The 57,671-nt window shown below is 48.1% G+C and carries 41 protein-coding genes and 1 pseudogene (1 of these 42 running past the window's edge); 24 read left to right on the top strand and 18 right to left on the bottom strand.

The features are described 5' to 3' along the window. The 7 genes and pseudogenes from CIL02_RS06590 to CIL02_RS16940 form a co-directional block, all read right to left on the bottom strand. Positions 1-2,187, bottom strand: partial view of an outer membrane beta-barrel protein gene (locus CIL02_RS06590; RefSeq protein ID WP_094400138.1) — the 5' portion only. It extends 765 nt beyond the left edge of the window; the window shows 2,187 of its 2,952 coding nt (coding positions 1-2,187); it begins with the start codon at positions 2,185-2,187; its stop codon lies off the left edge, out of view. Positions 2,188-2,666: 479 nt separating this feature from the next. Beyond that, complete coding sequence (locus CIL02_RS06580; RefSeq protein ID WP_094400134.1) at positions 2,667-3,974, bottom strand: radical SAM/SPASM domain-containing protein; 1,308 nt, start codon at positions 3,972-3,974, stop codon at positions 2,667-2,669. Continuing rightward, the gene (locus CIL02_RS06575) at positions 3,967-6,360 is read right to left on the bottom strand and encodes a glycosyltransferase family 2 protein (RefSeq protein WP_094400132.1); all 2,394 of its coding nucleotides are present in this window, start codon (positions 6,358-6,360) and stop codon (positions 3,967-3,969) included. Before CIL02_RS06575 ends, CIL02_RS06580 begins: the two co-directional genes overlap by 8 nt. An 11-nt stretch (positions 6,361-6,371) precedes the next feature. Then, positions 6,372-6,737: a hypothetical protein gene (locus CIL02_RS06570; protein WP_094400130.1), complete on the bottom strand. Its 366-nt coding sequence runs from the start codon at positions 6,735-6,737 to the stop codon at positions 6,372-6,374. Between the two features lie 157 nt (positions 6,738-6,894). Continuing rightward, entirely contained in the window at positions 6,895-8,724 is a 1,830-nt protein-coding gene (locus tag CIL02_RS06565) for a hypothetical protein (RefSeq protein ID WP_094400128.1), read from the bottom strand. 865 nt (positions 8,725-9,589) lie between these two features. Then, a complete protein-coding gene (locus CIL02_RS16945; protein ID WP_371589108.1) occupies positions 9,590-11,530 on the bottom strand; it encodes a DUF5013 domain-containing protein in 1,941 nt (646 codons plus the stop codon). 84 nt (positions 11,531-11,614) lie between these two features. Further along, positions 11,615-13,195 (bottom strand): annotated as a pseudogene (locus CIL02_RS16940) (alpha-L-fucosidase); the annotation flags it as partial. 393 nt (positions 13,196-13,588) lie between these two features. On the opposite strand from CIL02_RS16940, the gene CIL02_RS06555 reads away from it, so the two are divergent. Then, positions 13,589-14,458, top strand: a complete 870-nt coding sequence (locus tag CIL02_RS06555) for an AraC family transcriptional regulator (protein WP_094400126.1) — start codon at positions 13,589-13,591, stop codon at positions 14,456-14,458. Between the two features lie 597 nt (positions 14,459-15,055). Here the strand turns inward: CIL02_RS06555 and CIL02_RS06545 are convergent. The 8 genes from CIL02_RS06545 to dut form a co-directional block, all read right to left on the bottom strand. Continuing rightward, positions 15,056-15,436, bottom strand: a complete 381-nt coding sequence (locus CIL02_RS06545; protein WP_240513558.1) for a hypothetical protein — start codon at positions 15,434-15,436, stop codon at positions 15,056-15,058. Between the two features lie 237 nt (positions 15,437-15,673). Then, positions 15,674-17,329 (bottom strand): RluA family pseudouridine synthase, encoded by a 1,656-nt coding sequence (locus tag CIL02_RS06540; protein ID WP_094400122.1) that lies wholly within the window; start codon positions 17,327-17,329, stop codon positions 15,674-15,676. Next, on the bottom strand, positions 17,326-18,165 hold the full coding sequence (locus CIL02_RS06535) for an FAD-dependent thymidylate synthase (protein WP_094400119.1): 840 nt from the start codon (positions 18,163-18,165) through the stop codon (positions 17,326-17,328). Before CIL02_RS06535 ends, CIL02_RS06540 begins: the two co-directional genes overlap by 4 nt. 129 nt (positions 18,166-18,294) lie before the next feature. Beyond that, complete coding sequence (locus CIL02_RS06530) at positions 18,295-19,644, bottom strand: DUF389 domain-containing protein (protein ID WP_094400117.1); 1,350 nt, start codon at positions 19,642-19,644, stop codon at positions 18,295-18,297. Between the two features lie 34 nt (positions 19,645-19,678). After that, positions 19,679-21,376 carry a murein hydrolase activator EnvC gene (locus CIL02_RS06525; RefSeq protein ID WP_094400115.1) on the bottom strand — a complete coding sequence of 566 codons (1,698 nt, stop codon included), beginning with the start codon at positions 21,374-21,376 and terminating at the stop codon, positions 19,679-19,681. Positions 21,377-21,419: 43 nt separating this feature from the next. Continuing rightward, positions 21,420-22,295: a DUF4292 domain-containing protein gene (locus tag CIL02_RS06520; protein ID WP_094400113.1), complete on the bottom strand. Its 876-nt coding sequence runs from the start codon at positions 22,293-22,295 to the stop codon at positions 21,420-21,422. Next, on the bottom strand, positions 22,296-24,035 hold the full coding sequence (locus CIL02_RS06515) for a tetratricopeptide repeat protein (protein WP_141210144.1): 1,740 nt from the start codon (positions 24,033-24,035) through the stop codon (positions 22,296-22,298). Further along, positions 24,032-24,469, bottom strand: coding sequence for a dUTP diphosphatase (gene dut / locus CIL02_RS06510; protein WP_094400111.1), 438 nt, complete (start codon positions 24,467-24,469; stop codon positions 24,032-24,034). Before dut ends, CIL02_RS06515 begins: the two co-directional genes overlap by 4 nt. A gap of 86 nt (positions 24,470-24,555) precedes the next feature. Between dut and dgt the strand changes: the two genes are divergently transcribed. Beyond that, entirely contained in the window at positions 24,556-25,893 is a 1,338-nt protein-coding gene (gene dgt / locus CIL02_RS06505) for a dGTP triphosphohydrolase (protein ID WP_094400157.1), read from the top strand. A gap of 341 nt (positions 25,894-26,234) precedes the next feature. Here dgt and CIL02_RS06500 read toward each other — a convergent pair whose 3' ends face one another. Together CIL02_RS06500 and CIL02_RS06495 are read right to left on the bottom strand one after the other, a co-directional pair. Continuing rightward, positions 26,235-27,224, bottom strand: a complete 990-nt coding sequence (locus tag CIL02_RS06500; protein WP_094400109.1) for a GNAT family N-acetyltransferase — start codon at positions 27,222-27,224, stop codon at positions 26,235-26,237. A gap of 53 nt (positions 27,225-27,277) precedes the next feature. After that, positions 27,278-28,093, bottom strand: coding sequence for a glycerol acyltransferase (locus CIL02_RS06495; protein WP_371589095.1), 816 nt, complete (start codon positions 28,091-28,093; stop codon positions 27,278-27,280). Positions 28,094-28,412: 319 nt separating this feature from the next. Here CIL02_RS06495 and CIL02_RS06490 point away from each other — a divergent pair, with 319 nt between their 5' ends. The 13 genes from CIL02_RS06490 to ftsZ all read left to right on the top strand — a co-directional run bounded on the left by CIL02_RS06490 (position 28,413) and on the right by ftsZ (position 44,345). Beyond that, entirely contained in the window at positions 28,413-28,862 is a 450-nt protein-coding gene (locus CIL02_RS06490; RefSeq protein ID WP_094400155.1) for a division/cell wall cluster transcriptional repressor MraZ, read from the top strand. A gap of 26 nt (positions 28,863-28,888) precedes the next feature. Beyond that, a complete protein-coding gene (rsmH, locus tag CIL02_RS06485; RefSeq protein ID WP_094400105.1) occupies positions 28,889-29,830 on the top strand; it encodes a 16S rRNA (cytosine(1402)-N(4))-methyltransferase RsmH in 942 nt (313 codons plus the stop codon). Between the two features lie 116 nt (positions 29,831-29,946). Further along, positions 29,947-30,336 (top strand): FtsL-like putative cell division protein, encoded by a 390-nt coding sequence (locus CIL02_RS06480; protein ID WP_094400153.1) that lies wholly within the window; start codon positions 29,947-29,949, stop codon positions 30,334-30,336. Between the two features lie 148 nt (positions 30,337-30,484). Further along, positions 30,485-32,653: a penicillin-binding protein gene (locus CIL02_RS06475; protein WP_094400103.1), complete on the top strand. Its 2,169-nt coding sequence runs from the start codon at positions 30,485-30,487 to the stop codon at positions 32,651-32,653. 27 nt (positions 32,654-32,680) lie between these two features. Continuing rightward, the gene (locus CIL02_RS06470) at positions 32,681-34,135 is read left to right on the top strand and encodes a UDP-N-acetylmuramoyl-L-alanyl-D-glutamate--2,6-diaminopimelate ligase (RefSeq protein ID WP_094400101.1); all 1,455 of its coding nucleotides are present in this window, start codon (positions 32,681-32,683) and stop codon (positions 34,133-34,135) included. 72 nt (positions 34,136-34,207) lie between these two features. Further along, positions 34,208-35,476 carry a phospho-N-acetylmuramoyl-pentapeptide-transferase gene (gene mraY / locus CIL02_RS06465; protein WP_094400099.1) on the top strand — a complete coding sequence of 423 codons (1,269 nt, stop codon included), beginning with the start codon at positions 34,208-34,210 and terminating at the stop codon, positions 35,474-35,476. Positions 35,477-35,528: 52 nt separating this feature from the next. After that, the gene (murD, locus tag CIL02_RS06460; RefSeq protein ID WP_094400097.1) at positions 35,529-36,860 is read left to right on the top strand and encodes a UDP-N-acetylmuramoyl-L-alanine--D-glutamate ligase; all 1,332 of its coding nucleotides are present in this window, start codon (positions 35,529-35,531) and stop codon (positions 36,858-36,860) included. A 9-nt stretch (positions 36,861-36,869) separates the two neighbouring features. Next, positions 36,870-38,144 (top strand): FtsW/RodA/SpoVE family cell cycle protein, encoded by a 1,275-nt coding sequence (locus CIL02_RS06455; RefSeq protein WP_094400095.1) that lies wholly within the window; start codon positions 36,870-36,872, stop codon positions 38,142-38,144. 67 nt (positions 38,145-38,211) lie between these two features. Continuing rightward, positions 38,212-39,324 carry an undecaprenyldiphospho-muramoylpentapeptide beta-N-acetylglucosaminyltransferase gene (murG, locus tag CIL02_RS06450; protein ID WP_094400093.1) on the top strand — a complete coding sequence of 371 codons (1,113 nt, stop codon included), beginning with the start codon at positions 38,212-38,214 and terminating at the stop codon, positions 39,322-39,324. A gap of 9 nt (positions 39,325-39,333) precedes the next feature. Beyond that, positions 39,334-40,713: a UDP-N-acetylmuramate--L-alanine ligase gene (gene murC / locus CIL02_RS06445; RefSeq protein WP_094400091.1), complete on the top strand. Its 1,380-nt coding sequence runs from the start codon at positions 39,334-39,336 to the stop codon at positions 40,711-40,713. Continuing rightward, entirely contained in the window at positions 40,710-41,522 is an 813-nt protein-coding gene (locus CIL02_RS06440; RefSeq protein WP_094400089.1) for a cell division protein FtsQ, read from the top strand. Before murC ends, CIL02_RS06440 begins: the two co-directional genes overlap by 4 nt. A 3-nt stretch (positions 41,523-41,525) precedes the next feature. Then, the gene (gene ftsA, locus CIL02_RS06435) at positions 41,526-42,965 is read left to right on the top strand and encodes a cell division protein FtsA (protein WP_094400087.1); all 1,440 of its coding nucleotides are present in this window, start codon (positions 41,526-41,528) and stop codon (positions 42,963-42,965) included. Positions 42,966-43,025: 60 nt separating this feature from the next. After that, positions 43,026-44,345, top strand: a complete 1,320-nt coding sequence (gene ftsZ / locus CIL02_RS06430; protein WP_094400085.1) for a cell division protein FtsZ — start codon at positions 43,026-43,028, stop codon at positions 44,343-44,345. 45 nt (positions 44,346-44,390) lie between these two features. Here ftsZ and recO read toward each other — a convergent pair whose 3' ends face one another. After that, positions 44,391-45,116, bottom strand: coding sequence for a DNA repair protein RecO (recO, locus tag CIL02_RS06425; RefSeq protein ID WP_094400083.1), 726 nt, complete (start codon positions 45,114-45,116; stop codon positions 44,391-44,393). A 204-nt stretch (positions 45,117-45,320) separates the two neighbouring features. Here recO and rpsT point away from each other — a divergent pair, with 204 nt between their 5' ends. The 9 genes from rpsT to CIL02_RS06380 form a co-directional block, all read left to right on the top strand. Next, positions 45,321-45,575: a 30S ribosomal protein S20 gene (gene rpsT, locus CIL02_RS06420; RefSeq protein ID WP_094400081.1), complete on the top strand. Its 255-nt coding sequence runs from the start codon at positions 45,321-45,323 to the stop codon at positions 45,573-45,575. Positions 45,576-45,728: 153 nt separating this feature from the next. Continuing rightward, complete coding sequence (gyrB, locus tag CIL02_RS06415; protein WP_094400079.1) at positions 45,729-47,699, top strand: DNA topoisomerase (ATP-hydrolyzing) subunit B; 1,971 nt, start codon at positions 45,729-45,731, stop codon at positions 47,697-47,699. A 120-nt stretch (positions 47,700-47,819) separates the two neighbouring features. Then, a complete protein-coding gene (locus tag CIL02_RS06410) occupies positions 47,820-48,791 on the top strand; it encodes an alpha-L-rhamnosidase N-terminal domain-containing protein (protein WP_170935032.1) in 972 nt (323 codons plus the stop codon). A gap of 379 nt (positions 48,792-49,170) precedes the next feature. After that, entirely contained in the window at positions 49,171-50,679 is a 1,509-nt protein-coding gene (locus CIL02_RS06405; RefSeq protein ID WP_094400075.1) for a GH3 auxin-responsive promoter family protein, read from the top strand. Positions 50,680-50,685: 6 nt separating this feature from the next. Further along, positions 50,686-52,641: an Ig-like domain-containing protein gene (locus CIL02_RS06400; RefSeq protein ID WP_240513556.1), complete on the top strand. Its 1,956-nt coding sequence runs from the start codon at positions 50,686-50,688 to the stop codon at positions 52,639-52,641. A gap of 1 nt (position 52,642) precedes the next feature. Beyond that, positions 52,643-53,434, top strand: coding sequence for a DUF3108 domain-containing protein (locus CIL02_RS06395; RefSeq protein WP_094400149.1), 792 nt, complete (start codon positions 52,643-52,645; stop codon positions 53,432-53,434). Between the two features lie 112 nt (positions 53,435-53,546). Continuing rightward, a complete protein-coding gene (gene gmd / locus CIL02_RS06390) occupies positions 53,547-54,641 on the top strand; it encodes a GDP-mannose 4,6-dehydratase (RefSeq protein ID WP_094400073.1) in 1,095 nt (364 codons plus the stop codon). 476 nt (positions 54,642-55,117) lie between these two features. Next, complete coding sequence (locus CIL02_RS06385) at positions 55,118-56,737, top strand: ATP-binding protein (RefSeq protein WP_094400071.1); 1,620 nt, start codon at positions 55,118-55,120, stop codon at positions 56,735-56,737. Positions 56,738-56,758: 21 nt separating this feature from the next. Next, positions 56,759-57,671, top strand: a 913-nt coding sequence (locus CIL02_RS06380; protein ID WP_371589085.1) for a tetratricopeptide repeat protein, incomplete at its 3' end; no start/stop codon positions are given.

The raw sequence follows: 57,671 nt of genomic DNA, 5'->3' as shown, positions 1-57,671 counted from the left end.
GTAATTGAACGACAGATTTATGTCGGTGCGCTGTTTCAAGTCTGGATTGCCCAGCGTTACGTTAAGAGGGTCGGAAGCGAAAGTCTTGCTGACTAAACTGGTCATTGACGGTGAGCCGCTGCTGAGGTTGGCGGTGAGCATAAGCTCATGGCGATATTCCTGTGTGTTACGTTTTACCTCAAGGCTGGCTTGCGGCAATAAGTATTTCTTGTTGATTTGCTGCCCGTTTTTACCTCTGGCAAAGTCTGTAAAACAGAAATCGTTATTCTCAAGAGTTATAGATGGGCATAGTTGTACATACCAGCCTGCCGTACGGCGGCCTTCTGGTGTTTGGCTGTAATGTTGCCATTGCCAGTCGAACATCAGGTTGTGGCGATAGCGGTGCAGCAGTCCCTCGTAGCTGTTGTCTGAGTCGAGTGCCTGCATCAGTGTCATGGCTTCAGAAGGCAGCCATCCGAGCACCTTGTCCGAACTTTCATCAAGCACATCGAGACGGTAGTGCATACGGTCGCCCGAGTCATATTTATAATTGAACGTGTAGCTTGGATTTATCATGATTTCCTGATTCCAATGCCAAAAATACTTCATCCGTACTTCTACATCAAAGTTCTCCTGCGGTGAATTGTCATAGCGGTTGCGCCAATCCGTCTGCAATGCTTCGCCCTCATAGTAGTTGTATAGGAAATGGTTGAACCCCTCCTGCCGCCTGTTGTTATAAGAAAGGTTGCCGTCCACCGATATACCGTCCAGTGTGTAGGGAATCTTGAAATAGCTCCAGAATTCCAAACCGCCCTCTACCGTGCGGCTGTTGCCCACAGACTGTTCTCCGTTGCGGCGGATAATGTTGCGCATGGCTGTGGTCCAGTCCGGTGAGAACAAACTGTCAAGCACTGCGGCATAGTCGTTGACAGGACTCGCATTGAATGTCCCGTTCAGGAAGTTGTGGTTGTAGTCGCTTTTCTGGTATCTGAAACTTGGAGAGAGACTGAATGCGTTGCGTGTCTGCAGGAAGGTGTACTTGAAAAAGTGTTGCGTTCCTATGGAGATGTTGCTACTGCGTGTACGCCTTGAAGTCACGTTGTAAACATCACCGCCAGGCAGAAAGTTGGTTGAGCTGCCCTCCCTTATGTTGTCCTTGTCTGTATATGATATGTCTGCGGTACCGGAAATCTTGAATCGGTCGCGCTTATCGAACACATTATAGTCAAGTCCACCGCGTTTTGTGGATGTCAGTCCGCCAGACACATTAAACCCACCCCATTCTCCATTCCCGTCAGGCTTGCGGCGGTCGTTGACGTTGTTGAGGTTTCCGAAGAGCGTCACGCGAGAGTGCGGCGTATAGCGCATGGCAAAGATGCGACCAAGGTAGCGGTCTTCAGTTCCCAAACCCCATTCCGTATTTGCCAGCCAACCGACGGCATATTGTCTTTTCAGTTTCACATCCATCACGTACTGCCCTTCATCCACCTTCCTGCCCAACAGCTTGCTTGTCTCGCTCTCCTTAGTATATACCTTCACCTGCTGCACCATGTAGGCTGGCAGATTGTCGAGCAGCACGGTGTTGTCGCCTTTGAAGAAGTCCTGTCCGTTGAGCAAGAGACTTTCTACGAATTTTCCGTTCACCATGATGCGTCCGTCGGGTTTCAACTCAGCACCCGGTAGTTGCGCCACGAGTGCATCAAGCATCGAACCCTCTTGCAACTGGAAAGCGTCGGCGTTGTAAACCAGCGTATCGCCCCTCATGTAAAACTTTATCTTAGTCGCTGTAACAGTGACCTCGTCTAACTCTTTGCCAGACTCCATCCAGGAGGTACGTCGCATCGGTATGGCCCAAAGTGAGATCACAGGCTGGATATGTTTGGATTTCCATGCCAATTTTGTACTTTTATACACGGTTCCATATCCCTTGGTTTCAAGTTTCACAATAAAATGTCTATCCGCCTGCTCCGGCACATCGAATTTGAAACAGGTGCGAATTACACCGTTCCCCTGGTCTTTATGCTTGTAGCTTTTTGTAGTCATCAACACAGTGCTGTCAGAACGGAGTAGCGAGCATGCCACCTCGCCTTCTATGGCATTACCAGTGAAAGCATCCACGACAGTACCTCCCAACCTCACGGGTGCCTTCTGCGCAATAGAAGAGAAAGATATGAATATAATGAACAATAAGATATTTGTTTTTTTCATTTCTATAGTGGGAACGGAAAAGTTTCAGAATGCATGGGGATTACAGGGGGATTCTATATCTATATCCCCATGCAAACAAAGATTTAGAAGTTGTTTACAATAAAAACGACGAACCGAAAATGACTGTCACATCGGATGGAGAAGGTGATTTCGACTTAGGCGTTGCAGTTGGAGTAGAACAGTTGCAGTCACAATTCTTATTCGTAGTACAACTGCAATTACAATTACAATCTTCATTCTCAATACAACTACAATCGCAATTACAGTTGCTATTATTTGAGACATTTCCTGTTGGAGCAGAACCAAATGCACCGAATCCGCCTCTCAACTGACCTTCTTGGTTTTCTTCAAGAGCTGGTATTTCCAAACTCAGCGAAGCTAACAGATTTTTTGTTTTAATCATTTTGTTGTTTTTTTAATTAGTAATTAATAATTATCCATAAAGGATTTGTGAAACTTCCACTTTTTGCTATAAGATACTATTCTGAATTAGACTGTTGCAAAATTCTTTCTTTTAGACATTTTATAATTAAATCATCTTTTTCCTGTTCATTCATTTTACAATAACATTTATCATGCTGAATGCTTTCCAACTTAATTTGGGAACATCCCCCGTTACATATAGGAAGCACTTTGCAGTTCAGACATGCGGTATTGGAATATTTAACTGCCATTCGTCTCTCAAAAGTTTCATTAAAAATTATTTCTCCTTCTTCTGAAAGATAACCTTCTTTATTATGAGGAAGAAAATCGCGTGCTGTACATTTGAAAATGTTTCCGTCCGAATTTATAACAACATTATTTTCTTTGTCTGCATAGCAACAATGCCTATGATAAATCTTGTCCGATTCAACAACGAAATGCTCATTCCGAAACAGTTCCTTAAGATAATCTATTCTCTCATGAATATCATTTGATTGATCTTGCCATATTTGTTGAAAATTGAAATGAATGAATTTTTTCGTTTCTAATGGAAGTTTACAAAAGTCATCAAGAACATCAACAAATGTCTCAGCATTTTCTGCTGTATAATTTAGTCGCACAAACACCATATGGTGACGTTTTGCAGCCTCGATTATATTGCTAACTATTATATCATATGTAGGTTCATGATTAACTCCAATGCGAGAACGGTCATGGTAGGTTTTGTTTCCATCTAATGATATTTGAAATGTAGCTGGACTCGTTAAACCCACTTGCTCCAAGGATGTTACTATTGTGTCTGTAAGAAGAACTCCGTTTGTGGTAAAATTTGTGTTAAGTTCTAATCTCTTTCTTTTACACTTTTCTGACGCAAACGACAGAATTGGCAAAACTACATTTTCAAAGCCCAACAAAGGTTCTCCACCAAAGAAAGAGATATTAAGACTCTTCATCTTTGGAAGATTCACTTTTTTTTCTATCAATCGATATATCGAGTTTATAACTGTTGCTTTCATTATGTTTTTGTTGTCGTGCTTCTCATAGCAATACCAACACCGAAGATTGCAACCTAATGTGGGGTTTATAATCATGCTGAAATTTGATGAATCATTATCCAGTTCCTTCCATTTTGTAATCATACTGGCAACCTCATTCTTTTCTGCAGGAATAACGAATTCTTTTTCCTGCATTTGCTGGAAGAGTTCAATGTGCTGATTTTCAAGTGCTCCTATATTATCTTTATACGCACTTACAAATTCTGACAATTCTTTATTTAACACTATGAATGCTTCCGTCTGTAAATTGAAAAGGATAGTATTATCCCCATCAATTATAAAATGTGTAAATTTGTTTAGCTTATACATCTTTTATATTTTTATTGTTACACGCTACATCAATCAATCCTATTACAGCCCCTATACAGCCATTAAAAATTGTTGGTCTCCAGTATTTTATATTTTTTGGAAGATGTTGGTTTGTCAGAAGCCATTCGCTAAATCTGGGATAATAGGTATTTTTCTCCATCCCATTTTTTTGAGTATCCAAATAAAACATAGCATAAAATACTGAAGGTAAATCACTTGACGAATCTTCAAGTATCCTTTTTGAGACAATACTTAAATCATCTAAAAATGAAGGGTCCCAAATTGGCTGACCTGTTGAATTCCTAAGTATTACATAAGCCAATATGCCACCTGCCCCGGATGCAAAATACGACACGGAGATTTTTCTTATATTTATTTCCTGTATTTGCTGGTCTATTTCACAAAGTAGCTGTTTGGGATAATTGTCCAGCAGCTTCCTTGTATATAGATACATACATGCCCACCCTATGCCTGCTATTCCTTCTGAGAAATTCCAAGACAACGAACGTTTCTTTATCGCATCACAAATGTCAGTCCAATAGTATTGTATCGTGTCTTCTAAGTCTTGTGTGCCGCTCCAATTCTTATATAGGCAAAACCAAACAAGCTGGCCTGTTACCCCCTCAAACAGACCGACTTTCTTTGAGGGATTGTTTTGTATGAAGCCATTGACCTGATGAAGCAATGATGATTGCTTATTGATTTCATCATTACCCAATAGTCTACTAATGTGAATCTGCAAAACAGATTCGAATGGTCTCGTATATATAGATTTCAAGTAGGTCTTTAGCGTCTCAATTTCTTGTTTGTTTGCTTGCAACAGTTTCATTGACTCTGCATATAGGTTTCTATCTTTATGCCAAGCAATAGCTGCTGCAAAACAATAGAACGACTGTGAAAATGTCAAATACGAAACCAATAGGTTGTTACTGATTTCCTCTGCCATATAATGTTTGAACGGGGACACCTTGCGATATATATGACCAATTACTACATCTTTAACCAACAGGCATCTTCCACCCTCGCGCCAAACCTTAAAACTCATCAAGGCCTCATCACATCCGTATTTTCTTAATCCCTGCAGACCTCTGATGTAAATCCAATAACGTTTGCTTGCCGCATATCCCGCCCCCAAGACATTTCCAATAGGCTCCACATCGTAACCTGCTTGCAGCTCTTTTTGATTCCATTCAATATCTGGCCAATATTTATTTGAACAGAAAGTAGAATATGCTCCGAAAACATCAGGGCATTCCTTACTATGCCTTACAACACCATAATCATCTTTTGACAAGAAGCGTGACTGGCAGCAAAGCAGTATCCTGTCATCTGTTTCTAACAGAGAAACCAAGCGCTTAGGCCAGTTCCCATCATAAAAACGCATGTGTGCATCCAACAGCAGGAAATAAGGTGTCGTGCACAAAGACACACCCAAATCACGTGATTTTGCAACACCAAGCCTTTCTTTATTATAAACATAACTAACAGAATAATCACGTAAGTCTGTGCGATAATCATATTGGTCATAAGACTGGTCGTTAATCACAATAATATCAACGCTATCACCTACAGTGTCACGAATACTTTTCACGGTTAACGCCACTTCGTCCTTTTCATTCAGAAATGGTATTATAACTGTCAATCTGTTATTTGTTTTTGGAATTGTGACTGGATGAATATCTGCCCATGATACTTCTTTTTGGGTAAGCCATCTGAGAATTTCTTTTTTTATTTTCTTAGACTGTTCATTCTGAACCATAGAGTGTATTGAACTTACCTGTGAGGATGACACCCTATACTGCAAAACTATATCATTGATATTGAACACTTGCAATCCTTTCATAATCGCACGTGCCCAAAACATATAGTCCTCTGCATAGATATAATCTTGCTCGTATTTTAATGAAGCCGATTTAACCCGTCCGTTCCTCATAAATGTTGTGGGATTGACGATGCAATTATTCTGGATTAGATCTTCAATCGTCACTTCTCCATGCCGTACAATATTTCCATTCTGCTCACCGATTAGTTGTGCACTCGCCCCCAGAATATCAATGTTGGGGTGTTCCTCCATAAACTTAAATTGGATAGCCAACCTGTTTGGCAACATTAAGTCATCTGCATCTGTACGGGCTATATATTTCCCGTGCGCATTTTCTAACAGGAAATTACAGGAATCGATATAGTTATGTTCTCTTTTGAAGAGTTTGATTCGCTTGTCATTATATGACGAAATTATGTCGCAAGTATTATCTGTTGAACCGTCGTCAGCAATGAGCAACTCGAAATTGTCAAACGTCTGGCAAAGAATACTATCCAGACATTCGGCAACAAATTCTGCTGCATTATATACTGGCATAACAACGGATATAGCCACTTGCGACATAATGGTATTTATTAAAGTTCAACTTCCCCTGTATATACCTTATCCCCTAAGTACAACACAAGTGTGAATTCACCTGTAAGGTTATCGGGAACCTGCACCGTGCCGTCCTCACATATTAAAGATGTGTACACAACCGTGTCACCTGACACAATCTCTATGGTCTCGCCTGCGAGATACTCTGCGAAGGTGAAGATATGATCAGATTGGGTTGCGGATATTGGAGCCGGGGGAATCCGAGTTATAGGATGACTTTCATCATGAGAGTCATTGTACCTAAGTTGAACACTAATTGTCTCATCAACAATACTCTCTCCTTTGACATTGCTGGAAATAGCCAAAAGAAGCATTAACAATAATGTCTGCGTAATCTTTCTCATAATTTGTTTTTGCTGCAAATTTATCTATTTTAAATTTGTCCGCATCAAAAAATGTGCAGAAATTTTACACCAACTTTACACCAAAAACAATATAACTTTTTGGATGTCAGTACTATAAACAAATAATACACCAGTTTTACACCAAAGGCCATCAGCACTAAATGATGGTACCGGTAACTTCTTGCTTTTGTTGTGCGCCTGTAATTGCAACTGCTGTATTTTGCATGTTTCCCAATAGAGTCTTGGCACTTTTATCAGAAAAGAGCTTCTCGTTAGCACTCGCCTTGGCATTGCTTACAACTTGTGCTTTACAATTTATCAGATTGGCGATTTCCTTATTCTCAAATCCCAACCACAGCAAAGCACATACTTTAAATTCTTGATGGCTCAGTTTTTTATTTTCAGTAAGCGTTGTATACAACAAAGGAAAATGACAAGAAAATTCCTTTCTAAAAGACACCCAGTTAATATCTTGGCTATTATTGTTTTTAGGTACAATTCTTGTCCGCTCTTTTAAAACAAGGTATATATGGCTTTTCTTGAAATCTTCCATTGAAGCGTTTATGTCCAACTTATACAACGAGGCCGATAGCTGTTCTTTTTTGAAAGTTAAGTCGTAAATCTCCTTCTTGTGTTCTTCGTTACTGTAATCCAATTGTGAGCGTAATTTATCAACCTCACATATTGCTTTCTTATGAGAGTTGGAAATTTGACGGTATGCTTCTTCCGTTTCAGACAAGGAATTACCCAGATTTGCAATTCTACTCTTATATTTTCGGAACAGTCGTCTGCCATAAAATACCAATACAACTGCAACAACTGCGCATAGTAGTGCTATGACAGTTAGGATCTTTCGAGACTTGTTCGCTTTTGGTTTTATCCTGTCAAAGGTGTGTGAGGAAGAGGCCTGAATCAACTCACTAGCTTTCTTCTGAGTCAATATGCTGTCCATCTCTGCCTCGCACAATCGTGTGTATTTGGAAACAGAATCGTTATCATTTTTTACAGAATATACTTTCAGTAAGCCCTGAGCCGATTCATAACCGAAGTTATAGTTTCCAAGTTTCCTAAAATAATATTCAGCAGAGTCATTCCTGCTGATACCAAGAAAATACTGTCCCAGAGCCTTATAATAATGCTCTCGTCCCGGTTTTAGATTACCTTCTGCATCGAAATTCCCAGAGTGAAGTCTGTACTTTTTCATCAGGCGATAAGCCTGTTCGTACTGTCCTCGACATAGATAAGAGTATATAAATATCGGATAAACAGAAAAGGATTCCTTAATAAAGCCGTGTTTCCTATATAGTTTTTCAGTCTCCAAAGCGTGTTTTACAGCATCAAGAGTATCTCCAACTATGTAGTCGAGATACGCTAAAGCCTCCATGTCGAAAATGGCTTCTCTAATATGTTCCGACTTGATAGAATACCAGATGCTCTTATTATAGGATTTGCGCGCATAAGAGGGGAGGTTGCAAGAAGCATATATGCGCCCCATCTGACTGTATATGCACGAAAGCAAATAATAGTCACATCCTGTTTCTGTAGTATCAGCGAAACAAATAGCATCCTGATAGGCCAGGATTGTTTGGGGGTATTTCTTCATGTCCCTGTATATACATCCCAGCAGGTAGCGGGACAGCATGCGGTCGTTGGCAGAGCCGTGGCGGTCGTAATAGGAGACGACTTCATTGAAGATGGTGTCGGATGGCATGGGGAGATAAAGCTTGTTCTGCGCCTTTGCCTTGAGCATAAGCAGACGCATCCGTGAAGCCTTGTCATCGTCGTAAAGGTGAAGGGAGTCGAATAGCGACAGGCTGTCGTAGGCTGCCTGCGGGTTGCGGTCCATCAGGCTGTCTATACGTTGGAGCCGAGCGTTATACGGGCTGCTGCATGTGCCGGGAATCAACATCACTGCAGCAAGTGACAGCAGCGCAACTATGATGGCTGTGAGCGTACATTTCATGTATTGAGACTGATTGCTGGTCATTTCGCTGCAAAAATACAAATAATTAGTGAGCTGACAAAGTGAGACGTGTTAAAAAGTCGGCAAGCAGGAGGGGGTGTTTCTGTAAATGAGATGTTGTCCCATGGATTGCACGGATGATGTTTTAGAGAAAAAACAGGTTCATCTGACATTTCGAGTGATTACCACTTATTGCTGCATGGTCTGTGTATATTACCTTCATTGCCGCTAAGGTTATAAATCTTGTCTGTGGCGTATTCATATTTGCGGTTCATGCTATATCTCGAGTGACAATATATTGTTGCGTGGTCTATGCATATATATATCATTGCCGATAAGGTTAATAACCTTAAGGCCGTAAGGTTAATAACCTTTCAGCCGTAAGGTTATTAACCTTATCAGGGATGCAAACGTATTCATATCCTTTGGCAAACTATTTCACCCACTTCAGTTAATAATTAAGGTGTACAGTTTGATGTGCAAAAATTGAATATCCTAATTCTGAAGTTTATGTTTGTAATTGTCGCGCTGTAAGCGCAAAAGTGCATAGCCCAGGGTAGAGCGTAGCGACACCCTGGGTTATTTCATGTAGGTGATGGTCGCGCTGTAAGCGCAAAAGCGTAGATAACAGAAGGATATTTAACGCTTTTGCGCTTACAGCGCGCATGGACAATGCCCAATTACACCCAGGGTGCCGCTGCGCTCTACCCTGGGCTATATTCTTCTGCGCTTACAGCGCGTGCTGGTCAATGTATTTTCTGCGAACAAGTAGTCAGAGTAAATCAGGAACAGTCCCATTTTGCGGTACAACAAACTGGACACCCTAGTTAATAATATACTTCAAGAATAATATATTATAATGCGTCACTCCATATTTCTGATGAACCTTTTATTTCAGGTATTTCTGTGTTTTTGTTCCCTTACGGACAATATTGATGCCTTTCTGTATGCTGTTGTGCCTACGTCCCTGCAAGTCGAAAATCATAATAGATGATGTTTCTTTGTCTTCAATAGTTTCCATACCTGTGCTATTGTCTTGTCCACAGTACCGCAATACCATCCTGTCAAATTTGAAGTCGTTGCCCTGATAGCCGTCAAGCCTCACTCCAATAGTTATGTCAGAATCATTGTGTAGCGAGAAATCAAGGGTCATGGTGTCGTTGCCATTGTGTTTCAAGCCAATACTTTCCGTGTTCGCATACAGATATGCTCCTTCACTACCGCAAAGGCTGAAAACAGACAAGCGATATTTTCCTGCCGGCATCTGCGACAATGTCTGCTCTATGCGTCTGTCCGAGAGCTTGCCACTACTCTGCCAGTTGTTTACATATAGCTGTCCGTCGCATCCTGCAAGGTAGCCACGTTCCACAACACCGCCACCGTCAACAGTCCATCCTAAGGGGTGGAGGTTTTCATCATATCGTTCAAAACTATTGTTAGTAATAAGGTATGTGATGTCAATAGCCGATTGGTCGGAAGCATCATCAAGATGCTCAAATTGCCTCATCCATTGAGAGCGCGGTATGGCATAAATATCTACATGTGCGGCATTATCTTTTGTTTCGGCCACAGAGAACTCTGCCCCGTCAACAAAGTTTCCATCATCCCATGGTCCAACATAATTGTTGCTTGTAAGGTTTTTGAATATCCAGCCCTCTGTAGCAGAGTATTCCGGCAACAGATAGGCTATGCTTCGGTTTCCGTCATTCGCCATGCCATTTTTGCCAAAGTCACTATATGTCTGCCAAACGACCTTGCTCCATCCTTCGGTACGGAAGTGTCGGTTCTGATCCTTCATGCTGCTGAGAATAAAGTAGTCGACCTCGGTTCCTGTGGCAACATTGCCATCAGTGTCGAAGGCTTCTATTACCCACACGGCTCCAGCATCGGTATTTGGGTTTGCATTGGCTACATATTGCATGGCGTTGGTACCGCTCCAGTTCTTGTCGCCTGCTGCCGAACGGGCTGCAACAGGTAGTGCATGGGAGTGATCAACCAGTGCAAAGAAATACTTTGAATAGTCAAACCCTTCTGTCATTCCTTCCAGCTTTGTCCATCCCGCTTCAGACAGTTTATCCGCTATCGGACGGTTGTCATTATTCTCTTCCAATTGAAGGAAAGCTACTTTGACGGCTCGGAACTCCTGTGTGGCAGACCCATTGTCCATATTGGCCTGCCAACCTATATAATACTCCCCTTCTTCCGTTATTTCCACTTTGAGCCCGTAAAGGTCGTCACCTTCCTTCGACTTGTTTACCTGATAGTATGCCAGAGAGGAAGAGGGTATTTCGTCAGTGTTGCACAGCTGGTCGCTGACAAACATATATGCCTTGTCGTTGCAGCCATAGATGGAGTTATAGGCTGCACCAAAAAAGTATTTCCCAGGTTTCAGCACCACCTTTCTATATATACGCGCATTTGTCAGGTCACCATTATTGTCGCCTTTGTCATTCCACACGCCAAGTGATATTCCGCGCACGTTGTTGTAGTTGTCAAGTCCCTGCCTGTCACCGGAAGAATTGGGAATATTGTAGTTCTCTACTATCCAGTTGTCAAGCTTGCCATAGCGTCCGCCAAGAGTCCCGGAGAAGTTCTCACCCTCAACGAGTGTCGCCCCAGTTAGATTGGCTGCTATTGGCTCTGTCAGCAGTCCACCCTTGTTCAATCCTGTCTTGAGGAAATCCTGGTACGACTCACGCAATTCTTTTAACGCAGCATCTATAGCCTCTTCTGACGAGGTGTCTGCATTTTTCAGCTCTGCCACTGTTTCTTCAAGAACAGACAGTTTTGCGGAATTATATTTTCCGGAGTTTACAGGACTGGCTGACAAAGACAGCTCGTTGCACAAGGCTTCTATGGTGCTTATTGCCTCGTTCAACAATACGAGATTGTCTTTGCCTTCCTTTTTGAAGGATATACGGAATACAGGTGCAATATCGTTTGGACGTGTGGAAGGGATGTCGAGTGTCAATCCTTTTCCATCGTGTGTAAATCCTACTTCCCCATATCCCAACAGTTCAACCTTTTCTACTTCGCCATGGTAGCTTGTGGCAAGCGGGGAGAAGGCCTTCATGACATATTGTCCTGCCGACGGCCACGCCATGATGGTGGCATAAATAAGGTCCTGCTTTGTTACATACCTTACATCTGCGCTGGTATAATTCTGTCCTTCGTTGAAGCCTTGTGCTGTCATTCCATTGACAGCCTCAGCCAACGGACCTTCACCGAAACACTCTTTCCATACGCGAGTACCATATATACTCTCACCATTTATCTTCATCCATGCCTCGATACCATTGAGTACGACCTCTTCCTTATCGTCGTATGTGCCATCGGCACGAAGGGGTATAGACAACAGCAGATTTCCGTTCTTTGAAACGATGTCCACCAACATCCTCACCACTGTAGCCGCACTCTTGTAGCCATTTTTGCGATAGGTGTTGAGGTTGTAGTGCCAATCTCCAATACAGGTACATGTCTGCCAGTACTCTTCTCTCGGACGGTCGGGGATGCCACGTTCCACATCCCACATCATGGCTTCCTTCTGTTCGTCGGGCAATATCTTTCCTGTCACCACTACCTGTGCATCGCCACCTCCGTTGAGGTTAGAAGCATGGTTGTAATAATGTGCGAGGAAGTCTGGTCCCCATTGTGGGTCACACCCCCAGAACGGCAACACCGTATCATCGAAATAGATTATATCGGGATTGAGAGCGTTAACCATCTGCCTGCAACGGTTCTGCAACTTTGTTTTATATGCCTCGCTTGGCAGACTGGCTCCATTGCCCCACTCCCACTGACTATGTATTGTACCACTGTTTTCCCATCCTTCAGAATGAGGATGGTTCTGTGCATACAACTCCTGTGGGTCGTACCCTTCCCACCATGTTCCTGTTCCGTCGGCCTTTGTAAGGTTGCCGTCATACTTCTGCGACGGTTCGAGCCATGTCCAGGCATGACTGGCGTGTATACTCACACCGAACTTCAATCCTTGCTCCCGAGCAGCTTCTGCCCATTCGGCTCCAAGGTCTCTCTTTGGTCCAATGTTTACAGAGTTCCACTCCTGATACGGACTGTCCCACAGGTCGAAATTGTCATGGTGGTTACCGAGCGCCATGAAATACCGGCATCCTACGGCCTTGTACTTTGCCATAATGGCTTTAGGGTCCCAACGCTCTGCCTTCCAGTCGCGGCAGAACTCTTTCAGACCATACTCGCCAGGGTTGAAATTTGTTCCGCGATGCTGATCATACGGGTTGCTGTTATAATACATAAAACGAGCATACCAGTCTCCGCTCTCTGCCTGACACTGTGGTCCCCAATGTGCCCATAGTCCAAACTTGGCATCTTTGAACCATTCAGGACATTCCCATTGTTTCAATGATTCCCAGTTGTTGGCATATCGCCCCTCTTCCATTGGCACGTCACTAATCTGAGCATGCATCTGTCCTGCCATGAGCAGACTTGACGCAACGATACTAATAATTTTTTTCATTTCAATTTATATTTGGTTGTTTTACCTAAGTGTTCTTCCACCTTATTATCTTCTAGTCGCCAATTATCTGCCGTACGTTTTTTTCAGCTGTTCATCAAATGCTATTTTGTCGACACAGCACCCGTGTCATGCGATATTGGCTTGCACGACGACACGCCTCCTTCGGTGTTGACTTGTCCTGCTTGTGAATGCAAAAGTAATTAATACTCGACAAAATCTCTTCAACAAAAAAAGACATTAAGATGGAAAATATCGACTTTTAATAATACAATTGGATAAAGCCGTTTATAAATTGTACAATATCGACATTGATTTGTCGTTATTGTATCAAAATGCATGTCTTTCGGTAAAAAAACGTAATTTTGTGGTACAAACGAAAATACGAATCAACATATGAATTATCCCATCGAAAAATTTGATGTTTACACTTTGAATGTCGGCTATTCCTGCCATAACGCTGACTGGAACTGGAAAAACATACAAAGTCCTTTCGCCCGTCTGTATCTTGTCTTAAACGGCAAGGCTATGATAGTATTGCCCGGCGGTACATACGAACTGACTCCTGGGCACTTGTACCTTATCCCAGCCTATACACGTCATAGCTATATCTGCACCTCTCATTTCTCACACTATTACCTGCATATCTACGAGAAACAGACTTGTGAAATAAGCATACTGGAAGAGTTTAACATGCCTGTTGAGGTGGAAGCAGAAGAATACGACATGAAGCTTTTCGAGAAACTGGTTCATTTAAATCCTTTCATGAAACTTCCTTCATCAAACCCCAATAGTTACGACAACCACCAGACGCTGGTCAACAACATGCAGATGAACGTAAAAAGACCTTTCTTCGAAAAGGTGGAGTCGAGGGGTATTCTCTTCATACTGCTGTCACGGTTTCTGAAAAATGCCTCTCCAAAGGTCGAAGTGTCCGATGACCGCATCAGACAGGCTCTCGCACTAATAAGGCATAACCTCAACAAGCATCTCGACATAGCAACAATAGCCAACGAGGTATGCATGTCGAAGGATCATTTCATAAGAACTTTCAAGAAGGAGGTGGGAACAACGCCTAATACATATATAATAAGGAGAAAGATGGAGATGGCACAATTGCTGTTGCTCACCTCCGACAATCCGGTAAAATCCATTGCTGCCCAGCTTGGTTTTACAGATGACTCGTATTTCAACAGGGCTTTTAGCAAATTCTCCGGAAAATCACCGCTGCAATACAGGATTTGTAGGGGACAAACCGACATGTGAGTATGTATTTTGCGCAATATTCATAAAATATAGTATACTTGAATGATATAAAAAAAGAGGCCGTGTCAGTTACTTGAATTATTTTGGACAAGAAATATATCTTTAAGACAAAAACGAATTAGGGACCTGTCCCCTGACCCTCTCGTCAGAGACCGCATGGCACAAAGACTAAAAGTTGTTCTCAACTATTATTTCAACGGGCATTCCCAGAACATATTTCATGAAAAAGTATCTCAAAAAAAATCCCACAATCATAAAACATGGTATAAGTATTGGCATTATCCAAAATGGTATAATTTGATAAGATTTAAGACCATTAAATCTTGTGACAATTATGTCCCTCTTTCTTTTATATCTTATGTAACAGATTACAAACAATATTATTGATAATGTCTTAAAATATGATTCGGGTAGGAGTAAACACAGAATTTCATCTGTAAGAAGCCCCAATAGAGTTAGAATTGAAAAAAAAACATAAATCACAGATAGAAAAAAAGCATTTAATTTGTCTTTGCGAATACAATATCTGTAATAACAATAGAATAAATAATCAAAAAATGCCATCATAACTATTACCGTATTTTTATATTATAAACACTACTTAGTCAATTCTACAGAATTCCAAAGCTTTTCGAATTCGATTTTTGAGATATATGTCAAGTTAAAACTTGCATACACACTTAAATCGAAGTCGGAATCAGCCCAAAAACCACGATTTCTTTCATCAGGCATTTTTACAATGATGTTATTCTTAGCATCCTGCCCAATTTCTCTCAATACGTGATTATATACAGTATCATCGTATTCCACGTACCATGTTGTCACATTCTGTATAGCTTCTTCAAAATCAGGATTAGCAATTGGTAATGCCTTCTTTACAACATTCAACAAGAGCCTCATAAATGCCGCATATAAGCTATTTGTATCTTTACGTTTTTCCTTGCGATTCGAAGGATGAGAAAATGAAAAATATATCATAGTTACATCATTTTTTGTAAGGCACGGCTTCAACGTCTGTTAGCCTGCTGTAATGGAACTCCACGGAACTTTTTCTTGGGGAATTCTTTTTTTTGTTGTCACCATATTCAATTCTTGACGGGTATACATGCAGCCTAATCTAACGAATACTTGTCCCACAGATGGCACAGATGACACTGATAGAGTCCGCAAGCGGACTGGTGGAGTGAACGTAAATTGTCACGAATTAACCGTAAATTATTCCCTCATAGTGAACGGAGGGACAACAGAGAAGTGCATGTTTTTTCCTGTTCTCGGGTGCCTGAATGTTATCTCCGATGCATGGAGATATAGTCGGTCTGCCTTTGTGCCATAGAGGGCATCGCCCTTTATGGGCGTGCCTAATCCCTCTTTATGTGCGCAGTGTACCCTAAGCTGGTGAGTGCGTCCCGTTTCAGGGAACAGCTCTATATGGCAGTTGTCAAGCATGGTCCACCGTGTTATGGCGGGTTTGCCATGATCATGGTCGACCATCTGGCATGGACGGTGCATGTAGTCGGGAGCGAGCGGCAGGCTGATAATGCCCTGCTGTCCTGGCGCCACTCCATCGGGCATATTGCTGAGCACTGCCACATAGCGTTTTCTCACTTCGTGGGCAGCAAACTGGCATTGCAGGTTATGATAGGAGTCGGTGTTCAGTGCGACTGCCATGATGCCGCTTGTGGACATATCGAGGCGATGAACCATCATTGGGCCCGTGGCCTGCGGAAACCTCCCTCTCATAATGCTGTACACCGAGGGGCGGTTGTCCTTTCCTGGTACGCTGAGCATACCAGCAGGCTTGTACACAACAGCTATGTCGTCATCGTGATAGATAATGTTCAGCTGGTTGTCGTTGTCATCAGCCGTTTCCGTACAGTCAGGGTCTACATCCAACCCCTTGAGCATCCATTGCAGTATGGGCTTGCACCTGCCCTGGCAGGCTGGGCAGAAGGCACCATCGTGTCGTATGACATTCTGTGGTGAGGCTCCCACCCACATCATTGCCATGCACAGCGGCTGCATACTGTTGGCATATGCATACTGCAGCAGACGTGGCTCACAACATTCACCGCTACCCGAGGGAGGCACTCTCATGACGGTATCACGGAAAATCTCTGTCAGGCTCTTCGCCTCTCCATAGGCGTTTAACATTGCATGGTTGTCAAAGAGCCATGTCTGCAAGGCATCAGACCGCCTCTGCCTCTCTGTTTTCATGGCGTTTATCTTTGCGTTGACGGCATCCAGCTTTTGGCGTGCCACGTCGATGGCTGTGCGCCCAGCAGCCTTTATGCGTCTGAGCTGAGCTTTCATGAACTGGCTCTCACGTGTCATCGCCTCCTTGTCAGACTCGGTCAGCATGCCTTTGGCACGCATGTCGTCACGTCTTGCCTTAGCCGCGGCCATGGCCTTGCGGTGTTCATCAACTTTCTGTCTTGTCTCTTCCTCGGCTTTGGCGAGGTTGTTACGAAGTTGCGCCATTAGCGTGCTTCCACTTAGGGATGCTATCTCACGGTTGATGGCTGAGATGGCAGCCTCCTCCTTTTTAAAATGTCCGTCAGGAGAGAGGTAGTGGAATACAGGAGGCACAAAGCCCAGCAAGCTGTCGTGTCCGCATATCTGTCCGCTGAAGGCTGCCAGAAAGCCAGTAGCGCCATCGATGTTCCTCACAACAAGCACGCCAATCATCTTGCCGCTGTCGACTTCCTTCCTCAGTTCCGCATTATCTGATGCCGCAGCGAAGAGGAGAGCTCTTGCCTGCTCCATGGCAAGCAGGCACAGTGGGTGAGGGTCGTAGCAGAAGGGGTTGGACATGCGCGGCGGTGGCGCTATGTCGCTGTTCAGTGGATGGAAAATATCGTCAGGGGTATTCATATAAGCTGTCGCTTGCGGAACTCCTCAAGCAGAGGCTCAGCCAGCAGCTTGGCGTCGGGGTGCGGTGCGCCTGTGGTACCCAATGCCCTCAGGTCGAAGAAGTGAAGCCAGTCGGAGACGAAAGCTGTGTGCACGAGCTCGGTATTGGTGTCAAGAGGCAGTACCGCACGTGCCTCCTGCGGTTTCCTTCCTGCTGCCACAAGGTTCATGTACGCCTTCTCTGCAGCCATATTGGCGAAAAGCCAGTTCTCGTAGTCGTCTGCTGAGCCGTCGGCAACTTTCTGGCAGAGTGTCAGCAGATCATCAGTCGTATTGCCTTGGCACGACACCCATGAGGGAAGGTTGACGGAAATCTCGCCAGAGAATTTCTCCTTTGAGTAGTTGCAGTAGCGGGTGGACTGTTCGGCCATGGAGTTCGCACGATGGCGGTTGAACTCACGTGTGATTGCCACCTGTGTCGTGAAATGCACGGTCACCCGTCGCTGGTGATGAGGTGTAGGTTCACAGAAGAGGCTCATATCGCTTTCCCACCCGTTCTCGACAAGAACCCTGAGATTAGTCGTGACGAAATCCTCGTCACCGACATTTGTGTATCTTGAGAACTTATTGTAGTGGTACTTGTCGAGTCCGCATCCGCGCAGGTACACCGTTCCGTGCTCGAGCATGGCTGTATGCTGGCTCTTAACCATTCGCTCCACAAACGGTTTCGCCGATGTCAGGGTAGCATTGTTCTCACTCTTGTAGCATACTCTTCCGGCACGCTCTATCTGCCTGTATACTCCATCGGGGCCAGGCTGCTGGTCCCATATCTCAAATGAAGGTTGTATTATATTCATCGTATCTATTGATTATTTCCAAAATATGATATATGAGGGGGTTGAGAGGTTCGAGAGGTTCGAGGGAAATACCTTTACCCTTTGACCTTAGACCTTAGTCCTTAGACCTCAGCCCTTTGACCTTAGTCCTCACCTCCCTACATATACGACCAGGCTATCGGCCTTGGCCCTTGACTTCAGCCATGAGCGCAGTCTTGCGGCATCGGCATCCGACAGTTTCGTGCGTGGCTTTAGAGTCACTACTGCCGCCACGTATCGCTTGGCAAGCGCCGTGTCGCATCGGTTCTCAACCATATTTGACAGTCCGATGGTGGTGATGGCGGGGAACAGCGAGGGCACCTCTGTGGATATTTCCTTGGCAAGGCTCTCGTAGTTGACATACCCTGCGAGCTGTGTAGACAACACCGACACCTGTGACGACAGCTCCAGAATTTGCTTCCGGTCGTCCTCGCGGCTACTCGTGGCCTGCGACAGCTGGCTGTTCAATCTCAGCAGGCTGTCCGACTGCTCGCCCTGAATAACTTCGAGCGAGTATTTTCCCAGTCCGTACTGTGACATTCGCCTTACAGCTTCTTTCTGCTTTGCTGCATTTATTTCTTTTCCCACGGCCACAACGTTGAGTGTCTTGGCATCGTTATCAAAAGAATGTGAGATTAGCTGCGTGCCTGCCTGCGAAAGCTCGTTCTTCATAAAGCGGCTGACGTTGTTGTCGAAGATGCTCCTGCGTACAATACCGATGGTCATCAGCACGGAGGGGATGATAGTTAGCAGGACTATTCCCATGATGATACGCTTGGTGCGCAAAGCCTTGTCAGGCGACAGAAACTCCCTGCGCTGGAAATGCATCAGGCGAACACCGAGGAATGTGGCGAAACTGATGAAAACGGTGTTGATGAAGAAGAGGTAGAACGCTCCGAGGAAATAGAGCAGATGACCAGTGGCCAGTCCATAGCCGGCTGTACAGAGTGGTGGCATAAGGGCTGTTGCTATGGCTACGCCTGGAATGACATTGCCCTTACCTTTCGTGCATATGGCAATGATGCCTGCCGCACCACCACACAGGGCTATGAGTACGTCGTAGAGCGTCGGCGATGTGCGTGCGAGAAGCTCCGACTGAGCCTCGCCCAATGGTGTGATGAGGAAATAGAACGTTGCCGTGAGCACACTTATGAGAGTGGCCACGCCGAAGTTCTTTGCCGAGCGCCGAAGCAGGTCAAGGTCATTGATGCCTATGGCGAGTCCCATGCCGATGATTGGCCCCATGAGCGGTGAGATGAGCATCGCTCCGATGATGACGGCCGTGGAATTGACATTTAGTCCGAGCGACGCAATGAATATTGCAAAAATCAGCACCCACAGGTTGGCTCCCTTGAAGCTCACTCCGCTGCTTATCTGTTCTACTATTTCGTGCTCGTCTTCCTTGTCGGGCATTATGTTGAAGTATACTTTTGCCCTTCTGATAGCATCTGTCAGTGTCATGGTTGTCAGGATTATGATGTTAGTGTGGCAAGGGCTATCTTGCAAGCCACTGCTCAGGATTGAGTTTCGTTTTCTCCTTATATAGGCGGAACTGCAGTACATTGTCTGTTCCTACGGTTCCGAGTGTTTGGCGTGCCCGTACCTTCTGTCCCATGGAGACGGAGACAGAACGCAGGTTACAGTAAACAGAGATATAGGCTCCGTGGCGCACCATGACTACCTTAGACCCGGAATATCCGAATACGGCACTCACCTCGCCATCGTAAACGCTACGCGCCTGGCATCCGCTGCTTCCCATGAGGTTTATGCCCTTGTTGTCGAGCGTTACCCCCTTCAGTCCCTCTACATTATATTGTCCGTAATGGGTCACTATGCGGTAGTTGCCAGTCAGTGGCATAGGCAGCCTTCCCTTGTTCGCCTCTATACCGTTGTTCATCAATCGGTCGGCGGAGCTGAACTTCGTCTCAGCCTCAGCCGTTGCCTTTGCCTCGGCCATTTCCTTCCGGCTCCTCTCAGCCTCCGTTTTAGCCTTCAGCTCAGCGGCCTGTCGCTGTGCCTCGGCCTCCCGTGCGGCCTGCTCAGCCTTTTCCTTCCTTTCAGCGGCAAGCCGCTCAGCCTTCTGCGCGGCCTTCTGCGCGGCATCCGACTTAGCCGTAGCCCTTTCCCTTGCCGCATCCTCACGCGCCTTTCTTGCAGCCTCTTCCGCAAGAGCCGCCTGCCGTGCCTCCTCCTTGAGCTTTGCCTCCCTCGCCTTAGCCTCGGCAATTCGCCGTTCGTTCTCCCTTGCGGCAGCCTCAGCGGCAGCCCTCTTGCGCTCCAGCTCTGCTGCTCTCTTGCGTGCGGCCTCTGCTGCAGCGGCCTTTCTCTTTGCCTCAGCCTCTGCCCTTAGACGTGCCTTCTCCACCTCTTCGGCCACCAGCCTGTCTATCTGTGCGTTAAGGGCCGCATCCTTCTTGCGTTGGTCGGCAATGATGCCCTTGATGGTCTTCTGCTGTTTCTGCAGTCCCTTGACCACCTCCTGCTGCTCGCTCTGCTTAGTCTGCAACTCGGCTTTTTCCCTCATGCCTTTCTGCAGCAGGCTGTTCTTCTGTCCCTTCACAGCCATAAGCTGCTGGCTCTTGTTCTCCACCTCCAGTTGCTTGGCCTTTACCTGCTCGCCCTGCGCGCGCTGGTAGGAGGCATACTCGCGTACAAACCTCAGACGGCGGTACATCTGTGCGAAATCCTTGGCAGAGAATATGAACATGAGCTTATCCTGCGCCGAGCGGTGACGTGACATGTAGCGCATGGACTTGATGAAATTACGCTGCCGCTCCTTGAGTTGCTGCCTCAGGGTCTCAAGCTGCGAGGTGAGCATGTCGATGTTGCCGTCGATATGTGCAATGTCCTGCTCTATACCCGTTATGGACTTCTGTCTGTCCTCTATCTCGCTGTTTATGACGAGCAGGTTCTTGAGCCTGTCCTTGACATCAGCCTGATTGGCCCTGAGCGCCTTCTCCTGCTCCTTTATCTTCTTCTGTATGTCGGCCCTCTGGTTCTGCAGTCCCTTGATAGACGCATTGGTGTATACCGTTGCGGGAGCAGTCTTCTTGGCAGTCTTGGTCTGCTTCTTCCGTGTAGTTTTAGCAGACGACTTCCTGGTTGTTGTTTTCTTCGCTGTAGTGGTCTTGCGCTGTGCCGTGGCTGGTACGGCAAGGAGTATGGCGAACAATATGATTAACAGTTTCCTCATTATGTTGCGATGGTAATAACGTATTGCCTTGCATGGCTGCAGGTCAGAAATTCAACAATTTGCCAAAGACATCGGATGCCTCCACCTTCTTGTATCTCGACGACACCTCTGTCCGTGCCTCCCATTTCTCGTCGGTCTTCACTTCATCCATGTCTATTACTACTCCCGTTGCGCCTTTGCCCTTGATTGCGGCTGACGAGAACGAGAACGACTGGCGGGCAGGGAAGAACTTGCTGCCTACGCTGACAAAGCGCGAGTAGTCCCAATCGAGTGTGGAGTTGCCGTGCGAGGTGCTGGAATGGTTCACCTTGGCCTTTGCTATGCGCCCCGTCACATCCGCGCTCCATGTATAGTCCATGTTACCCATGTGCAGCGACACCGTCTGGAACTCAGACGTGGCCGAGACTCTGAACTTGTCCATATCGCCCTCGCCAACCTTGTTGCTGCCCGGCAGGAACAGCTGGTTCCAGAAGAGAGCCTGAAGGGAGTAGAAATTCAGACCGTTGTCACGGAGAAAGTCGAGCTGGTTGTAGTCGGCCTTGATGTATTCCTTGTGCATCCTGTCGAGCACAAGCACATAGTCGGGCGTAAACTCAATCCTTCCCACCTCGCTCCCCAGTATAGGTATGAAAGCCTGTATTCTGATAACCTCGTCGCGCCTCATCCTTAATGCTCCCGGCACGGAGACGTCCTTGCTCCCCATCTTGACGTTGAGCGTCATCTTGCCTACGATGTTCTTGGCGTACACCTTTTGGTCAGAGACTTTTCTTACAAAGTCCAGCGGCTCGGACTTACCTTGTGCGTTGCCCGTAGCCGTTTCGTTAGCCGAAACACCTCCAATGGTCTTGTGTGAAGCGCAGCCTGCGAGCATCACTGTCAGGCAGCAGGCTGCTGCAGCTATTATTTGTCTTGTCTTCATTTATTTCTGTATGTACTTTCTTCGTTTAATCTTCCTTCTCAACAGTTTGCTGTCGCCTCCCCTGTCTGCGGCCTTCTGCCACAGCTCCACGGCTTTGTCGGTATTGCCCAGCATGGCATATATGTCACCTGCATGCTCGTAGATGTCTGAGTGCATGTCCTCGGTGGAGTCGTTGGCCATGGCCTGGTCTATGTAGATTCTTGCCTCGGAGTATCGCTCCTGCATGAACAGTATCCACGCGTAGGTGTCGAGATATGTTGTCGACTTCGGCTCGGCCTGTATGGTCTTGAGGCTCATCTCCTCGGCCTTCTTCAAGCTGGAACCATCGAGGCTCAGATAATAGGCATAGTTGTTCAGGCACGAGATATTGTCGCTCTTCCAGTGCAGGCAGCTGTCATATGCCGCATACGCCTCCTGCTTCCGTCCCATATTGAAGAGGATGTCTCCCATGGCGGAATAGAAATCGCTCACTATTCCAGGCTCGCTTTCGTCATTGATGTTGTCCACTCCCTTTCGGAATACCTCATACGCCTTGTCATCGTCGCCTTTCATATAGTATCCCATTCCGGCAAAATAGTAGAACACCATCTCCTCGGGGTTATACTGTGTGCCTGGCTCGCTGAGGGCAATGATGTCGTCCATGTTGTGCTCAGGGTACCGAAGCTGTATGAGCTGGAACCTTGCGGCCGCATTGTCCGGAGCTATGTCAAGTAAGGCCACAAGGGCACTGTCGATATATTCCTTGGGCGATTTCTTCATCGACATATATGCTATCTTCATTTCCCTAAGGGCTGTCTCATCGGGTGCCGCTGCTATCACTCTGTCGAACAGTGACAGCATTGTCAAGCTGTCTCCTCCCTGCCTCTCGTTCTGCTGAATGGCTTGCCTGATAAGCTGCAGCTTGTTGTCGGTAGGTGCCGTCGGACTTATGAGTATCTGCTCCATGATGCTGTCGGCCTTGGCCTCCTGGCCTGTCTGCATGTAGTAGTCATACATTGACAACTGAGCGTAGACGTTGTTGGGTTCCTCCTTCAGCGCATTCGAGAATATCTCCAAAGCATCTTCCTCCCGGCTGTTCTGCATATACCAGTTGCCGACCATGATGCCGTAGTTGAGGTCATAGGGATGCGATGCCGCAAGCTGCTGTACCACCTCGCATGCAGACTTGCTGTCTCCCATAAGCTCATATATTTTCATCTTCGACAGCGCCAGATCATCACTCATTCCGTCAACCTGTTCTATGCGGTTTACCACGTCAAGCATACGTGGATAGTCCTTTCGCTGCTGAAACAGCTGAAGCAATATCTTCATTGCGTCTGTGCGGTACTTGTGAGTGTCACACAGACGGGTATAGGCATCTATGGCCTTATCGTAGTTGCCCGTGCCGATATAGAACTGGGCAAGCTTCTCCTGATAGACCTCATTGTTTGGCGACAGGTCTACGGCACGCTCCAACGATACCAGGGCCAGAGAGTCCTGCCGCATCTCTGACAGGTACATGGCCATGAAAAAGCATGCCTCGGGAGCATCCGGAGATATCTCCAAGGCATGACGCAACAGCTCGAATGCCGATGCCATGTCTCCGGCGCTCTGCCGGCGTATGGACTCAAGAAAAAAATACTGGTAGCGTCCGGCCTGCGCCGTGTTGCTACCCGATATTTCCCCAGCCGCACATACTGCCGGCAATGGCAGCAGGAAGCCTATTGCTAAAAGAACTGTCTTGAAAACACTTTGCTTCATTTCACTCCTGTATGACCATAACCGCCAGTACCGCGCTGAGTCTCGTCCAGGACCTCTACCTCGCAGAAACTGGCTACCTCGTGCCTGGCCACCACCATCTGGGCTATACGCTCACCGTCGCTGACCACAAAGTCGTCTTGTGAGAGATTTATCAGCAACACCATCACCTCGCCACGATAGTCGGCATCGATGGTTCCCGGACTGTTGAGCACAGTAATGCCTTTCTTGTATGCCAAACCACTCCTTGGGCGCACCTGTGCCTCGTAGCCTGCTGGCAGAGCCATATACAGTCCTGTCGGAATAAGACGGCGCTCAAGAGGGTGCAGAACTATCGGCTCGTCGATATTGGCACGCAAATCCATTCCTGCACTCAGCTCCGTGGCGTATGCTGGAAGCTGATGGCGACTTTTGTTTATGATGTTTATTTTAACCATATATGATTTTTACATTGCCGCAAAATTAGCAAAAAAAACTGAGAACACAATGATTTCTTGATATTTATTAGTACTTTTGCGCCATGATGGAGTGGAAACGACTAATTTCGAACAAAAGGCTCGGCCAGGAACAGAGACATGCTCTCAGGGACGACGACCGCACGGAGTTCAAGAGAGACTACGACAGGCTGATATTCTCCGCACCTTTCCGAAGGTTGCAGAACAAGACACAGGTGTTCCCCTTGCCAGGAAGCATCTTCGTACACAACAGGCTCACACACTCGCTGGAGGTGGCATCGGTGGGGATGTCGCTTGGCAACGACGTATGTCAGATACTGACGCAGAGGCATCCAGAGCTAAAGGATACGCTGTTTCAGGAGATTGGCACCATTGTGGCAGCGGCATGTCTGGCGCACGACCTTGGCAACCCTCCATTTGGACATAGCGGCGAGAAGGCTATACAGACATTCTTTTCCGAGGGTGCCGGCAACGGTATCAAGGAACTCGTCAGCGAGAGATTCTGGGCTGACATCACACACTTCGAGGGCAACGCCAACGCTTTCAGACTGCTCACACACCGCTTTATCGGACGTAGGGAGGGTGGCTTCGCCATGACCTACTCTACATTGGCAAGCATTGTGAAATACCCCTTTGCCAGCACGGAGGCAGGAGAGCATGGGAAATTCGGATTTTTCGCTACTGAGGAGGACACCTTCTTGAAGATTGCCGACCAGCTTGGCTTGCGGCGACTCTCTGCTCCCGACGCTCCTGCTGCATACGCACGACATCCGCTGGTGTACCTCGTGGAGGCTGCCGACGACATCTGCTACGAGATTATGGACATGGAGGATGCGCACAAACTGAAAGTCCTGTCTTTTGCAGAGACACGCGACCTACTCCTCGGCTTCTTCGATGAAAGGACCAAGGATGAAATCACAGCCAGGATTGAACATGAGGGCATCAGCGACGAGAACGAGCAAATTGTCTATATGAGAGCCCGTGCGATAAATATTCTGGAGACGGAATGTGTAAAGGTTTTTGTTGATAATGAGGAGGCCATACTGCAAGGCACGTTCAGCGGCAGCCTGGTGTCGCATATCGGGGAACGCACCAAGAAGGCGTACGAGAAATGTGTCAATGTCAGCATGAGAAAAATATACTGCAGTAAACCAGTCCTCGATATTGAGCTAAGCGGTTACAAGATAATGGAGACACTGATGGAAACCCTCACGCACGCAGCCATAAACCCCGAGCAATTCCACTCCAAACAGCTCATCAGGCGATTCAGCAGCCAATACGACATCTGCAGCCCCGACGTAGAGACAAGGATTATGGCCGTCATAGACTTCGTCAGCGGAATGACCGACATATATGCGCTCGACATATATCAGAAAATCAATGGTATATCGCTGCCTATAGTGTAATATAGGCTCTATCAAACACCTACATGCCTGCTATACGAACTTATGGTATAGCAGGCATGTTATGTAGTTATTTTTGCTCAGTGGAAAATCATGGGGAAAGGATTCCTACATAAAGGCACCTTTCACGCATACGTTTGCGGGGACAGATGCAAAGCTTTGCGTTGGCGGATGCAAAGCTTTGCATTGGCAGTTGCAATGCTTTGCGTTGGCAGTTGCAAAGCTTTGCGTCTGAGACGGGCAAAACCGGCATAGAAATCGTCAGTCCTATTCTTGATAACAGAAAAGGGAAGAAAGACTTACCATACGGGCCACTGTAGCCCCAGGAAATTTCTGCCGAACCGTTATTTTTCCTGATAAATAACGTTGTTGGCTCCACTCGTTATCTTCATGGCCTCGGGATGCTCCTTGATATAGCTGTCAATATGCCTGATGCGTTTCTCCTCCAATATCTCGTCGACAGCTATTAGGATGCCCGTTTCCTCAACATCGCCGAAACCGTAGTTTATGGCAGTACCGAAGAGACGCATTGTAGGGCTGAGGTTCATGTATGCGTTGACCAAAGGAGGAATATTGTAACCCAGACGGCGTATCTCGCGGTTGAGGATGCGGTAGTCAGCACGGAAGTCATCCTCGCAGAAAAGAGTGGCCAGCTCCATAGGGTCAGACTCTATGCGCAGCGGCTTCAGTGGCACGATAAGGTTGTCCTTGTCATCGAAATGTTTTTTCAGGAAGTAGAGTATCATGTCGCGGCCTCGCCTGATATACGAGGGATACATCGTAACCTTGCCGAAGAAATACTTCACCTTGGGGTTGATAACCGTCAGAGCTCCCAGACCGTCCCAAAGATTGTCGAGAGCAAAGATGCTCTTGGTGTTTGTGCGCACGTTCTGATACTCAAGCGACACGAATGAGCGTCCGAGCTCCACGGTATACGGAGCATACTCGCGCATGAATTTCTCGGAAAAATGAAACATGTGGCTCGTTGCCAGCTTCGGCTGCCCATTGGCGCCTATTTCCCATTCACTGCCGAAAAGATACCTGTAACCACCAATAATCTCCTCGGCCTCCGGATTCCAGACAATCAGCTGTTTGCAGCAGCCTGGCATGGTGTCGAACTCGTCAATGTCGGCAGACTTGCCAGTTCCTCCTCCTGCCGTGCGGAATGCTATCTCGCGGAGACGGCCTATCTCCAGCATCACATTTGGAGCATCGTGAGCCGTAACGACATATATCTCATTGTGGCTCTTGTTGGTCATTCTGAGCTGCTTGTCAGGCGTAAGCTCGCTTTTCAGGAGCTCCTTGCTTATCGGCTGGATAATTTCTTCTTCCATTACTTTTTTGGATTAAGTTTCTTGTTTGCCTACAAATTAGCTTTCTACTTCTTTTATAGCGTATAGACGATGTCCTCTACATACTGTGCCCACTCTGCCGGTGTCCTCGACTTGTCGAAGGTCTGCCAGGGGATGGGCTTGCCTATCGATACGCGGAAAGTCTTGTCGACATTCTTGTACATCTCGTCAACAAGGAACAGCATTGCCACATTGAACTTAAGGTTCAGAGCCTTGCAGATATTTGCTATACGATAGAACTTGTCGGAGTTCCGTCCACCGAAGTGTATTGGCACTACATCCCTCTGGTACTCTACACTTTTGGCAATGAACGTTTTCTTCCATGGCAGGTCGTGTATCTCGCCATTGATTTTCCGGGAGCACAGTCCTGCAGGGAACATGAGCATGTGATTGTCGCTGGTGAACCCCGCCTCCACCATTCTCGGGAAATCCCTCCCCTGCTTGCCGGTCTTGTTGATGGGGATACATACAGGAGCCAGACCTGGAAGGCTCATCAGTAGGTCGTTGACAAGATATCGGAACTTACCATCGTAATGACGGCCAATGACAGCCCCGAGCGCTACTCCGTCGGCACCACCAAGAGGATGGTTCGAGACAAACGTATACAGTCTGCCATCGTCTTTTGGCGGAAGATTCTCGGCACCTTCAATCTCCAGAGTCATACGCAGGTAACGCACACACTCCTCCAGCCAGTCGGTTCCTTGCTTGTCACGGCTCTCCCAGAGGTAGCGGTTCACCTCATCCTCATGGACGATGCCCTTGAGCCACTTTACGAGGAAGCGTGGTACGAGTCCGGCCTTGTCGCCCATCTTGTCGTGAAGTATTTTGTCTATATCTATTGTTTTTTCCATGTTCTCCAACAACACAGTTCTTTTATAAGCTCGTGCAAAAATAACATAACTTTTTCTAATATGGCAGTATTTTGACTAAAAAAGTTTGTTTTGACACTATTTTATTACCTCCAGGCAACATTTTTGTAAGAAGTTAGGCCGAACAGAGACTGAAAGCACGATATAGAACAGCACTATGAAGCGACTGTTCCAAGCAAAGGCTGCAAAGCGCGCAAAATCAAGAAAAACATCATAGCGTGAAAAAAATGTGGGGGAAAGTGGTGGAATGTGGGGAATTTTATGTATCTTTGACCCCGAGTTTATTATAAAAGAGGAACGCATGAGATTTTTAGGGAACATTGAAGCCAAGATAGACGCTAAGGGAAGGATTTTCCTTCCTTCTGCATTCCGCAAGGTACTACAGGTATCTGGCGAGGATACCCTTGTGCTTCGAAAGGATGTTTTCCAGCCCTGTCTCGTGCTTTATCCCAAGAGTGTATGGGATTTTCATCTCGACACACTCAGGCAAAAGCTTAACAGATGGAACCCGGAGCACCAGCAGATATTGCGTCAGTTTGTCTTCGATGCAGAGCAGATAACCCTCGATGGCAACGGAAGGTTCCTCATACCGAAACGATTTTTTGACAAGACTACTCTTGGGGCGGATGTCAGGTTTGTTGGCATGGATGACACTATCGAGATATGGAATAGTGCAAGCGGCAGCACACCGCTAATGGACCCAAAGGAGTTTGGAGAGAAATTGTCCACCATAATGGCAAACGAAGACTGACAACTCACACAGCACACGGCAAAAATATGGCAAATACTATAGAGACATATCACGTACCCGTACTGCTTAAGGAAAGCGTTGACGGGCTAAACGTTCATCCTGAAGGCATCTACGTTGACGTCACCTTCGGAGGTGGCGGGCACAGCAGAGAAATTCTGTCAAGGACTGATGCCACATGTCACCTGTTCAGCTTCGACCAGGATGAGGATGCCGAGCGCAATATATTGGACAAATACGGACCAGGGAAATTCACATTCGTGAGGTCGAACTTCAGATATCTGGCCAACTGGATGAGATATTACGGCATCGACGGCATCGACGGACTGATAGCCGATTTGGGAGTGTCCAGCCATCATCTGGACGACGAGGACAGAGGATTCTCATTCAGGTTCAACTCTCCGCTGGACATGAGGATGAACAAACGGGCTGGAAAGACGGCTGCCGACATACTGAACGAGTATGACGAGGAAAAGCTGGCCGACATCCTCTACATGTACGGAGAACTGAGAAACTCGCGCCGGATTGCAGCAGCAATAGCTAAGGCAAGGGGAAAGTCAAGAATAGCGACCACACAGGACCTGCTCGATGCCGTGTCATCAGTAATGAACAGGGAACGGGAGAAGAAAGAACTGGCAAAGCTGTTCCAGGCACTCAGAATAGAGGTCAACCACGAAATGGACGCGCTCAGGGAGATGCTGGCAAGCGCTACGGAACTGTTGAAGCCCGGAGGAAGACTTAGCGTAATAACATATCACTCGCTTGAGGACAGAATCGTCAAGAACGTGATGAAGACCGGTAATCCGGAAGGAAAAGCCAAAAAGGACTTCTACGGCAGGACAGAATGCCCGTTTACTCTTGTAAACAACAAGGTCATAACACCATCCGAGGACGAACAGGCGCAGAACCCGAGAAGCCGGAGCGCAAAGTTGAGGATTGCCGAGAAGATAGGGAGTAAGTTGACAAGTTGACAAGGAAACAAGTTGCTGGCAAAACGATAACACATAAAGAGATACCACTTATGACAGACAAAGATACAGAGACCACAACCGCGGAGAACATCCAGGCAGACGACAACTCCAAGTCCATGCAGGGACAGACACTCAAGGAGGTCATCAGACAAAACGCCACGGAGGACGACGCTCCACTGTCGAAAAAGATTACGCTGAAGAAAATCCTTGGTGGCGACATCCTCACCACAACGACCATCAGAAGGCAGATATGGGTGTTCCTGCTTATAGCATTCTTCGCATTGATATACATCTCAAACAGATATAGCTGCCAACAGGATCTGATTGAAATCAACAGCTTGCAAGAGAAACTGCAGGACGCCAAATACAAGGCCCTGTCAAGCTCGAGCCTCATGACCGAGAGAAGCAGGGAAAGTAACGTGCTCGAAATGCTGAAGGACAGCAACGACAGTACTCTGAAAACTCCCAACCAACCTCCATATATCATCACCATCCCTGAGGAATAAAGTAGAAAGCCTACCGCCTCAACGGCAAAGAACCATGAGGGAAATATACACAATCGACAAGGATTGGCGTTATACAAGTCACGGGAAGCAGGAGGGAGCAGAAAACAAAGACAACGGGTAACAGCATACCAAGAAGGAAAACAAAGACATGAGCAAATTTGACGGAAACAAGATAATGCCACGCTACAGTGCTTTCGCAATAGTAATGACTGCTATTGCCGCATGCGTCATCTTCAAGGCGCTGTACATAATGGTGGCGAAGAAGGATTACTGGACACAGGTGGCAGACAGGGTGAAGAAGGACAGCGTCAATGTCGCACCCACCAGGGGAAACATCCTCAGTTGCGACGGCGAGCTGATGGCAAGCTCACTGCCGGAGTTCAAGGTGTACATGGACTTCAAGCAGCTTCACGATGCCAAGAACGACTCACTTTGGTGCGCAAAGATAGACTCTATCTGCATGGGGCTGAACGCCATATTTCCTGAGAAACCGGCATCAGCATTCAAGGAGCACCTGACAAAGGGCTTCGACAACAAGAAACGCCACTGGCCGATATGGAACAGACGTGTGGACTACAACACATATAAAGAGATACAAGAGCTGCCCGTAATCAAGAAAGGGAAACTTGCCAGCGGCTTCCATGCCGAGGAGTACAATGCCCGTCAACGGCCATACGGCTCACTGGCCGGACGCACGCTTGGCGACATGTTCGGCGCAAAGGACACGGCAAGGTGCGGTCTGGAACTGGCTTACGACTCAATCCTACGAGGCACCAAAGGACTTATACACAGAAGGAAAGTGCTGAACAAATTCCTCGACATCATGGACACTCCACCCATTGACGGCGCCGACATAGTCACCACTATAGACGTAAGCATGCAGGACCTGGCCGAGCGCTCTGTCATTGATGAGCTGAAGGAAATCGACGGCAATGTCGGGGTGGCCATAGTCATGGAGGTAGCTACAGGCGACATCAAGGCCATCGTAAACATGGAGAAATGCATAGACGGCAAATACAGAGAGATAAAGAACCATGCTGTCAGCGACCTTCTGGAACCAGGCTCAGTGTTCAAGACAGCATCCATCCTCGTAGCACTCGACGATGGTGTTGTGGACACCACATGCCGAGTGGAGACAGGTGGAGGTGTATGGCCGATGTACGGCAGACAGATGAAGGACCACAACTGGCGACGCGGTGGCTACGGAACAATATCGCTTCCAAGATCGCTTGAGGTAAGTTCGAACATCGGAGTGAGCAGGATTATTGACGACCACTACCATAACAAGCCAGAGAAATTCGTTGAGGGTATATACCGAACGGGACTGGCCACAGACCTGCACCTGCCACTCGTAGGCTCGTCGAGTGCAAAGATAAGGATGCCGAAAAAGAACAACCGTGGACAGTGGACAAACTGGAGCAAGACAGCCCTGCCATGGATGAGCATCGGCTACGAGACACAGATACCACCAATATCCACCCTGACGTTCTACAACGCCATTGCCAATGGAGGCAAAATGATGCGTCCGCGCTTTGTGAAGCAGGTTGTCAAGGACGGTGTGGTGATAAAGGAGTTTCCGCCAGAGGTGGTGAAGGGACATGAGCAGATTGCCAAGCCACAGACCATCAAGATTATGCAGACAATACTGGAGCACGTCGTGAGCCAGGGACTTGGCAAGAAGGCCGGCTCGCCATCATTCAAGGTTGCTGGCAAGACAGGAACCGCACAGATGTCGAAGGGAGCGGCGGGATATAAGTCAGGAACCACCAACTACCTGCTGTCGTTCGCAGGTTTCTTCCCTGCTGACGCACCAAGGTACAGCTGCATAGTGTGCATACAGAAAAGCGGACTGCCAGCATCGGGAGGCGGCATGAGTGGAGTTGTGTTCCACAACATCGCTGAGGGCATCATGGCACAGGACCTGAAGCTTGATGTCAAGGATGCCAAGGACTCAGCAAGCATTCTTGTTCCGACTGTGAAGAGCGGCAATATCCTGGCTGCCGACTATGTACTGTCGAAGCTGGGCATCAAGACGCAGGCCAACTGGAGCGGCCCCGTTGATATCGGCACGCCAATATGGGGAAAGGCCGAGAGAAACGGCAATGGATGCATAAGCCTGACAAGCAAGAAAGGCTTGGGCAAGGAATACATGCCCGACGTCATTGGCATGGGGGCAAGGGATGCCGTTTACCTGATAGAGAGCAAGGGCGTGAAATGCCAGCTCACAGGTAGGGGAACCGTAGTGAAGCAAAGTCTGGAACCGGGACACTTCATAAAAAAGGGTGAGACATGTCTGCTGACCCTTGACAACCATTAGAAACAAAACAAAAATACAGATACAACTATGAAACTGAAGGAGTTATTGGCAAGCATCAGACCTCTCGACATCATAGGCGATGCAGAGGCGGACATCACGGGCGTGAACATCGACTCACGCAGAATAGAGAACGGACACCTGTTCGTAGCTATGAAGGGCACGCAGGTAGATGGCCACAGATTCATACCCAAGGCCATTGAGCTTGGCGCCAGGGCTGTACTGTGTGAGGATGTACCAGAGGAGACACAGAGTGGTGTAACATATATAAAGGTGGAGTCTACAGAGAACTCTGTAGGAAAGGTAGCAACGGTATTCTACGGAGACCCTTCGCGGAAACTGCACCTCGTCGGTGTTACGGGCACCAATGGCAAGACCACCATCGCCACATTATTATATAATATGTTCAGGAAGATGGGACACAAATGCGGCCTCTTGTCCACGGTGTGCAACTACATCGAAGACGAGCCTATACCCGCCGACCATACCACTCCCGACCCCATAGAGCTGAACCGGCTGCTGGCAAGGATGGTTGAGGCGGGATGCGAATATGCCTTCATGGAATGCTCCAGCCATGCCATCGCACAGAAGCGCATCGGAGGACTGACATTCGCTGGCGGCATCTTCACAAACCTAACACGTGACCACCTGGACTATCACAAAACTTTCGAGAACTACCGCGATGCCAAGAAGGCCTTCTTCGACATGCTGCCCAAGACTGCGTTTGCCATAACGAACGCCGACGACAAGAACGGCATGGTGATGGTACAGAACACCAAGGCCCAGGTCAAGACATACTCCACACGCCAGATGGCCGACTATAAAGCCCATATCCTGGAGTGCCACTTCGAGGGAATGTATCTCGACATCGACGGACAGGAGGTGGGTGTCCAGTTCATCGGTAAATTCAATGTCAGCAACCTGCTCGCCGTATATGGTGCCGCCAGGATGCTCGGCAAAAGCCAGCAGGACATACTCCTGGTGCTCAGCACACTGAAGAGCGTCAGCGGACGATTGGAGCCTATACGCTCGGACAAGGGAGTGACTGCCATCGTAGACTATGCCCACACGCCCGATGCCTTGGAAAACGTGCTCAACGCCATACACGAGGTGCTCAACGGAAAGGGCTCTGTCATCACGGTATGCGGCGCAGGAGGAAACCGCGACAAGGGCAAGCGGCCACTCATGGCACAGGAAGCGGTAAAGCAGAGCGACAGGGTAATCATTACCAGCGATAACCCAAGATTTGAGGAACCGCAGGACATCATCAACGACATGCTGGCCGGACTTAATGCGGCACAGATGAAGAAGGTGCTGGCCATCACCGACCGCAGGGAGGCCATCAAGGCTGCATGTATGATGGCAGGAAAAGGGGACGTAATACTCGTTGCTGGAAAAGGCCACGAGGACTATCAGGAGATAAAAGGTGTCAAACACCACTTCGACGACAAAGAGGTGATCAGGGAGATTTTTGCTGAACTATAACTGCTGTCCAAATTGCAGATACAAAGACTGACAAACATCATAATACATTAACGGCTTAACCAGATAGTCAATATGTTATATTATCTTTTCAGATTTTTAGAGGAATACGGCATTTCCGGCTCACACCTCTGGGGCTATATATCGTTCCGCGCCCTTCTGGCGCTGATTCTGTCGCTGGTCATCTCGGCATGGTTCGGCGAGAAGTTCATCAGCTATCTCAGGAAGAAGCAGATTACCGAGACACAACGCGATGCAAGCATCGACCCCTTTGGCACCAAGAAGATAGGGGTTCCGTCTATGGGCGGCATCATCATTATCGTTTCAATACTTGTACCCGTGCTCCTTCTGGGCCGTCTGCGCAACATCTACCTCATACTGATGATAGTGACGACGGTATGGTTGGGATTTCTTGGCGGAATGGACGACTTCATAAAGATTTTCCGCCGCAACAAGGAAGGACTGAAAGGCAAGTACAAAATAGTTGGGCAAGTAGGCATAGGACTCATCGTGGGACTGGTGCTGTGGTCTTCGCCCGATGTCAAGATGAACGAGAACCTGGCCATAGAGAAACAGGGGCAGGAGACTGTCATCACCCATCGCACGGTGGCCGAGAAATCACTTAAGACCACCATCCCCTTCGTAAAGGGTCACAACCTTGACTACTCCCGCATCATGAGTTTCTGCGGCAAGTATAAGACTGCGGCAGGATGGATTCTGTTCGTCATCATGACAATAATCGTTGTCACAGCTGTCAGCAACGGAGCCAACCTCAACGATGGCATGGACGGCATGTGCGCCGGTAACTCGGCCATCATTGGTGTGGCCCTTGGCATCCTCGCTTATGTAAGCTCGCATATAGAGTTTGCCTCATACCTTAATATAATGTATATACCCGACAGTCAGGAGCTGGTGGTCTTCATGTGTGCGTTTGTCGGTGCGCTGATAGGTTTCCTGTGGTACAACGCATATCCTGCCCAGGTGTTCATGGGCGACACAGGCTCGCTGACCATTGGCGGCATCATAGCCGTATGCGCCATTATCATCCACAAGGAGTTGCTGCTACCCATCCTCTGCGGAATATTCTTCGTGGAGAGCCTGAGCGTGATGATGCAGGTGTGGTACTACAAGCTCGGCAAGAGGAAAGGAGTGAAGCAGCGCATATTCAAGCGTACACCAATACACGACAACTTCAGAACCACCGACAGTCAGCTTGACCCAGAGTGTACGTATCTCATTAAACGGCCACACTCGGCGAAACACGAAACCAAGATTACAATTAGATTCTGGATAATATCCATTATCCTTGCGGCACTAACTATTATCACATTGAAGATAAGATAAGAAATGGGGGAGGGCTATTACACCCACACGTAACAAAACAAATTATTGAGAAATGAAAAGGATTGTTGTTTTAGGAGCTGGCGAAAGCGGTGCGGGAGCAGCCGTGCTGGCACAGAAAGAGGGCTTCGACGTGTTCGTATCGGACATGGCGACCATAAATGCGAAATACAAGAAACTGCTCGATGACCACGGCATAGAGTGGGAAGAGGGACAACATACAGAGGAGAAGATACTCAACGCCGATGAGGTGATAAAGAGTCCGGGCATACCAAAGGAGGCCCCGATGGTACGCAAGATAGCCGAGAAGGGTATACATATCATCAGCGAGATTGAGTTCGCAGGACGATACACCAACTCAAAGATGATTTGCATCACGGGAAGTAACGGAAAGACTACTACCACGTCGCTGATATACCACATCTTCAAGGAGGCTGGCTACGATGCCGGACTGGCAGGAAACATAGGGCGAAGCCTTGCGCTGCAGGTGGCCGAAGACCCACACGAGTACTACATCATAGAGCTTAGCTCGTTCCAGCTCGACAACATGTACGACTTCCACGCAAACATCGCCATTCTGCTGAACATCACCCCCGACCATCTGGACAGGTACGACTACTGCATGCAGAACTATGTCGACTCCAAGATGCGAATCATACAGAACCAGACAGAGAAGGACAGCTTCATATTCTGGAATGACGACCCCATCATCAAGAAGGAGCTGGAGAAGTACGATATCAAGTCTGTGATATGCCCGTTCTCAGAGCTGAAGGAGAAAGGCTCTATCGGATATATCGAGGAAGGCAAATACACCATTGAGAAGCCGATGCCCTTCAACATGGAAGAGGAGGAACTCTCGCTGTCGGGCAAGCACAATATCTACAACTCGCTTGCCGCCGGTATCGCAACCGACATTGCTGGCATCAGGAAAGAGGTCATCAGGAAGAGCCTCAGCGACTTCCCCGGTGTCGAGCACCGTCTGGAAAAGGTCACCAAGGTGGCAGGCGTGGAATACATCAACGACTCTAAGGCCACAAATGTCGATGCCTGCTGGTATGCACTGGAAAGCATGAAGACACCGACAATACTCATTATCGGCGGCAAGGACAAGGGCAACGACTACGATGCCATAAAACCGCTCGTAAAGCAGAAATGCGCAGGGCTGGTATATCTCGGTGCCGACAACAGCAAGCTGCACGACAATTTCGACGGCTTGGGCATACCGGTACGCGACACTCACTCGATGAAGGAATGTGTGGAGGCATGCTACGAGATGGCTAAGCCCGGTGATACCGTACTGCTCAGTCCCTGCTGCGCAAGCTTCGACCTGTTCAAGAACATGGAAGACCGCGGCGAACAATTCAAGACACTGGTAAAAAACCTGTAGAAGCAACAAATGAACAACAAGACGCTAAACAACATTTTCAAAGGCGATAAGGTCATCTGGATGGTGTTCTTCTTCCTTTGTGTCATCAGCGTAGTCGAGGTGTTCTCGGCATCGTCTGAGCTGACTTACAAGGGAGGCAACTACATGGCGCCTATACTCAAGCACATGGCACTGTTGCTTATTGGCATAGTGTGCATGGTGGTCACGCTGAACATAAAGTGCAAGTACTTCAAGATAGTCACTCCGTTCATGATTATCATCTCGCTCATCACCCTTCTTTGGGTGTTTGTGGCAGGTCAGTCCACGAATGGTGCGCAGAGATGGATTGCGCTGCTGGGTTTCCAATTCCAGCCATCGGAGATAGCCAAGGGCACCGTGATACTTGCCACGGCACAGATACTCAGTGCCATGCAGACCGACAAGGGCGCCGACAAGCATGCCATGGGCTACATCATAGTAGTGTGGCTCATGTTAGTTCCACTCATCATGGTCGAAAACTTGTCTACGGCCGCATTGCTGTCGCTCGTTGTGCTGATTATGATGGTCGTGGGACGGGTACCAGGGAAACAGCTCGGAAAACTGCTGGGACTGCTCACGTTGGCAGGCATCTTCGTCATCTCTGTAGTGTGGTTTACGGGTAAGGATGAGACGCAGAACCCTAATAATCTTACAGAGCAGGTAGACAATAAGCAGGACGGCAGCAAAAGAAGCGGGGGCATACTGCATCGTATGGACACGTGGAAAGCGAGAATCAACAAGTTCGTGAACCATAAGGAGCTGGCACCAAACGAGGTAGACCTTGACAAGGATGCTCAGGTGGCACATGCCAATATCGCCATCGCAACAGCCAACTATGTGGGCAAGGGACCGGGCAACTCTGTAGAACGCGACTTCCTCTCGCAGGCTTTCTCCGACTTCATATATGCAATAATAATTGAGGAGATGGGGATAGAAGGAGCACTATTCGTCGCTCTACTATATATAATACTGCTATTCCGCACAGGACGAATTGCAAGCCGTTGCGAGAACAATTTCCCAGCTTTCCTCGCCATGGGTCTTGCCTTGCTGCTGGTGACACAGGCACTTTTCAACATGTGCGTGGCCGTGGGACTCGCTCCTGTTACCGGACAGCCACTGCCACTGGTGAGCCGCGGCGGTACATCCACCATCATCAACTGCGTGTACATAGGAGTAATTCTAAGCATCAGCAGGTCGGCAAAGAAGAAAGAACAGCTACTGACACAACCGGAAGACACAGAACCAGCAATGGCTTTTGCTAAATAAATGGCTGAAAAATAGCGTGGAATGAAAAAAATGATTACTTTTGCAAAAAACATAACAGCATAATAACATGGACAGTAATTTAAGAATTATCATCAGCGGAGGTGGTACAGGCGGTCACATTTTCCCAGCCATCTCCATCGCAAACGCCATAAAGGCGAAATGTCCTGAAGCGCAGATACTATTTGTCGGCGCCCTTGGCCGCATGGAGATGCAGAGAGTGCCAGCGGCAGGCTACGAAATAAAAGGGCTTCCGATATGCGGCTTCGACAGGAAACATCCTCTTAAGAACATTGCTGTACTCTACAAGATATGGAAGAGCCAACGCATGGCCAAGAAGATAATTGCCGACTTCAAGCCTATGGCAGCTGTGGGTGTGGGAGGATATGCCAGCGGACCTACGCTAAACAAATGTGCCGAAATGGGTATCCCATGCCTTATACAAGAGCAGAACTCATACGCTGGCGTTACCAATAAGCTGCTGGCAAAGAAAGCCAGCAAGATTTGCGTAGCATACGATGGAATGGAACGCTTCTTCCCGAAAGAGAAAATCATCATGACGGGAAATCCTGTAAGGCAGAATGTGCTGGAATATAGTCACACACCTGCCGAGGCCCGCAAGGCATTCGGACTGGATCCTGACAAGAAGACCATTCTGGTTGTCGGAGGCAGCCTCGGAGCAAGAACCATCAACGAGAGCATACTACAGCACCTCGACGAAGTGGAGCAGAGTGGCGTTCAGGTGATATGGCAGACAGGGAAATACTACAACGCTTCCATAATGGAAGCTCTGGCCCAGCACAAGGAGCTGCCCATGCTCAAGGTGACAGACTTCATCAGCGATATGGGAGCTGCCTACGCAGCTGCCGACTTGGTGATAAGCCGTGCGGGTGCCAGCTCCATCAGCGAGTTCTGTCTTATCGGCAAACCTGTAATCCTCGTGCCAAGCCCTAATGTCGCAGAAGACCACCAGACAAAGAACGCACTGGCTCTTGTCAACAAGGATGCCGCCGTATACGTCAAGGATGCCGACGCAGCCGGCACTCTTCTAAAGACAGCACTTGACATAGTGAACAACGATACAAAACTACAGTCGCTAAGAGAAAATATACTGAAGCTCGGACTGAAGAACTCCGCAAACACTATCGCCGATGAGGTGATACGACTCGCAAAAGGAAAATAAAAGGCTACAATGGAAATAAAAGATATCAAAGCAGTATACTTCATTGGTGCAGGCGGCATCGGCATGAGTGCCCTTGCACGCTATTTCATACACAAAGGAATGGTAGTGGCTGGATATGACAAGACTCCGACAAAACTGACTAAGCAGCTTGAGAAGGAGGGCATGCTCATTCACTACGAGGAGAACGTGGACGAAATTCCCCACGCATGCAAGAACCAAAAATCGTGTCTCGTCATATATACTCCCGCCATACCAGAGGCACATAAGGAACTGCAGTTCTTCCGCAACGGCAATTTCGTTATAGAGAAAAGGGCACAGGTGCTGGGCACCCTTACACGCACTCACAAGGGACTGTGCGTGGCCGGTACACACGGCAAGACAACAACATCGACGATGTGCGCACATATAATGCACCAGAGCAGCATCGACTGCAACGCTTTCCTCGGGGGCATCTCCAAGAACTACGGTACTAACTACATCCTGTCTGACAACAGTGACTATGTAGTTATTGAGGCCGATGAGTTTGACCGCTCATTCCATTGGCTCAGACCATGGATGAGCGTCATCACAGCTACCGATCCCGACCATCTCGATATATATGGTACCAAGGAGGCCTACCTTGAAAGTTTCCGTCACTATACGGAACTCATACAAGAAGGTGGAGCACTTATCATACATACCGGACTGGAGATGAAGGCCAACGTTAGCCCAGGCGTAAAGGTATACGAATACAGCCTCGACAAGGGCGATTTCCATGCCAGCAACATCAAGATTGACAATGGCACCATAACCTTCGACTTCGTATCGCCAATAGAGAATGTAGAGAATGTAGAGCTTGGCAACCCCGTGCCAATCAACATCGAGAACGCCATCGCTGCCATGGCCATGGCACAGCTCAATGGCTGCACGGCCCAGGAGCTACGCTACGGAATGGCTACATACAAGGGTGTGGAGCGACGCTTCGACTTCTACATCAAGAACGACCGCCACGTGCTGCTCTCCGACTACGCACACCATCCCAACGAGATATACCATAGCGCAAGGAGCATCAGGCAGCTGTATCAGAACCGTAAGATAACGGCTATTTTCCAGCCTCACCTCTACACTCGCACACGCGACTTCTATAAGGAATTTGCTGATGCCCTGAGCCAGCTCGACGAGGTCATACTATGCGACATATACCCTGCACGCGAGGAACCTATTCCTGGCGTCACAAGCAAGCTCATCTATGACAACCTCAAGGAGGGAGTGGAGAAAAGCCTCATCAGCAAGGACGAGGTCATAGGACTCGTCAAGGAACGTGACTTCGACGTGCTGATAGTATTAGGAGCGGGCGATCTGGACAACCAGGTTCCACAGATAGCAAATATTATTGAAGCCAAACAATGAGACTGAACTGGAAGAAAACAGGACTCATAGCCCTCGACGTAATTCTGGGCGCATACATCATTCTTGCCTTCACCGCGTTTAACAAACCCGATGAAACAAGTAACCTGTGTGTCAAGGTTGACATCAATATTCAGGATGTAAACACCAATGGCTTTATTGATGCAAAGGAGATCAAAGGAAGGTTGCAGAAGGCACATATATACCCGCTCTCAAGACAGATGGCCAACATCAATACCAGAGAAATCGAGGAAACACTTAAAATGTCACCATTTGTAAAGACGGCCGAATGCTACAAGACTCAGGACGGATGTGTGTGCATAAACCTTACACAGCGAATGCCGATAGTGAGAATAAAGGCGGCCAACGGGGATGACTATTATGTCGACGACAAGAACAGCATAATGCCGAACTCGCACTACACCTCCGACCTTATCATAGCTACAGGCTCGATAAGCAAAGGATACGCGCAGGCTTACATCTCATCATTAGCCAATACCCTGATGACCGACAATATGTGGAAAAACCTCATCGTCCAGATAAACGTTCTGCCCGACCTGGGCATAGAGCTGGTGCCACGGGTTGGCAACCACATAGTATATATAGGACAGTTGCCCACGGCTAAAGACAAGAATGAAAGAAGCAAGCTCATCAATGACTACATTGAGAAAAAGCTTACAAGGCTGGAGAAGTTCTACAAGTACGGACTCTCACAGGCCGGATGGAACAAGTACTCATATGTCAATCTGGAGTTTGACAACCAGATAATCTGTAAGAAAAGAAAAGAAACCATAAAAGAAAACGAAATATAGCGTATGGCTGATTTTATAGTAGCAATTGAACTGGGGTCATCGAAGATGACAGGTATCGCAGGAAGAAAGAACCTTGACGGCAGCATCAACGTCCTCGCTGTTGTCAAAGAGGACTCCACCGACTGCATCAGGAAAGGCATTGTGTACAATATCGACAAGACAGCACAGGCCTTGATGACTATTGTCAAGAAGTTGGAAAACAATCTGAAGACGAAGATTACACATGTTTATGTTGGCGTAGGAGGACAGTCCATACGCAGCGTCAAGAGTGTTAATGTCAAGAACCTGCCCGTGGAAACAACGGTGTCGCAGGATATGATTAACGAACTGATGGACGCAAACCGCAACATGTCATATCCCGAGCAGGAAATTCTCGACGCGGCAACACAAGAATACAAGGTAGACTCTCAATACCAGATTGACCCCGTGGGCATACAATGCACGCGACTGGAGGGAAACTTCCTCAACATCCTGTGGAGGAAAACTTTCTATCGCAACCTCAACAAGTGCTTCGACAACGCCGGCATCGCCATTGCTGAGATGTACCTCGCTCCGCTCGCACTCGCCGAAAGCGTGCTGACAACGGCCGAGAAACGTTCGGGATGTATGCTCGTAGACCTTGGTGCCGACACAACGACAGTATCCGTATACTCAAAGAACATTCTGCGTCATCTGGCTGTCATTCCACTTGGAAGCAACAATATCACCAAGGATATCGCGTCGCTGCAGATGGAGGACAAGGATGCAGAGAATATGAAAATAAAGTATGGTTGCGCATATACAGACAACGACGACATTGACAATACCAAGAAATATCCCATTGACAACGACAGGAGCGTTGACAGCAGGAAGTTCATTGAAATTGTTGAGGCGCGTATGCTGGAAATCATCGAGAACGCATGGTATCAGATACCTAACGAATATGTCGACAAGCTGCTCGGAGGTATAGTGCTCACTGGTGGAGGTGCCAACATGAAGAACATCGAGCAGGCATTCCGAAACACCACACACATCGACAAGATTAGGGTGGCAAAGTTTGTAACTCAGACCATCAACTCCAACAATCCCGCCATCACAGCCCACGACGGTACGCTGAACACTATTCTCGGACTTCTTGCAAAGGGTGACATGAACTGTGCGGGCGACGAGATATCAAACGACCTCTTTGGCATAGCACCAGAGGTGAAGCCTGCTAATGGTCAGCAGACCGGCGAACATAAGCCACAGAGGACTTCTGGCTCAGGAGTGGTGATTACCGAAGCTGAGAAGCAAAAGGCTGAGGAGGAGGCAAGAAAGAAACGCGAGGCTGAGGAGGAACTTGAAAGGCAAAGACTCGAAGAGGAGGCCGAGGCCGAGAGAAGGCGCCGCGACAACTCGCTTTTTAACAGGTCGTGGAAAGGCATAAAGAGCTTCCTAAAGAAAATGACGGAAGAGGAGGAATAAGGAGCTTCCTAATACATATTAATATAAAGGTGGGTTCTATAACCATAAAACGAAACAAATATGGCAGACAATAAGAAACCGTCCATTCTCGACTTCGGAGAGGAAGAGAAGGGCAACAGCATAATAAAAGTAATAGGCGTTGGCGGAGGTGGAGGCAACGCTGTCAATCACATGTATCGCGACGGCATACACGACGTCACTTTCGTACTCTGCAACACAGACAACCAGGCACTCAACGACTCGCCAGTTCCTGTGCATCTGCAACTGGGAAAGGAAGGACTCGGCGCTGGCAACAAGCCTGAACGTGCACGTCAGGCTGCCGAGGAGACACTCGATGACATTAAAAACATGCTCAGCGATGGAACCAAGATGGCGTTCATCACTGCCGGCATGGGTGGTGGCACAGGTACTGGTGCCGCTCCTGTAATAGCAAGAGTAAGCAAGGAACTCGGCATCCTCACTGTGGGTATAGTCACTATTCCCTTCCGCTTCGAGGGTCCTAAGAAGATTGACCAGGCTCTCGACGGTGTCGAGGAAATGGCAAAGCACGTCGATGCGTTGCTCGTAATCAACAACGAGAGACTCCGGGAAATATATCCTGACCTGGCTGTCCTCGATGCCTTTGCCAAGGCCGATGACACTCTGAGCATCGCAGCAAAGAGCATTGCGGAGATTATCACCGTTCATGGACTAATCAATCTTGACTTCAACGATGTGAAGACCGTACTTAAGGATGGTGGCGTGGCCATTATGAGTACAGGCTACGGAAAGGGCGAGGGACGCGTGAAGAAGGCTATCGACGATGCCCTCAACTCACCGTTGCTCAACGACAACGATGTTTTCAACTCCAAGAAGATTCTGCTTTCCATAACCTTCTCAAGTACCAATACCGAAAGTCCTGGGCTCACCATGGACGAGATGAACGATGTCAATGACTTCATGGCAAAGTTCGGCGAGGACTTCGAGCTTAAATGGGGATTGGCTCTCGACCCCGACCTCGACAACACCGTGAAGGTTACCATTCTGGCAACCGGTTTCGGCATCGAGGATGTCGACGGCATGAGTGGACACGCCAAAAAGCGCACACAGGAGGAAGACAAGAGACGTAGGGAGGAAGAGGACAAGGCTGCCGAGAAGCAAGACCGCCGCAACCGGTACTACAAGGACGGCAACAAGACGCAGTACAAGAGGCACCCACACATATATCTCTTCCGTCAGGAAGACCTTGACAACGAGGATGTGATACTGGCTGTCGAGAATACACCTACCTACAAGCGCACAAGGCAGATGCTTGAGGAAATACGCAATCAGGCCAACGGCATCAGTACAGCCAATGACGACAAGGGCAAGGAGATACAGGGAGTGATAAGCTTCGCCTGACCCCGTTAGCCTTCAAGTGGCAGTCCATACCGAAAACGCAGGGGCTTACGAGAATAGTGAGCGTAGAACCTCAAGCGATTTCAGCTCAGGGAAGTTGGGCACGTGTATGGCATAATATTTCAGAACAACATCCATGCACCTGTTTCTCTCTGTCCTCGACATTGAGAACAGGTGCATATTTTCGTAGTTCATTCTTGTAAGCGTCACTATAACTCTTGCTTCGTCAGGCAGCACTATATCACCATGACACGGCAGACCAGTCTCAAAACAACCGCTCCGAAGGTCAAAATAGCACCCCTCGCAATAGCCTTCCAGATTGGGGGAGAAACCGATGAACTTCGCAAGCCTCATCATGAAAACCAGATGGAAATTGGCAAAGCTATCCTCCTTTGCATCGAGCCATTCCAGACTGTTTACAATGTAGCTGAAAAGCGCATGGTTCTGTTGTTCGTCCCTGGTGACATGATAGAGGAACTCCGATAGAAACATCACTATGCATGTTTTAACGGGATTCATTGTCAAGGAGGTGTATGGCAGCAGATTGCTGACATTACGATATTTTTGCAGCTGCATGGTCTGCCTGTAGTCTATTTCTATGTCAAGTAGCGTGAGCGGCTGGAAAAAGGCTCTTGCAGCCCTTCCCCTTGACGATTGCGGAATATTGGCTACAATGCCAACCCTTCCTATTTCCTCTGTAAGCAAATCCGCTATTAATTTAGATTCGCCATATTTAACAGTTCTAAGAACCAGTGCTCTTGTTTTAGTCAACATAATGATGCAAAAGTACAAAAAATCAAATGCTTATAGAAAAAAAACTATAGAAAATTTGGCGCATTCGGAAAAATGCATTAACTTTGCACCCGCTAAATAAGGTATGGTCCCTTCGTCTATCGGTTAGGACGAGAGATTTTCATTCTCTAAAGAGCAGTTCGATTCTGCTAGGGACTACAAAGAATAAAAAGAAAATACATAAAGATGGCAAACCACAAATCATCAGTTAAGAGAATTCGTCAGACAAAGACCAAGACTCTGCATAACAAGTATTATGCAAAGACAATGCGTAATGCAGTACGCAAACTGCGTGCAATGACAGACAAGGAAGAGGCTGTAAAGCTCTATCCTTCTGTACAGAAGATGCTCGACAAATTGGCAAAGACCAATATCATCCACAAGAACAAGGCTGCAAACCTTAAGTCAAGCCTCGCTCTTCACATTAACAGCTTGGGATAACAACAAGCCACAAGCTGATAAGTGGAAAGAAATAAAGGCCACGATCCGAAAGGTTCGTGGCCTATTGTATTTTAGCAAAAAACAATCTCGGTATTTTTTCCATATTCCATTTTTTTTTGTTATCTTTGCACATTACTAAGCGAATAACCAAAAATGACAACAAATCAGAACACTGAGAATAATTATTCAGCCAGTAACATCCAGGTGCTTGAAGGCCTTGAGGCCGTGCGCAAGCGCCCGGCTATGTATATTGGCGATATCAGCGAGAAAGGTCTTCACCATCTAGTAAACGAGACTGTGGACAACTCCATCGACGAGGCTATGGCCGGCTATTGCACGGACATAGAGGTTACCATCAATGAGGATGAGTCCATAACCGTGCAGGACAATGGACGAGGTATACCTGTTGACGAACACGAGAAGCTGCACAAGAGTGCCCTTGAGGTTGTTATGACGGTTCTGCATGCAGGAGGTAAGTTTGACAAGGGCTCATACAAGGTCAGCGGTGGTCTGCATGGTGTCGGTGTAAGCTGCGTTAACGCACTGTCCACACACATGATGTCGCAGGTGTTCCGTGATGGAAAGATTTACCAGCAGGAATACGAGAAAGGAAAGCCGCTATATCCCGTAAAGGTTGTCGGAGAAACCACTCTACGTGGTACACGGCAGCAGTTCTGGCCAGACCCGACGGTGTTCACGACAACACACTACCAGTGGGACATCATCGCACGCCGCATGCGTGAGCTGGCATACCTGAACGCTGGAATACGCATAACACTTACCGACCTCCGTCCCGACGAAGACGGAAAGACCAAGCAGGAAGTGTTCCACGCCAAGGACGGACTAAAAGAATTCGTACGCTACGTAGACCGTCACCGCCAGCATCTCTTCGATGATGTAATCTATCTGAAGACAGAGAAGAACAACATACCTATCGAGATTGCGATAATGTACAACACCGACTACTCGGAAAACATTCACTCGTACGTAAACAACATCAACACCATCGAGGGTGGTACCCATCTGACAGGTTTCCGCATGGCTCTCACCCGTACGCTCAAAGCCTACGCTGAGGCTGATGCCGCCATTTCCAAGCAGATTGAGAAGGCTAAGGTAGATATTGCCCCCGAGGATTTCCGTGAGGGTCTTACCGCAGTAATCTCCATAAAGGTTGCCGAACCACAGTTCGAGGGACAGACCAAGACCAAGCTCGGCAACAGCGAGGTGCAGGGAGCCGTACAGCAGGCTGTCAACGAGGCACTGGCATACTATCTTGAGGAACATCCCACTGAGGCCAAGCAGATATGCGAGAAGGTGGTTCTCGCCGCAACGGCACGTATCGCCGCACGTAAGGCTCGCGAGAGCGTGCAGCGCAAGAGCGTGATGACAGGAGGAGGACTGCCGGGAAAACTTGCCGACTGTTCCAACAAGGATCCGAAGGCATGCGAGATATTCCTTGTCGAGGGTGACTCGGCAGGTGGCTCTGCCAAGCAGGGACGAGACCGCTATACACAGGCCATTCTTCCTCTGCGAGGCAAGATTCTGAATGTCGAGAAGGTGCAGTGGCACAAGGTGTTCGAGGCAGAGTCGGTGATGAACATCATCCAGTCCATAGGCGTACGCTTCGGTGTCGACGGCGAGGACTCCAAGGAGGCAAATACTGACAAGCTGCGCTACGACAAGATTATCATCATGACCGATGCCGACGTCGATGGCTCTCACATCGACACACTTATCATGACGCTTTTCTACCGCTTCATGCCGAAGGTTATCCAGGAAGGCCATCTCTACATAGCCACTCCCCCACTCTACAAGTGTACCTATAAGAAGTTCAGCGAGTACTGCTATACAGAGCAGCAGCGTCAAGCTTTCATCGACAAGTACGTAGACGGACGCGATGACGACAAGGCACTGCACACCCAGCGCTACAAAGGTCTTGGAGAGATGAACCCTGAGCAGTTGTGGGAAACGACCATGGACCCCAAGAGCCGATTGCTCAAGCAGGTTACGATAGAGAATGCTGCCGAGGCCGACGAGATATTCTCCATGCTCATGGGCGACGATGTGGAGCCGAGACGCGAGTTCATAGAGAAGAACGCCACCTACGCCAATATTGACGCTTGATACACATATTTATATTGTGGGAGCCTTGCAATTAAACAGCGCATGGCTCCCTCATCTTTTTTAACTCCCATCATATATCCACCCTCTCACATCTACCACATCTATCCCCACCATATACCGATGACTTATAGACATAAGGTTGCTCCAATGGCCATCTTGTTGCCATTGCTGTTCCTCCTTTCTCTCACTGCATATGCTGACGGCTTTGCCTTCATACCCAACTGGGGCACTGACGGGCTGTGGCTGTCTGCACCTAGTCCAGACTCCACGTCACAGGTATGGTTCCGCAGGCAGTATCATTTTAGCCAACGGCCGGCCAATGCCCATGTCATCATCGCCACAACGGGGTATGCCGAGCTGTACGTAAACGGACGCAATGCCAGCAGACATGTCCTAACACCATACCGCAGCAATGACGATGGCCAGCCTATATCGGCAACCTACGATGTAACAAGGCTCATCAATAGCGACACCGTAACGCTCGCTATATGGTACTGCCCTACAGCCCACTCTGTAGACAGACAACAGATAGCAGTAGCGTTCAGCGGACACATGCCTGATGGCACAGCTTTCTCTTTCCCATCAGACAACACCTGGCTATGCAGGCTGGCACCAGCATCACTCAACGGCCACGGTGGCGAGACTATCGATGGACGGCAGAACCGCACGACATGGAAATATCATAACGGATGGTCGCCAGCCCTATGGACAGCATGTTGTGCCACAGCACCCAACATTTCCTCAACACCATGGCGGCAACAGTGCGCTGCTTATACCGTAAACAAAATTTCTTCATACAACTATTTCGACCTACAAGGCGACACCATTGTCTACGACTTCGACAAGGGATTTGTTGGATGGGTGCGGGTAACATTTCGTGATGCCGTGCGTGGAACCCATGTGTGGATAGGCAACGACGAGTACATCTGCAATGGAACAACCGATGAGCAGGCATGCGCAAAGTTCACTTTGACGAGCAACAGAAAGGTTATGGTTCATGGCGACAGAAGGTTCCGACCCGAGCATATCGTCAATATTGAGGCAATAAATATTTCCATAAAGCAGCTTGGTGGCTGGCAACCATTTTATTAAGCTATTTTATATTGTAATCTTTTTTACAACCATGGGGTAATCATACCAATATAAAACACATAAATTGTAAACAGTAGCCCCAAATCCCCAAAAAACCTCTCACCCATTGAACTTTCATTATCCCTCCCTTTAAGCGAGAGTTGAGGAGGGGGCCTGCACAATGTTTCCCGTTAAATATGGTGAATAATTGGGCCATGTCAGTTTTTTAGATTAATTTTGCATTTTAAAATGTACGTTTCCCTGCACCACGTCCCATTATCTTATGGCATTGCGTGGGCAATAGCCTTGACGCAATAGCTTCGGCAGGGAGCACAGAACTGATGTTCAGATAATTTCAGGAGGATGTCACAACCATCACTCCACTAACAATATAGTACTAATGAGCTTAACAGACATAGTAGGAAAGCTATTTGTTCCAAGGCAGAAAGAGGTGCAGAAATACCAGCATCACGCCGAAGATATACAGAATGGTGTTTTGAGACACCTTGTGAGCCGGGGCACTGCTACCGAATACGGGCGCAACCATCTTTTCAGCACCATCAATGGTTATGAGGATTTTGCAAGGAACGTCCCCCTCAACACTTACGAGGAGCTGAAGGGAGATATAGACCGTATGCGTCACGGCGAGAGCAACATCCTCTGGCCAGGAAACATAAAATGGTATGCCAAGTCTTCGGGAACCACCAACGACAAGAGCAAGTTCATACCCGTCTCGCACGAGGGACTGCAGCGCATCCACTACAAGGGAGGAGCTGATGTCGTGGCACTCTACCTTCGCAATACGCCAAAGAGCAAGCTCTTCGACGGCAAGTCTCTGATTCTTGGCGGAAGCCACTCACCAAACTACAACCTTGCAGGCTCTCTTGTCGGAGACCTGAGTGCCATTCTCATTGAGAACATCAACCCGTTTGCCAACCTCGTGCGTGTGCCGGCAAAGAAAACAGCCTTGCTCAGCGACTTCGAGGTGAAACGCGACCGCATAGCACAGGAGACGCTCGGCAAGAACATCACCAACATCTCCGGAGTGCCTTCGTGGATGCTCAGCGTGCTGGTACGAATCATGGAACTCTCGGGCAAGGAACATCTTGAGGAGGTATGGCCAAACCTGGAGGTGTTCTTCCATGGCGGCATAGCCTTTACACCATACCGCAAGCAGTATGAGAAGCTCATAACGAAGAGTGACATGCACTACATGGAGACATACAATGCCAGCGAGGGATTTTTCGGCATTCAGGACGACCCGTCTGACAGCTCTATGCTCCTGATGATTGATTACGACGTGTTCTACGAGTTCATACCTATGGAGGAATTCGGCAAGGACAACGCCACGGTGGTGCCGCTGAGCGGCATTGAGCTTGGACGCAACTATGCCATGGTCATCACCACCTCCTGTGGCCTGTGGAGATATGTCATAGGCGACACTGTTTCATTCACAAGCCGCGACCCATACAAGTTCGTCATAACCGGACGTACCAAATACTTCATCAACGCTTTCGGCGAGGAGCTCGTCATGGACAACGCCGAGAAAGGACTGGCCTACGCCTGCGAGCAGACAGGGGCAGAGGTGCTGGAGTATACAGCGGCACCAGTATACATGGACGAGAATGCCAAGTGCAGACACCAGTGGCTCATAGAATTCTCACACGAGCCTGCAGACCTTGATGTATTTGCCACCCTGCTCGACCGAAAGCTACAGGAATTAAACAGCGACTACGAGGCCAAGCGGTTCCACAACGTTACACTGCAGCACCTGGAGGTGGTGAAGGCAAGGCCGGGAGTGTTCAACGACTGGCTGAAGTCAAAGGGTAAGCTCGGCGGACAGCACAAGGTCCCACGACTGAGCAACTCCAGAAGGAACATTGACGAAATCCTCGAAATGAACAAATAACAACACATGACAGGCAACACACACCCACTACTGAAGGCATGGACGGGACTGCTCCTCGCTTGCATTCTTGCGGCAGCATGCGCAAGGATGGGAAACCCTGATGGAGGATGGTACGACGAGACCCCACCAAGGGTCATCGGAGCATCACCTTCCGACAAGGCAGCAGGAGTGAGCAGCCGTAAAGTTCACATATATTTCGACGAATATATAAAGATTGACAACGCTACGGAGAAAGTCGTAGTATCGCCACCTCAGCTTGAGATGCCCGAGATAAAAGCGCAGGGCAAGCGCATCGCCGTGTCGCTGCTCGACTCGCTAAAGCCCAATACCACATACACTATAGACTTCTCCGACGCCATCTCCGACAACAACGAGGGCAACCCGCTGGGCAACTACACATATAGTTTCTCCACAGGCAAAGTTATTGATACTCTTGAGGTGGCGGGAACGGTGCTTGATGCCTCAAACCTCGAACCTGTCAAGGGAATACTCGTAGGACTATACGACGACCTGGCTGACAGCGCGTTCCGCACAAAGCCCATGCTGCGAGTATCGAGAACAGACAGCCAGGGACGGTTTATCATCAAAGGTGTGGCATCGGGCAAATACCGCATATATGCTCTACAGGACGCTGACGGCAACTACATGTTCAACCAGAAGTCGGAAATGATAGCATTCTCCAACGACACCATAGAGCCGTCGTTCAAGCCTGACATCAGACAGGATACCCTTTGGCGTGACAGCCTGCACATCGATGTTGTAAGTCAGGTACACTATACACATTTCCTACCCGATGACATCTGCCTGATGGCATTCAACGAAACCGTCACCGACAGGTTCTTCCTCAAGAGGGAAAGAAAGTCGCCCGAGCAGTTCACACTCTTCTACAGCCATGGCGCCGACAGCCTGCCCGAGGTACGGGGACTGAACTTCGATATCAACGACTCAACGTTCGTCATCGACGCCTCTGAGCATAACGACACCATAACATACTGGCTACGAGATACGGCTCTCGTCAACAACGACTCGCTCGAAATAGAGGTCAGACACCTCATCACCGACACCCTGGGCAACCTCGTCAGCCAGACAGATACCATCTCGCTCTTTGCTAAGGTTCCATACGCCAAAAGACTAAAGGAGAAAACGAAGGAACTGGAGAAATGGCAGAAGGAGCAGGAGAAGAAGAAACGCAAGGGACAAGACTACGACAGCATCCCACCAAGGGAGATGCTGAAATACACCGTAAAGGGAAGCGACCTGGACCCCGACAAGAATGTCATCTTCCAGATGAGCGCGCCGCTGCTAAAGGCCGATGTGTCGATGATGCACCTGTACTCCAAGCCTCCTAAGGACTCGCTGTGGTACGAAGAGCGTTTCCGTTTCGAGAAACAGTCTGCGCTGACATACATCCTCAAGGCCGAATGGAAGCCGGAATACGAATACAGCTTCGAGACTGACAGCCTCGCGTTTGAGGACATCTACGGACTGACCTCCGACAAAGGCAAACACGGATTTAAGGTGAAGCCGCTCAGCTCCTACGCCACACTGCTGTTCACAATAGAAGGCATGAAGGGAAAGAACATTGTATGCCAGCTGCTCAACGGATCTGATACTCCTGTAAAGGAAGTGGCCACCAGCAACGCCACGGCACAGTTCTTCTTCGTAACGCCTGGCACATACTACCTGCGCTTGTTTGTCGACGACAACGGCAACGGCATCTGGGACACTGGCGACTATGCCAAGGGCACGCAGCCGGAAAAGGTATACTACTACCACGAGGCAATAGAGTGCAAGGCCAAATGGGACTACACCGAGAGCTGGAACCCAACGGCAAGAGCATTCACAAACCAGAAACCGGAAAAGATTACAAAGCAGAAGGCTGACAAGAAAAAGACTGTCAAGAGCCGAAACCTGCAAAGGGCCAAGGAGCTTGGCAAGGAATACATACCAAAAGCATTATGACATGAGATTGGCAAGAACATTATTACTCACCCTGCTACTGGCATCAGCAGCCATCGTAGCATCCGCACAGTGCAGCTTCAGAAACACTGCCTTCAAGTCGGGAGAGTTTCTGACATACAACCTCTACTACAACTGGAAGTTCGTATGGGTAAAGGCAGGTACGGCCTCCATGTACATCGTTGAGAGCCGGTACAATGGCAAGAAAGCATACAGGGCAAGCCTCATCACACGTGGCAACGAGAAGGTTGACAACATGTTTGTGCTCAGAGACACACTGCTGTGCTACAACACCCTCGACCTCGCACCACTCTACTACCGCAAGGGAGCCAGGGAGGGCAAACGATATACCGTAGATGAGGTGTTCTACTCCTATCCCAACGGCAAATGCCAGGTACAGCAGCACAGGCAGCATAATAGCGGACGGCATAGCTGGCAAAAACACACTTACGACGAATGCCTGTACGACATGCTGAGCATATTCCTAAGGGCACGCTCCTTCAATCCGGCAGGATGGAAGAAAGGACACGACATAGACTTCCCCATTGCCGACGGCAACGGACGCACACCCGCAAAGCTGCGCTTCCAGGGACGAGAGACCATTAAGGCCGACAACGGACGCAAGTACAAGTGCCTGCAGCTGTCGTATATGGAACTGGAAGACGGCAAGTACAAGCGCATCGTAGACTTCTACGTCACCGACGACAACAACCACATACCAATAAGGCTCGACATGTTCCTGAAATTCGGCTCCGCCAAGGCCTTCCTCGTTGACATGAAGGGGGTAAAGGGTTAATGGGTAAAAAGGTTAAAGGATTAATGGGTTAATGGGTTAATGGGTTAAAAGGACATTACCTGCAAGCATATAAAAAAAGAGAATTAATAACCAAACTAACAAAGAAAATAACATGGAAAGAAAAGTTGCTCTAATCACAGGTATCACAGGACAGGACGGCTCATATCTTGCAGAATTTCTGCTCGACAAGGGGTACGAAGTACACGGAACCATCCGCCGATCATCAGTAGACTACCGAGAGCGAATAGCACATCTTGAGGGTACGCCCAACTTCCATCTCCACTATGCCGACCTTGGCGACTCCATGAGCATCCTTGGTGTCGTAGGAAAAGTACGTCCTACAGAAATATACAATCTCGCCGCACAGAGCCATGTACAGGTAAGCTTCGACTCTCCAGAGTTCACCGCTGACGTCGATGCTGTAGGCGTACTGCGCATACTTGAGGCCGTGCGACAGCTTGGCTTGAAAGACTGCTGCCGCATCTATCAGGCATCAACATCCGAGCTGTACGGAAAGGTTGAGGAAGTACCACAGAACGAGAACACACCATTCCATCCATACAGCCCCTACGCAGTGGCAAAGCAGTACGGCTTCTGGATAGTAAAGGAGTACCGCGAGGCATACGACATGTACTGCTGCTCAGGCATACTCTTCAACCACGAGAGCGAGCGACGCGGAGAGACTTTCGTAACACGAAAGATTACACTTGCCGCCGCACGCATCAAGCAGGGCAAACAGCAGAAACTCTATCTCGGCAACCTGTCATCACTTCGAGACTGGGGATACGCCAAAGACTACGTAGAGTGCATGTGGCTAATCCTTCAGCAGCCACAGGCAGAGGACTTCGTAATTGCCACAGGCGAGCAGCACAGTGTACGCGAGTTCTGCCTCCACGCATTCAGCCGAGTAGGCATAGAACTGGAATTCCAGGGTGAGGGCATCAACGAGAAAGGTATAGACAAAGCCACAGGCAACGTAATCATCGAGGTAAGCCCTGACTTCTATCGCCCGACAGATGTCGTAAACCTCTGGGGCGACCCGACTAAGGCAAAGGCAAAACTGGGATGGAACCCATCCAAGACCAGCTTCCAGGAACTCGTAAACATTATGGTGGACAGCGACATGGCAAAGGTTGCATCAGAGGGAGCCGCCGAGAAAGTACGTACCAACCTCGCCGAATACCTTGAGAAAGGCATCGTGAAATAAGAAAAAGAAAACCCACCCAACCATTCCTTAAAGGAAGGACTAAGGTCGAAGGTCTAAGGTCTAAAGAAGAAGGACTAAGGTCGAAGGTCTGAGGTCGAAAGAATAAAGCCTCAGGCCTTTGCCCTTTTTTCTATCCACCCTATCCCATATATCTGCCCTATTCATATATATTCATTGCCAGTAAGGTTAATAACCTTACGCCGTTAAGGTTAATAACCTTACGCCACTAAGGTTAATAACCTTTCAGCCGATGCAACCTTTTTACTTCCCTTTCTCAAATAGAATGAACTTACTTCACAAATTATATGGTTTATGAAAACATGAGGTAAGTGAATGGGATATAGAGACGCTGGGAACTAAGGGCAGGCTGTTCCACCCGGTAAAGAAAGTATTTCCACAATTCGTTTTGTCACTTCGGCAATAATGGTTATATTTGCAGAAGATTCTTCACTCATCATTTTTAACTCTTAGCTAATATGGGCAGATTCTTATATCCGGTAGATACCGACCAGTTCGCAGACATACGCAAGGACGGGAAGGTGTATGTGGACAAGACCGACATGGTGTTTGACCTTGTGGGCAAATACAGGTATGTGTTCCTTGCACGGCCTCGGAGGTTCGGCAAGTCCCTTCTGTGCAACACCTTCAAGGCTTATTTCCAGGGACAGAAGGAGCTGTTCGAGGGACTGAAGATAGCGGAGCTTGAAAAGGAGTGGAAGAGATACCCCGTTCTGCACTTCACCATGAGCGGACTGAAGAACTGTACAATTCCAGAGGCTAAAAGCGCATTAGAACTGTTCATCGGTGATTATGAGAAGATTTATGGACGCAATATGGCAGAGGAGACTCCGGGCAAACGTTTCCGTGGACTTATCCACCGTGCCTGCGAGCAGACAGGCGAGAAGGCTGTGGTGATACTCGACGAATACGACTCTGCCATAATGAGGCTGATGTATGAGCCTGAGCAGCTTGAAGCCATGCGCACCATGCTCCGTGAGTTCTATCAGGTGCTGAAGGATGAGGGAGCATACCTAAGGTTCGTCTTCATAACGGGCGTTACGAAGTTCTCACAGCTCAGCATCTTCTCGGAGCTGAACAATCTGACGCAGATATCCATGTACGATGAATACTCCGGGCTGTGTGGCATAACTCAGGAGGAACTTGACACCGTGCTGCGTCCCTGTGTCGAGGAATACGCTCGGAACTTGGAGATTACGACCGACGAGGCATACGCCCTGTTGAAGAGGAACTATGACGGATATCATTTCTCGAGAAACAGCAAGGACATCTATGCTCCGTTCAGCGTGCTCCGTGCTTTCGACGGAAAAAACACCGACCACTACTGGTTCGAGTCTGGCACGATGACTTCCCTTATAGAGCATCTGCAGCATTACCCCTTCATAGATGCCATAGAATGTGACGGTGTTGAGGTAGGCGAGGATGAGTTCAACATATCATGCGAACAGGCGCAGACACCGCTGCCACTTCTTTACCAAAGCGGCTATCTTACCATAGACAGCTACGACCCTTTGCTCCGCACATATATCCTTCACTATCCCAACCTTGAGGTGCGCAACGGCATGATAAGCGGTCTGATGCCACTGATACTGAAAAGGACGACAGCCGATGGAAACAGCCTTGTCAGGAAGATGGCGGCTTCCGTTTTCAAAGGGAGCCTCTCCGATGCCCTTATCGCCCTGCGTGCATATATCGCTAAGATACCCTACGACATCATAACCAAGGCGGAGTGGGATGAGAAGGAGAGGAAAGAGAACTTCTACAAACTGCTGCTCTACATGGCGTTCTCCATGCTTGACTCCACTGTCGACACCGAGGTGAAAAGCGTCCTTGGCCGTGCCGACGTTGTGATAAAGACACGTAACGATATCTTCGTCCTCGAGCTGAAGGTAGACGATACCGTAGACCATGCCTTGGAGCAGATTGACTCCAAGGGCTACGCCATACCCTACGAGGCAGACGGCAGGAATCTTACCAAGTGCGGCGTGAGCATATCGTCCGAGGCACGCAACATCACCCACTGGAGAGTAGTTGACGCTGACGGGAATATAACGGACGAACAAGTGTTCGGACTATAGACTTCGATTAAAGGAAACATCATGCCTCATTTCAGGAAACCTACGTTCATTGTAGTCACCGCATCAGCGGTATTATGCTTTGCCTTGCTTGCCATTGTCATGTGGAAAGGCGAAGGTACGTATGATGCCAGGCTCCAACGTATAGACAGCCTTATGGACCGCAACCCGCAGGCAGCCTACGACAGCCTGTCTCTCTTCGACTCCCTTCATCTTTACGACGATGACAAGGCTTCACGGATGCGTCTGCTTATGCTCAAGGCAAAGGCGCAGAACAAGCTCTATCTCCCCATGCCATCCGACACCATCTTCAATGAAGTCGTCTCCTATTACGACAGCCACGGCTCTGCCAACGACCGCATGCTGTCCCGCTATCTGCTGGGATGTATATACAGGGACATGAAGGAAGCACCTATGGCATTGGAATGTTTTATTGATGCCGCAGAGCAAGCCGATACAACATCCAGCGACTGTGACTTCAGAACATTATTCACCGTTTATGGGCAAATGGCTTCTATATATCAAGACCAGTATCTTCCCGATTTGGCAATGCAGGCATACGCTCGTTACAGTAAGTATGCTCTCAAGTCTGGTGATATTTATAGCTATATCAGAGGCATGGAGTTCATCGGAGGAACATGCTTTTCTTTGGGTGATACCGCAAGAGCCGTCAGTATGTTCAAGGACTGCATAAAACTCTATACCCGACACGGAATGAACAAGGCTGCGGCAAGTGCATCCCCGGTTTTGATAAAAACATACATAGCACGTGGGCAGTACGACTCTGCTCATATATATATAAAACTGTTTGAAAACAAATCAGGGTTGTTCGTTGACGAAAGGATAGTTCCTGAACGCATGCATTATTACTATACAAAAGGATTATATCAAATTGGCATTGGAAAAATTGATGCAGCGGAATACTACTTCCGGAAAC

It is taken from the genome of Prevotella sp. P3-122 (assembly GCF_002251365.1).
Lineage (GTDB): Bacteria > Bacteroidota > Bacteroidia > Bacteroidales > Bacteroidaceae > Prevotella.
Note: the sequence above shows the minus strand (reverse complement) of the source record. Positions and strands in the feature narration are given on the sequence as shown.

What these genes read in the sequence shown, in the direction of transcription:
- CIL02_RS06580 (WP_094400134.1), bottom strand. Translation starts at nt 3,974, where the DNA reads ATGTATAAGCTAAACAAATTTACACATTTTATAATTGATGGGGATAAT.
- CIL02_RS06575 (WP_094400132.1), bottom strand. Translation starts at nt 6,360, where the DNA reads ATGTCGCAAGTGGCTATATCCGTTGTTATGCCAGTATATAATGCAGCA.
- CIL02_RS06570 (WP_094400130.1), bottom strand. Translation starts at nt 6,737, where the DNA reads ATGAGAAAGATTACGCAGACATTATTGTTAATGCTTCTTTTGGCTATT.
- CIL02_RS06565 (WP_094400128.1), bottom strand. Translation starts at nt 8,724, where the DNA reads ATGACCAGCAATCAGTCTCAATACATGAAATGTACGCTCACAGCCATC.
- CIL02_RS06555 (WP_094400126.1), top strand. Translation starts at nt 13,589, where the DNA reads ATGAATTATCCCATCGAAAAATTTGATGTTTACACTTTGAATGTCGGC.
- CIL02_RS06545 (WP_240513558.1), bottom strand. Translation starts at nt 15,436, where the DNA reads ATGATATATTTTTCATTTTCTCATCCTTCGAATCGCAAGGAAAAACGT.
- CIL02_RS06540 (WP_094400122.1), bottom strand. Translation starts at nt 17,329, where the DNA reads ATGAATACCCCTGACGATATTTTCCATCCACTGAACAGCGACATAGCG.
- CIL02_RS06535 (WP_094400119.1), bottom strand. Translation starts at nt 18,165, where the DNA reads ATGAATATAATACAACCTTCATTTGAGATATGGGACCAGCAGCCTGGC.
- CIL02_RS06530 (WP_094400117.1), bottom strand. Translation starts at nt 19,644, where the DNA reads ATGACACTGACAGATGCTATCAGAAGGGCAAAAGTATACTTCAACATA.
- CIL02_RS06525 (WP_094400115.1), bottom strand. Translation starts at nt 21,376, where the DNA reads ATGAGGAAACTGTTAATCATATTGTTCGCCATACTCCTTGCCGTACCA.
- CIL02_RS06520 (WP_094400113.1), bottom strand. Translation starts at nt 22,295, where the DNA reads ATGAAGACAAGACAAATAATAGCTGCAGCAGCCTGCTGCCTGACAGTG.
- CIL02_RS06515 (WP_141210144.1), bottom strand. Translation starts at nt 24,035, where the DNA reads ATGAAGCAAAGTGTTTTCAAGACAGTTCTTTTAGCAATAGGCTTCCTG.
- dut (WP_094400111.1), bottom strand. Translation starts at nt 24,469, where the DNA reads ATGGTTAAAATAAACATCATAAACAAAAGTCGCCATCAGCTTCCAGCA.
- dgt (WP_094400157.1), top strand. Translation starts at nt 24,556, where the DNA reads ATGGAGTGGAAACGACTAATTTCGAACAAAAGGCTCGGCCAGGAACAG.
- CIL02_RS06500 (WP_094400109.1), bottom strand. Translation starts at nt 27,224, where the DNA reads ATGGAAGAAGAAATTATCCAGCCGATAAGCAAGGAGCTCCTGAAAAGC.
- CIL02_RS06495 (WP_371589095.1), bottom strand. Translation starts at nt 28,093, where the DNA reads ATGGAAAAAACAATAGATATAGACAAAATACTTCACGACAAGATGGGC.
- CIL02_RS06490 (WP_094400155.1), top strand. Translation starts at nt 28,413, where the DNA reads ATGAGATTTTTAGGGAACATTGAAGCCAAGATAGACGCTAAGGGAAGG.
- rsmH (WP_094400105.1), top strand. Translation starts at nt 28,889, where the DNA reads ATGGCAAATACTATAGAGACATATCACGTACCCGTACTGCTTAAGGAA.
- CIL02_RS06480 (WP_094400153.1), top strand. Translation starts at nt 29,947, where the DNA reads ATGCAGGGACAGACACTCAAGGAGGTCATCAGACAAAACGCCACGGAG.
- CIL02_RS06475 (WP_094400103.1), top strand. Translation starts at nt 30,485, where the DNA reads ATGAGCAAATTTGACGGAAACAAGATAATGCCACGCTACAGTGCTTTC.
- CIL02_RS06470 (WP_094400101.1), top strand. Translation starts at nt 32,681, where the DNA reads ATGAAACTGAAGGAGTTATTGGCAAGCATCAGACCTCTCGACATCATA.
- mraY (WP_094400099.1), top strand. Translation starts at nt 34,208, where the DNA reads ATGTTATATTATCTTTTCAGATTTTTAGAGGAATACGGCATTTCCGGC.
- murD (WP_094400097.1), top strand. Translation starts at nt 35,529, where the DNA reads ATGAAAAGGATTGTTGTTTTAGGAGCTGGCGAAAGCGGTGCGGGAGCA.
- CIL02_RS06455 (WP_094400095.1), top strand. Translation starts at nt 36,870, where the DNA reads ATGAACAACAAGACGCTAAACAACATTTTCAAAGGCGATAAGGTCATC.
- murG (WP_094400093.1), top strand. Translation starts at nt 38,212, where the DNA reads ATGGACAGTAATTTAAGAATTATCATCAGCGGAGGTGGTACAGGCGGT.
- murC (WP_094400091.1), top strand. Translation starts at nt 39,334, where the DNA reads ATGGAAATAAAAGATATCAAAGCAGTATACTTCATTGGTGCAGGCGGC.
- CIL02_RS06440 (WP_094400089.1), top strand. Translation starts at nt 40,710, where the DNA reads ATGAGACTGAACTGGAAGAAAACAGGACTCATAGCCCTCGACGTAATT.
- ftsA (WP_094400087.1), top strand. Translation starts at nt 41,526, where the DNA reads ATGGCTGATTTTATAGTAGCAATTGAACTGGGGTCATCGAAGATGACA.
- ftsZ (WP_094400085.1), top strand. Translation starts at nt 43,026, where the DNA reads ATGGCAGACAATAAGAAACCGTCCATTCTCGACTTCGGAGAGGAAGAG.
- recO (WP_094400083.1), bottom strand. Translation starts at nt 45,116, where the DNA reads ATGTTGACTAAAACAAGAGCACTGGTTCTTAGAACTGTTAAATATGGC.
- rpsT (WP_094400081.1), top strand. Translation starts at nt 45,321, where the DNA reads ATGGCAAACCACAAATCATCAGTTAAGAGAATTCGTCAGACAAAGACC.
- gyrB (WP_094400079.1), top strand. Translation starts at nt 45,729, where the DNA reads ATGACAACAAATCAGAACACTGAGAATAATTATTCAGCCAGTAACATC.
- CIL02_RS06410 (WP_170935032.1), top strand. Translation starts at nt 47,820, where the DNA reads ATGACTTATAGACATAAGGTTGCTCCAATGGCCATCTTGTTGCCATTG.
- CIL02_RS06405 (WP_094400075.1), top strand. Translation starts at nt 49,171, where the DNA reads ATGAGCTTAACAGACATAGTAGGAAAGCTATTTGTTCCAAGGCAGAAA.
- CIL02_RS06400 (WP_240513556.1), top strand. Translation starts at nt 50,686, where the DNA reads ATGACAGGCAACACACACCCACTACTGAAGGCATGGACGGGACTGCTC.
- CIL02_RS06395 (WP_094400149.1), top strand. Translation starts at nt 52,643, where the DNA reads ATGAGATTGGCAAGAACATTATTACTCACCCTGCTACTGGCATCAGCA.
- gmd (WP_094400073.1), top strand. Translation starts at nt 53,547, where the DNA reads ATGGAAAGAAAAGTTGCTCTAATCACAGGTATCACAGGACAGGACGGC.
- CIL02_RS06385 (WP_094400071.1), top strand. Translation starts at nt 55,118, where the DNA reads ATGGGCAGATTCTTATATCCGGTAGATACCGACCAGTTCGCAGACATA.